Origin of the sequence: Sediminibacter sp. Hel_I_10 (assembly GCF_000688335.1) — a bacterium.
Lineage (GTDB): Bacteria > Bacteroidota > Bacteroidia > Flavobacteriales > Flavobacteriaceae > Psychroserpens.
This window is the reverse complement of record NZ_JHZX01000001.1, coordinates 1,960,831-2,018,501: the sequence shown is the minus strand read 5'-3', so window position 1 is coordinate 2,018,501 and position 57,671 is coordinate 1,960,831. Positions and strand designations below refer to the sequence as shown.

The window sequence follows — 57,671 nt, the reverse complement described above, 5'->3', positions numbered from 1 at the left end:
GACGGTTAAGTATTGTATCGCCATCTGGAGAGGACGCTGTTCAAATCATGACCATTCACAAATCTAAAGGGTTAGAGTTTCCTGTAGTTATTTTTCCTTATGCCAATCAAGATATCTATTTTGATATGCGACCGAAAACCTGGTATCCTGTAGAAAAAACAGAATTTTGTGATTTCTCTTATTTACTTCTAAATCTTAATAAAGATCTAGAAGACTTAAGTCCTTTAGGAGCTCAAGTATATCAAGATTACCGATCTAATTTAGAACTGGACAGCCTCAACTTACTCTATGTCGTATTGACAAGAGCCGTAGAACAGTTGTATGTGATTTCAGAATTAGACCTAGACAAAGGTCAAAACGAAAAGCCAAATCTATACTCCGGCCTTTTAATCAACTATTTAAAAACAATAAAACTTTGGGATCCTAGCCAATTGACATACACATTTGGTGCACCTGGCAAGACTTCCGAAGTTAAAGATCAAAGTGATGTCAATGAGAAATCACAACTTTTTATCTCTACCAAAAAGGAAGATCATCATCTCAGTATCTTATCTAACTCTGGACTCCTTTGGGATACAGATCAGGCAGAAGCCATAGAACGCGGTAATTTGGTGCATGATATCATGGCGCTCATTAATACCTCGGCAGATGCTAAAACTGCCTTTGAGTTTTATATGAATGCTGGTAGGTTAAATCCCTTACAAGCGGAACAACTCCATTTAGATATTGATGGTATTTTAAATCATGAGCTATTAAAAACCTATTATGAAACCGGTGCTGAAGTTTATAACGAGCGAGATATCATTACAAGATCCGGAAAGATCTTAAGACCAGACCGATTAGTGATCAATTCTAAGAAAGAAGTTGTTATAATTGACTATAAAACGGGTCTTCCTAGTCCAAAGCATAAAGAACAGCTATATGATTACCAATCTGTTTTAGAAGATATGGGCTATACGGTCGTCAAAAAAATTCTCATCTTCATCAATCATGGGATTTCAGTAAAAGAACTTTAAATTTGTAGAAAACAAAATAGAACATGTACGGATCAATTCAACAACACTTACAAAACGAAATAGAGTCTATAAAAAATGACGGTCTTTTTAAAGAGGAACGTATTATAACCTCTCCTCAAGGCGCAGAAATCACTTTAAATACAGGAGAAAAAGTATTGAACTTTTGTGCGAATAATTATTTAGGACTTTCATCACATCCAGAAGTAGTGCAAGCAGCAAAGGACACTTTAGACTCCCATGGTTTTGGGATGTCTTCCGTACGTTTTATTTGTGGCACACAAGACATTCATAAAACTTTAGAGAAAAAGATTGCTGAATTCTATGGCACAGAAGACACCATATTATATGCCGCTGCTTTTGATGCTAACGGCGGTATTTTTGAGCCTTTGTTAGGAAAAGAAGATGCCATCATTTCAGATTCGCTTAATCATGCTTCTATTATTGATGGGGTAAGGTTATGTAAGGCTGCTCGTTACCGTTATAAAAATAATGACATGGCCGATTTGGAAACTCAGTTAAAGTCGGCTAATGAAAGTGGCGCCAGACACAAGATTATTGTTACTGATGGTGTGTTTTCAATGGATGGTCTTTTAGCGCCTTTAGATATGATTTGTGATCTTGCCGATAAGTATGATGCTATGGTCATGATAGATGAATGTCACGCTACAGGCTTTATTGGAGAAACCGGAATAGGTACTCTAGAAGAAAAAGGAGTCTTGGGAAGAATTGATATCATCACAGGCACCTTAGGTAAGGCTATGGGTGGTGCTATGGGTGGCTATACCACAGCAAAAAAAGAAATTATTGAGATTTTGAGACAGCGTTCTAGACCTTATTTATTCTCAAATTCTTTGGCACCAGCCATTGTTGGAGCCTCTATTAAAGTTTTTGACATGCTCATGCATGATACAAGTTTAAGAGACACCCTCCAAGAAAATACACTTTATTTCAAAAAGGGCATGAAAGACGCTGGCTTTGACATCATTGATGGTGATTCAGCAATAGTCCCTGTAATGCTCTATGATGCCAAGCTCTCTCAATCTATGGCCAAAATGTTGTTGGAAGAAGGAATTTATGTAATTGGTTTCTTTTTTCCTGTAGTTCCAAAAGAGAAAGCTAGAATACGCGTACAACTATCTGCAGCCCATACAAAGGAACATTTAGATAAAGCCATTCAAGCCTTTATCAAAGTAGGTGAAAAATTGGAGGTTATTTAAAATGACTTCAAAAAGCGGATTTTTATCCGATAGAGACAATATTTTTATATATTTGTCTTTGTTAATATTTTTTAACAACTTACTTTTGCTTTAATTAACACTTATAACACTTAAAATTAAACTATTTAGAATATGAAAAATCTTAGCAGATTATGTTTGGCGATGTTGCTCTTATTGTGCTTCAATGTCAATGCACAAGATGAAAACAATCCATGGAAAATCACAATTGGTGCTAACGCAGTGGATTTATACCCAGTTGGAGAAGATGCTCCTCTAGGTGATTACTTCGATGAATATTTCAATGCAACTGATCACTATAACATTTTACCGTCTTTATCTACGGTATCTGTATCGAAGTATTTAAGTAGCGGTTTCTCTTTAACTGCACAAGGATCTATCAACGAAATTGATAAAGTTGGAGATTCTTCTGCTGATGATTTATCATACTACGCTGTTGATGGAACGATCTCTTACAGTTTTAGAGATCTAGTTAATGGTCCTGGTGGATGGTTTGATCCTTACTTAGGAGTAGGTGGTGGTTACACTTGGGTTGACGAGATTGGTGCTGGTACCCTTAATGGTACTGTTGGTATCAACTTCTGGTTATCTGATAACATTGGTATCACTGCACAATCTTCTTACAAACATGCTTTTGAAGATTACTTACCTAAACATTTCCAACATTCTGTAGGACTTTCTATCGCTTTCGGTGGAACTGATACAGATGGTGACGGTGTATATGACAAAGATGATGCTTGTCCAGATGTTCCTGGTTTAGAAGCATTCAACGGATGTCCAGATTCTGATAACGATGGTATCGAAGATTCTAAAGATGATTGTCCTAATGAAGCTGGTTTAGCTGAATTTAACGGTTGTCCAGATTCTGATAACGATGGTGTTCCAGATAATAAAGATGAGTGCCCAACAGAAGCTGGTCTTAAAAACTTAAACGGTTGTCCAGATGCTGACGGAGATGGTGTTGCTGATAAAGATGACAAATGTCCTAACGAAAAAGGTCCTGCTGCTAACGAAGGTTGCCCATGGCCAGATACTGACGGTGACGGCATCTTAGATAAAGATGATAAATGTCCTAACGAAGCTGGTACTGTTGCAAACAATGGTTGCCCAGAAGTTAAGCCAACAGCTGAAGTAATGAAGCAGTTGAATGAGTATGCTAGAACCATCTTGTTCGAAACTGGTAAAGCGTCTTTCCAAAAAGAAACTGACGGTGTATTGCAAGCAATGGTTGCTATCTTGAAAGAATATCCTCAAGCTAGCTTCGCTATCGAAGGTCATACTGACAGTGTTGGTTCAGAAAAAACTAACGAATTGTTATCTGACAGAAGAGCAAACGCTGTTATGGATTACTTAGTTGCTAAAGGTATCGATCAAGATAGATTGACTGCTAAAGGTTACGGAGAATCTAATCCAATTGCATCTAACAAGACTGCTGCTGGTAGAAAAAACAACAGACGTGTTGAAGTGAAATTGAAATAAGTTTCCTTACAACATATAAATAAATAGCGAAAGCGCCCCGAAGTTCGGGGCGTTTTCTATTTTTATACTATGACAAGTTTTATTCATGATATTATAGTATTCCTAAGAGAGAAAAATGTTGATATCTCAACAGTTACGTTTATTCTTCCTAGTAAACGGGCAGGTCTTTTTTTAAAAGAGACCATTTCTAATCTTACAGAGACCTCAATTTTTGCTCCGTCTATAGTATCTATAGAAGAATTTGTAGAAGACGTTTCCGGTTTTACAACGGTATCAAACTCAGAGCTACTGTTTGAGTTTTATGATAGCTACTTAAAACATACACCTAAAGCCAATGTCGAATCTTTCGATAAATTTTCAAAATGGGCACAAATCCTTATTCAGGATTTTAATGAGATTGATCGGTATTTAATAGAGCCGTCTCGTGTTTTTGAGTATCTGTCTGCCATTAAAGATATCGAGAACCAGCATTGGTCATTAGATGAAGCTCCAACAGCATACGTAAAAAACTACCTCCTCTTTTGGAAACGGTTAAAATTCTATTATCAGGACCTTAAAAATTCGCTTCAAGAGAAAAAAAGAGGCTATCAAGGTATGGTTTATAAAGAGGCCGTAGCTCAACTGCATTTATATATTAAGCAAAACCCATCTACTAAACATATTTTTGTGGGGTTTAATGCACTAAATGCCTGTGAGGAAACTATTATTCAAAACCTATTAAATCGTGAATTAGCTGAAATATACTGGGATATTGATGAGCAATTTATAAAAAATCCTATCCATGAGGCCGGACTATTTATAAGAGCACATCAAAAAAAATGGCGCTATTTTGAGAACAATCCGTTACAATGGATCACGACACATTATACTGAAGAGAAACATATCGAAATCATTGGTGCTCCAAAAAATGTGGGGCAAATTAAACACGTCGGTGAGCTATTATCAAAATTGCAAGATCAAAATATTGACTTAAAAAAGACAGCTCTAGTACTAGGTGATGAAACGTTACTATTACCCTTGTTAAACTCTTTACCCTCATCAATAGAGCATGTGAATATAACCATGGGATTGCCCATACAATTTACCCCTTTAGCATCACTGTTTGAGACGCTTTTTAGAGCTCATCAATTAAAATCTGATAGATGGTATTACAAAGACATTATTGGCCTGCTTTCCCATCATTACGTAAAACCCTTATTTGAAACCACATCCACTAACGGCGCAGATGCTTTAGTCAACTATATTCAAGATCATAATATCACCTATGCCACAGCAGACCAACTCAAATTATGGACCACCTCTAATGACTCTGATATTGATCTTTTATTTGGATCTTGGGAGGATACCCCAAAACGAGCCATAGCCAAGTGCTTAGAACTCATTTATAAATTAAAGCATTACTTCGATAATGATCAGACCAAGTATCAGTTACCATTAGAATATCTCTATAAATTTTATACCATATTCAATGAGTTAGATCGGCTTAACGGTGAATTTGAGCATCTCAATAGCATTCAAGTATTATACGGCTTGTATAAGGAACTCATGAAAAATGAAACCCTAGATTTTAGGGGTGAACCATTACAAGGATTGCAAATTATGGGGATGTTAGAAACCCGGGTTTTGGATTTTGAAACGGTAATACTTACCTCTGTAAACGAAGGCATCTTACCAGCAGGCAAAAGCAATAATTCGTTTATTCCATTTGATGTTAAATTAGAAAACAAACTCCCCACCTATAAAGAAAAGGATGCTGTATATGGTTATCACTTTTACAGACTATTACAACGTGCCAAAAACATCTATATTCTATATAATACGGAGCCTGACGTTCTCAAAGGTGGAGAAAAGAGCAGATTTATAACTCAGTTAATGATAGAGAACATTCATAACATCAAACATTATGTTGTGTCCCCAAAAGTTCCCGTTATTGCAACCCAACTAGAACACATCAAAAAAACTCCAGAAGTTTTAAAAGGTATCCAGCGTTTAGCAGAAAAAGGATTCTCTCCATCTTCCTTGACAAACTATATTAGAAACCCCATGGATTTCTATCTTGATAAGATTTTGGGCATTTCAAAATTTGAGGATGTTGAAGAGAATGTCGCGCTAAATACACTAGGCACAGTCATCCACAACACTCTAGAGGATTTCTATGCACCATTTGTTGGTCGTTTTATCACGATTAAAGACGTTCAGCAGATGAAACAACAAATCCATGATACGGTTAACCTTCATTTTAAAAAAGAGTACAAATCTGGTGACATTACAAAAGGTAAAAATTTAATCATTTATGAAATTGCCAAACGTTATGTTACCAATTTTCTAAATCTAGAAATAACCGATTTAAAACAAGGCAACGCTATTAAAATTATAGCCATCGAAGCTGATAATAAGGTTCCGCTCTATGTAGAATCTATAGATAAAACAGTTATCCTGAGGGGTAAAGTAGATCGCGTAGATGAGTACAATGGTACCACACGCATTATCGATTATAAAACAGGCCGCGTAGAGCCAGGTAAGGTTGAAATTGTAGAATGGGATGATATCCTAACAGATTACGATAAGTATAGCAAAAGCTTTCAAGTGCTCACCTATGCCTATATGATGTTTAAAAGCAGTCAAATTCAACTTCCGGTAGAAGCGGGAATCATTTCGTTTAAGAGCTTAAGCAGCGGTTTTATGAAGTTTGCTACTAAGCCAAGTACTTATAGTAGAAAAAAAGATCAACTCATTTCAGAAGAGACCTTAGATGCTTTTGAAATTCAGTTAAAATTATTAATTTCTGAAATCTTTAATCCTGAAATTGATTTTATCGAAAAACCTTTGGAATGATTCTTAAAAACCAAGTATTAGATCGCAGTTCTAAAAAGCCCATCCTTTGGGATGCCTTTTTTAAACCAAACGACTTAAAAAAACCTTTAGTCATTTTTTGCCATGGCTATAAAGGCTTTAAAGATTGGGGTGCATGGCATTTGGTGGCAGATGCTTTTAAGGAAGCCAATTGCTTCTTTGTGAAATTCAATTTCTCCCATAATGGCGGCACCATGGATCATCCTATAGATTTTCCAGACCTAGAAGCTTTCGCAGAAAACAATTACACCAAAGAATTAGACGATCTAGAATCAATTTTGGACCATTTATTATCGAAGTCCTTAGATTTTAAAAATGAAATTGACCGCGATGATGTTACCGTTATAGGTCACTCTAGGGGAGGAGGTATTTCAATACTCAAAGCTTCCGAAGATTCTAGAATAACCAAACTCATTACTTGGGCAAGCGTTTCAGATTTTGGAAGTAGATCTTCCACCTCAGGAGATTTGGATCAATGGCGAAAAGAGGGTGTGAAATATGTGCTCAACGGAAGGACAAAACAGGAAATGCCGCATAACTTTCAGTTTTATGAAGATTTCAAAGCCAATGAAGATCGCTTATTTATAGAAGTCGCAGAAAAACGTTTGGCGATACCTCATCTTATCATTCATGGGGAAGAGGATGATTCGGTTCCATTTTCCGAAGCTCAACAGTTGCATCAATGGAATAGCTCAAGTCACTTATTGCCAATTGAAAACGCTAACCATGTCTTTAACAGTAAGCATCCTTGGGAGCTACATACACTTCCTCCTGCTTTAGATATGGTCGTTGAAAAAACGATTCTATTTATTAAAGATTAGGCAATTTTAAGCGTTATGGGAGATTGACAAGACTCCATTTTTTGTAGCAATAGTTCTTTATTTACCGGTTTGGTCAAATAGTCATTCATGCCTAATTCTAAGACCCGTTTTCTGGTCTCTTGCATGGCATCTGCCGTGACTGCTATAATTGGGATGTTTCCAATAGTATCTCCTAGTTGACCACTTCTAATAATTTTGGTGGCTTCATAGCCATCCATGATGGGCATCTGTAAATCCATCAACACAAGATCATAAACATCTTTCTGAAGTGCCTCAAGGGCTTCTTTGCCATTATTTACAACTGCAAAACTGATATGATCTGCGCTTTTAAGCAGCTGTCTCATCACCATTTGATTGAGTTTATTATCCTCCACAATCAACACATGCTGTTCGGTTTTATCGGTTTGGTTTGCAGGGATGATGTTGCTTTTAGGAATATATTTAAGACTGATGTCTATAAAAACTGTGGTTCCTTCATTTTTTGTGCTCTCTATTCTAAGCGTACCTTCAAAAAGCTTTACGAGGTGTTTTGTTATGGTTAAGCCCAGACCAACACCGCCAAATTTTCTTTTATGATCTAAACGCATTTGGTTAAAGCTGTCAAAAACATCCTTCTGTTTGTCCATATCGATACCAATCCCAGTATCTGATACTTGTATAGAAAACCTACAAGTACTATCTGGTTGGTTTAAACATTTTAGCTTGAACCGAACTTGCCCCTTATCTGTAAACTTCACCGCGTTTCCCAATACATTATTAATAATTTGAACAAATCTCTCTGAGTCGCCAACGGCTGTTGTGGGGATGTCATGATCCATTTCAAACTTATAATCCAATCCTTTAAGGCGGGCTTCAGACTTCCAATTATCGCTTATTTGGTTCAACACAATGGAAGGATTGAAACTCTCTGTTTTAAGAATTAATTCACTTTTTTCGATTTTCTCAAAGTCCAAAATATCGTTAACGTTACTAAGCAGACTTAAGGACGCGTTTTTGATCAATTGGTATTTTTTTCTGTCTTCCTTAGAATTATCTAGGTCGCTCAACTCTAGCTCTGCAATACCCATAATGGCATTTATTGGAGTTCTTAACTCATGACTAATATTTGACATAAAATAGGATTTCAGTCCGCTGATTTCCTCAGACTTTCGTAGAGCAAGTGCTTGTGCCTTTTCATTATCCTGCCGTAATTTTCTTATCAAATTTGTCATTGATAAGGATAGAAAAACAATCTCCAATCCAGAGCCAAACTTCGCGCTATTTAGCGTGTAAAAATTGTTTGGTAAGAGACTAAGGTTGTTCATTACAAAGCCGAAGAGACCTACCACGAGAAAGAAAATACCAAGCAAAAAAAAGTTATCAATTGGCAGTCGTTTTTTACGCAGTGCAAAAATGGTTGTTAATATGAGTACTAAACTCACTAACCCATTGAGGTTACTTAAAGGATATGTTAACTCCAAGGTCTTAGGGCTTATAAAGACCATGGCAAACAACAGTCCCGATGATATATAGATACCATTATAAACATTTCTAAAACCACGAAGTTGAGTGGAGACCTTTAAGAAATGCTCACAATACTTTAATAAAAAAAAAGTAGATAGTAAAGCCGTAATCATAACTGCCCGACTATTAATAAATCCACCGCTCGGCAATACATATTGAAAAATAAGACCATCAATCGATGCTTGCATAAACCCAATGGAGAACACATAAAGCCCGTAGTACAAAAACGTCTTTTCTGATAAGCTGTGATAAAAGAACAGATAAATAATACCTGCTATAAATAACAAACCATAGAACAATCCTAAAAATAACTGCTGCTTATAATTGACCATCCAAAAAGAGGCTTGGTCATAAAGATCTAAAGGCATATTTATAGTTTCCCCATCACTTTGAAGATTTAAATAGAATTCTTGAACCGACTGTTGTGGCACTTCCAATTTAAAAATGGTAAGTCTATGCTTAACCTGTCTTTCACTAAAAGCAATTTGGTCGCCACTTTTAAAAGTTTGAATAGTAGACTCCGATACTTGGTATAAATCAGCTTTATCGGTTATAGGTCTGGCGGTCTCGAGATAATAAGTCTTATTCTGGTTTGAACTGTTTTCGATTTTAAAATGTACCCAAAAAAGATCTGATGTAAATCCTACACTGTGGTTCTCAGAATTAAGGTTTTGGTACTCATAATCAGTACTCTCCATAAATTCTTCTACGGAAAGTTGAGCATCACCAACATTTGCAAAACTGGCATATTCGTAAAGTTGACCTTTGCTCACTTCTGGATCAAAAGGCGCATCTTGAGCATAAATACCAAGGCTCATCAATAATAAAACAAGGCAATGTAGTTTCATTTAGGAGGTTCTTTACCGTACGAACCTAAACAACTTTAGGGAAAAACCCACAAAAAGACATATAAATTCGACAAACGAAAATAAAGCGAAAGTATTTTATTACAAATTTAAGATCTTAGAGGTTCTTATCTTGAACTAATGATCACAAGTCACCTTATCATTTAAAAGAGAAGCATGGTTCTTAAACAAAAAAAGACCCACGTTTTCACGTAGGTTTTTTTTCGTTGAGATGTGGAGCATATCGGAGTAGCTCTATTGGAATTCTTTAAAACATAATCTTCTTTAATGAAAAGCAAGATTCTTTAATTCAGTAACTAATGTGAAATAAAATCTATATTTTGTTTCCAAGCCGTTTCAAATAATTTCAAATTCGTGTGCATTTCGTGTGCAATTAATTATCTTTGAATAGATATAACTTACATTGGCAACACTTACATACTCCTATCGGTCAAAAAAACCCGTAGCGCGTCTTGAAATTAGACTTTCATTTCGTATTCCTGGTCAAAATCTGCATCCTAAAAGCGGTTTGGAAATGCCGTATTCTTTTTATGATAGATCTAGAATAGAGGTTTATAAGGAATTTTGGCTCGATTATAAAAAAGGCACGAAGTTCAAAGACGCATCTAAATTGTCTATAAAGCATAAGATCGACTCAGAGCTTCACCAAGCCACTCAATATGTTCTAGCCGAATTGGCAGACACATCTTTAACGATCGTTGATAAGAAGTGGCTCAAATCGACAATGAATCGATTTTACAGCTCCAAAAAAGAAAATGGAACTGATTCTATCCCTAAAGGTATCGTTGATTATTTTGATTATTATCTGAAGTCTCGAGAACATGATAGCGAGTCCCTGAAGAAAAAGTACAATACGATTAAGCGAAAGCTCATTAAATTCAACCCGGATCTTCAGATAAAAGATGTCGGAGAAAACTTCAAAAATGATTTCATTAGCTGGTCAAAAGCTGAACAATATTCTAAAAACACGACACAGAGAGATATTCGGTTTATCAAAACCGTAATAAAAAATGCTAGGATTAAAGGACTTGAAGTCAATAATGAATTTGAACTTTTACGATACGATCAGGAAAAGACGGCTAAAATATATCTAAATGTTGATGAACTCGAGAATATAAAAAAAGTTACTGATCTACCTGAATATCTTAAAAATGCTAGAGATTGGCTTTTGATTAGCTGCTTTACTGGCCAGAGGATTTCTGATTTCATGAGATTTGATAAAGGCATGTTACGTTCTGAGAACGGAATACGGCTTTTAGAGTTTACACAAAAAAAGACGCAAACTAATGTCTCTATTCCAGTTCTGAAACAAGTTGATGAGATATTGGAGGAAAGAGCAGGAAATTTTCCTAGAAAAATTAGTGATCAGCGCTATAATGAATATATCAAAAAAGTTTGCAAGAAAGCAGGAATTATAGAAAAGACCAAAGGCAAGTTGTCTAAAAACTTATCAGAAAATAAAGACACTACCAAAATGAGATCTATATCAGGATATTACTCAAAATGGAAACTTATCACGAGCCATATTGGGCGCCGCAGCTTTGCCACTAATTACTACGGAAAGATACCAACATCATTTCTAATTAACATTACTGGCCATAGCACCGAAAAACAATTCCTCGAGTACATTTCTAAAGGTCAAAAGGATCTAGCTTTGGATTCTTACAAATATTTTCAAGACCTGAATTAAACAACTTCCGCTATGATTGAATCATTAATTGATACTATAAGATCTGCTGAGAGAAATGCTCTGACTATCGCCTCAGAGGAGATTTCAATAGGTTTAGCATTGGATAATAGAGATTGTCTTAAAGAAGTAATAAATCAGAACGAAAAATGCACTAACATGTATAAGTCTCTCTGTTTTGAATTTGCAAAAAGTCTAAACCAGCCAGGATCACTCTATGTGGAATCAGATCGTATTCCGTTTATTGCAAAAGAAATATTCAAAGCGGTGAAATGGAATGTAGAAATGGCAATCGATGATAACGTGGCCATGGAAGAAGCCTTAAAGCTATTAAATTTGGAGCAGATTGTATACGAAAGTAAAAAATTGGAAATCAAAGCCAATAAATTTAAAACTTACCTCAGCAGATTAGATTCATTTAGAAAATCAGAAACAAGTAAAAAATCATCAATAAAAAATAGGTTAAAAATCCCGCAAATCGCTCTACTGAATTATTACTCTGGAATTCATATCAGCATGGATAACGCCAAACAAATCGCTGCAGATGCCGGATATAATTCTGAATTTTCTGGAAAAGGACTTTATCAAGATTACTTAGAATACGTGGAACCTTCTAAACGCAGAGGAGATCCTGGAAGCGAAAGAAAGCTTAAAAATAAAATCAAATTATTCAAAAGTTTAAGAGAATTGGTGTCTGAAAAATATATGGGTAATTTAGAAGCTGACATTTGCCATCTAGAGAAACTAAAAGAAACCCATTACTAAAATAGTAACCAGTTATAACCGGTTACGTAAAATCTCCCTGTTCATATTTGCATTGATAATTTAAATCTTGCACTATGAATAATCCATTTGAAGCTTTAGAGAAAAGGCTATCTAGTATCGAAACACTACTAATTGATATTAAGCAAAAGCCATTACAAAAAGAGAATACAGATCCATTACTCGACTTTCTTGAAAAGGAGAAAGCAATGGAAGTTTTAGGAGTTTCTCACACTACTCTTTGGCGTTGGGAAAAAGCAGGTAAACTTGTAAGTCGCGGAATCGGATCCAAACGATACTATAGCCGCTCCGAAATTATGAGCGTTCTCGAACCAAATAAATGAGCCATGGAAATCAATAAAGACAACCACGGCTCAAAATCTTTTGGAGAAGATAATAAGCTGCAAGTTACTGAAAACCATCCACACAAGACACAGGAAAAAATCATATTTAGCTACTTACTTGATAAGACAGCTACCAATTCCATGATATCTGTATCAACTGGTATAGCTCGAGCATCTATTTGTAAATCAAAAAGAAAACTTGAGGACCAGTGGAAACTCTTCGAGGTAAAAAAGGATGTATGCAAAGTAAGTGGGCATAAAGCTTCATTTCTAACAACTAATCCAAAGTTTATAGGAAATCAAATCTCATTACAAAATGGGTAAGCGTCCATCTAAAAATAAAATTAAGTATTTGAATTTTCCGATACAGATGCTTTCAGGCTTTCTAATCGATCATACATCTGTACTTAGCAACATAGCCCTATACGCAATTTATCAACATTCTTTAACTCTTAAACATGGCGAATACGACGATAAATTTCTGGCCTCGGCAAATTATTTTGGTTTAATGTATACTAATCGATGGAAAGCAGGAAATGAAGCTGTCAAATTCTTTGAAGATTTTACTGAAAAATATGGAACTAAAAATCCTATGGTTGGTATTAATCTTCAAATTTTCAACCAATATCTTAACGATGAAGAACCCTCAGAGTTCTCAAAAGCATGTCTTCTTGGATTCTTAGCATTGAAAAGCGTACTACAAAACAAATCATACTGCAAAATGACGAATTTATTTTGGTTGTCGAGGATGGATGGACGCGCAAAGAGCGTGACAAATCAATCAGAATTATCTCCTTTAATCAGAAAGTATCATAATGAATATCAAACAAAAAAAATTAAGAATGAGCTGCAGGATAACTGGAATTTAGTCCACTATGCAAGATACACCAGAGGGTTTTATGTGAGTTTCAAATTGAATAAAGAGGAATTGATATATCAAGCAGAACTAAGAAGGAAATCGACAAAGGAAAAGCAGAGAAGATTTGAAGAGAAAGTAATACTGGATAGAGTTATGGACCGAATAAATAATCCTGATTTGTGAATTCAAATATCACGACCATCAGACGGTCATAACACGACCTATAATAAGAGAGTTTTGAGACATATTTTTTTGATGTTGGAATAAAGTTGATTTAAATTTTTTTTACCACACGACCTATAAAAAGGTATTTCAATAAGATTCTCTAGTAATATTTTAAATAAAATTATAAAAGAAGATAGCGTAACATGCATCGCTCGCAAAATTTTAAAATCTATGAAAAGTCAAATAGTACAATATTTCGAGAGCCAAAAGGAAATCGAAATATCTCATTTAAACCAATCCAATTCTTTGCAAGTTGCTGGTGTTCCAGAAATAGAACTTGAAAGAGAAATAAGCAAAACCCGAACTAGAGACCGCATTCTGCAACTAGATCGACATATCAACGCAATTAACTTAATATCATAAACCACAATGAAAACTGAAGAAATCATTTACACAGAAACAATAGCTCTCAATAAGGCCAAAAGGCAGTTACCTTTAGCAGTGGCAGAGGCAAATAGAATGCTCCAAACCGTAACCGGAATAATTGGAGAATTAGATAAGGAGGAGAAGATCAAACTACTAAAAAAGGGAAGATCTCTAGTTATGGAAAAATTAAAAGACAAGTTTCTTTTTCCTAATGCCACTGAACAGTTCAATCTACAAAGTCTTGGAGTTGATCTTTCCGGGCTCAATAGAATTGAATACAGAAAATGGTCTGATTTTGATTTAGAGGTTGATGAAAATGGCAAATATATAGCTTCAGAGCGCCAGCCTTATTTTGAAACATTCATTCACCGAGTTAGAACTGAAAATCAAAAGAAAGCTGTAGATATTGCACAAAGAATGATCGAATTGGTTTCAGAACTTCAAAATAGTGGTTTAGGTGGCAATTTTAGTCTTGAGAAATCAGCACAAATAATGCCCCGGCTTTTAAGATATAACTATGATTCTAAAGGACAACTCGAACTGAACATTCAGGAGATCTGCATGTACATCAAATAATTATTACCATGGCAGAAAAAATAAAATTATTCGAAGCAGATATCGACACGGACGGTATAGTCAGAAAGTCGGTTGAGCTGAAGGAGGAAATTACGAAGCTTAAACTGGAACAACAAAAGCTAAAAGCTACAACCGGAGAAGCGAGCACAGAATTTATAAAATCAGAAGCTCAGCTTAAGAAGGTAAGCAAAGAGTATCGTCTTAATCAGAAGTTGGTTGAAAACCTCAGCGAATCCAATGGAAACCTCTTAAGTGTTGAGCAAAGACTGACCGCGGCATTAGGAAAAGAGGTTATATCAATCAACCAGGCAAACAAGAGTAACCGTGAACTAAAGGCAATTAGAAATGAGGTGAACGCTGAAACGGCTGAGGGCCAAAAAGCAATAAACCTGATCAACGAAAAGCTAAATGAAAACACGGAATTTGTAAGAAAGAATGTCTCTGCGCTAGAAGATCAGAAGATTAATATCGGTAATTACAAGCAGTCCGTAAAAGAAGCGATTGAGGAAAGTTCTTTGTTTCCTAGTGTACTCACCAATATAGGACAGGGTTTTGTCTCTGCAGCGAAATCAGCAGCTGCCTTCTTATTGACCCCAATAGGTGCAGTACTTGGTTTAATAGCCGGAGCATTTCTTTTAGTGCAGACCGCAATGGCAAAGAGCGAAGAAAAGACCAACTCGATTAAACGGGCCTTTTCCGCATTTACAGGAATTGCAAGTAAACTTTTTGGTGTCCTGGAACCCTTAGCCGATTTTCTTCTTGATGGAATAGTAAAAGGCCTGGAACTTGCTGAGGTTGCAATTTATAAAACTATCGATACAATCTCATCTGGTCTTGAACTACTTGGATTTGACGAACAGGCCGAACAGCTCCGAGCATTTAACAGTGAGGTCCAGCAAGGTGCCAAGGATGCAAAGGCACTTGCAGATGCTGAGGCTCAATTGGTCAAGGAACAGAGGAACAGTAGAAAGCTGCAAGCAGATTTTGAACGTGATGCTGAGAAGCTTAGGCAGATCCGTGACAATGAGAACCTATCAATCAAAGAGCGTAAAGAAGCTAATGAAGAACTAGGCCGTGTACTTCAAAAACAACAAGAGGAGGAACTGAGAATTGCAAAGCTCTCACTTCAGACAATATCGGCCAGAATCATTCTTGAGGGCGAATCAAATGCATTACTGGATCAGCGCGCTGAAAGTTTGGGTAACATAGCAGATATCGAAAACAGAATAACTGGCCAGCTTTCTGAACAGCTTACTGAACGCGTTGCCCTAGAACGAGAAGCAGCTGATCAAGCTCGAGAGGCATCTGAAAAACGCATCGAGAAAGCCGAGCAGGAACTGGAACTTTTAAGGGAACAAAGGAGATTTAACGCAGAGTCACTTGAGGAACTTAAATTTTTTGCTAATGAAGAAACTAAAATACTTCAGCAAAAGCTTGAGACAAATATTATCACACAAACCGAGTACAATACAGAAATTTTGAAGCTCGACAATGATCTTATAGAAGCGAAGAAAATTGCAAACGAAAAGGAGTTTGAAAGAATTTTGGCTTTTGAGGAACAAAAGAAGGTCCTGCAGGAGGAGATTGATCTTAGGAATATTGAAGATGCCAACGAAAAGGCTATTGCCAAAGCTGAACTAGATTTCGAAAAACAAGTACTCGAGCTTGAGAACTTACAGCTCAACGAAGAACAGAAAACGGAGCTTTTGGCCCTGATGGAAACCAATAGAAACGGTATTATCAACGATATAAAGCAAAAGGCTTTAGATCAACAGCTAGAAGCCTACAAAGCATTTTCTCAAGCTGAAATAGATGCCAGAAGGGCAAATGCTGAGGAATCAGCTGCAATCGCATCTCAGTTGACATCTATACTAACAGGTCTGCTGGGCGATAGCTTAGGGGCTAAATTGGCAGCTTTGGCCATTGATGCAGCAATACAGGTCGGTTTAGTTTCGAGCACGTCAGCTGCTTCTCAGGCTACAAATTTGGCTCAGGCTGCTGCAGCTTTACCACCCCCATTTAATTCTGCACTTATAGGTATTGCAGTTGGACAGAATACAGCAATTCAAGCTAGTAGTTCAAAGGCAATATCGAAAATTTTAACAAGCAGCGCCTTGAAAGGTCTAACTGCAGTAGCAGGAAAAGTCAAGTTTCAAGACGGCGGTGCTATGGATATCGGTGGAAACCGTCACAGTTCTGGAGGCACTAAATTTTATGGTGAAGACGGTACCGCTTTTGAAGCTGAGAAAGGCGAAAAGATGTTTATCTTAAATCGCCAGGCAAGTGCAGCACTTGGTCCAACATTATCTCATATAAATCAAGCTTATGGAGGAGTTGCTCTATCAAGGCCAGCATCATATCTGGCAGCCGGAGGCCAAGTCCTAAGATCGAACAAATCAGGAACATCAAATATTGATATATCTAAGCTTAGTGAAGCAATGACAAATGCAGTAGAAGCTGGAGCCGAAAGAGGATCTCGAAGCGGATCTAGGAGCGGTTCTGCTTCAGGTACCTATTCTGGGATAGTTGATCGTCAAGATAACGAAGCTATAGCAGCTGGAGCAAATTTTTAATTTAACTAAACCCAATAATATTATGAAAACCTCAATTAAAACTGCACAGAATGGTGCAAATGAATTATTAAAAGTGCTAAATCGTGTCCAAATGAACTACCGAGAGGCAGGTATTTTGCAAGAAAACACACATTTCGGCACTAAAAAGACCAAATCAGGCACTAAAACGACACAAAAAAATCAAGTTGTTAAAACAAAAAAATCAGATAGGTACGATCCGGTTAAAGCCAAAAGACTACGTGCTTCGAAAAAGATCGTTAAGACCAGTAAACGATCTAGAACTTACGGTACCATGATGGACGGAGCTGGCAAATCGACTATAATTAAAAAGGAAAGCATGTCTCCTTACAACCCAGCTTTACTAAGAAAATATAGAGAAGATCGAAATGATAGTTTATGAGTTTGTAGAGTTTGTGGATAGTGAATTCAAGACCATTAAAAGGTTTTTTGATGTTTCAGAGGACTCATTTAGCCACTACGGAAAATCGCATTTTATTGTGGTTTCAAAAGAGTGGCGTTTAAAGAAGATTATAGAGGATTTCACCATAGCTAAAGGTGCATTGGATTTCAAAATAACCAAAAGTCCGACTTTCAATTATACTAAAGTCGTGGATATTCTCTATAATCCCAAAGTTAAAAACATCCCTGGTCAAATCAACCTATTGAATTTTGATGTGCCTATTGAGCTCGCTGCCTACTATAGATTCTACTGTACATATTATTTGGGCAAAAAGGAGTTTAGGGATAAGTCTTGGAAAATGAATGATTATGATGAGTTCATCAATACAGCAGAATCAAAACCATGTCTAAATTGATAAAGGATTTAGGATAAAAAAATGTCCAGTAATCAAATGTATTACTGGACATTGCATTTTAGTGCCTATAAGAGAAAATGTCTCAAAACGTCACGGTTGAAAACTATATTTCTCATGGCTGACTTATCAATGGATAGGTGTCTAATTTATATTTATCTAACAGTAAGTTATCAGTTCGCAAAATGATCTTGCTTAAAAAGGTATTTATGCCAAAAAGCTTCTGGTAAGAAAAAGTTATCATTCCCTCTTGATCTTTGAATTCTGAATACAAATTCTGAAATTCTTTATTTATATAACCTCTATTGTGCACAATCAGGTTTCTCTGTTTTATGAGCATTTCTATTTCTTTGGATTCTGTTTCTTCATAAAGCTCTACTCCTAATCGATCATAGAAGTATTTTCTAATACTGGTGACATTTCCATAAAAAAGTTTTTCTATTTTCTTTTCTGTGAAATCTGAAAGAAAGTCATCTAGTGTGCTATGTTTTAACACGTTTTCAATTGATACAGTTTCCTTGGAAGATAAAATTTTAGGTTGCTTTACGATAATCTCGGCCAAAATAGACTTAAGATAATTAAGAAAGTTATCACTCAATCTGGAGTATACCATCTGATTTAAGATAATTTTATAAGTATCGCTCTTGAACAATTCCTCACTATCGCTCTCATCCAGAAATCTATATATGAAATGGTCCTTCCATTCGGTAGCACTTCCTTGCGTTAACATGCTTTGTTTTAAAGATTCTGTGTGAGGAGGAGATGCCATTTCGAAATAGATCAACAAGAAATGTAACATTGCTGATTCATTTGCAAATTCATTATATGAAGCCGTATGTTGCATGGTATTTTATTTTAACATGTTCTTTTTTCTTTTGGCCAGAATGGCTTGACGATGTTCCGGTGACAGGGCATTTTTAGAATAAGAGCTGTCCGAACCACCAGACAGCTCTTCCCTTAGTGCAGCAGCATCTTCAAAAAGACGTTGTGCATTAATCTCAATTTCTTGGAGCCTTTTGAGAATGTCCTCTTTCTTCATTAATGATCATTTTCCTTGACTGTAATCCAATACTGGATATCTTTGATTTCAACATTCAAGTAATCACAAAGTGATTTAAGTCTCGAGTTTGATAGCCTAGATACATCCTGCCTACCCTCAGCTACTTTTTGCATGTTATAGTATTGGGTCCTACTGATTATATAATTGACGTCATCTCTTAGTAGAGATCCTGGCTTCAGTTTCTTACTTTTTAAGTCCTTATCTATAAGTCTTAAAAGCTCAGCATAAAACGCTGCTTCTTTCAATAATTCTGATTTCATAAGACAAATGTAAACAAAAAGTATCAAATATAATGTACATAAAGTTTGGCAGTTAAATATTGTACATTATATTTGTACAATATTAATTTAATCCGATCCCTTATGATTTACAATCTATTACCTAATCAAAATGAGTTGCACGTATTACCGGTATACTCAAAATTATCAACAGAACAAAAACTGAGCATCGCGTTAAGTTATGGTTTAGTAGATTACTCTTTGAAAGAACATAAGCATTTCGACATGGCCAGCCGTGCACCAAAATTTGAGCATTACTGCTATGTATTTAAATACAAATCTATAATTCTGAAGAAAAAATGAAAACACTGCACGTCATCAAAGCAAATGAGATCCATATCTCACCAGTCCATGAAAAACTATCAGAGTCGGAACTGGACATTATCGCGCTAGAAAATGGTCTCGAGAAATATCATGTACAAAAGAAGAAATTCCATGAAAAAGTAAATGGAAAAATGGAATTTCGATATTACACTTACATTTTTATATCAAAGGATTGATTATATTTGAATGTCCATGGTATCCAAATGGAGCCACCGTAAGTGGTTATATCAAAAAAAGAGAGCTGTCTAAAGGCTCTCTTTTTATTTACGTGTGAAATTAGTGTGCAAAAATCACTAACTTAAAAATCTAATACTCTTATTTACAGAACAGTACTAACTCAACTCTGTGGAGCATATCGGATTCGAACCGATGACCTCTACGCTGCCAGCGTAGCGCTCTAGCCAACTGAGCTAATGCCCCAGATTAAGAATGTCAAATATAGGTTTTTATTTCAATCCGCTCAACACCAAAACAGGTAAAGTGGCACTATGAAAATCTTTTTTCAAAATGGTGTTGCTTTCCCAAAGCTTGGTAAAAAAACCACGCTTTCGTCTTACCACACATAGTAAATCAGGTTTGTTTTCTTTGTAATGTTCCAAAACACCTTGAAATGTGGTAGCATTTTCACTTTTAAGTGTTTTTGCAGTCAACGCTTTTAATTGGTCACTAACGTCAAAATCACCGTCATTATGAAATGGTGTCTTTACCAACAATAACGTTATTTGAGAGTGAAATTGATCCTTAATACTCCGTAAAGGTAGCAAAGAGTCTTCGCGTTTTAGAATGGCCGATTTTAAGGCGAATAGTATATTTTCAATCGGTCTAAATTGATATCCTTCTGGTACAATCAATGCTGGTATATCTGTTTGCTTCACAATTTTTCCTGAAGTTTTACCCAAATACACCTCATCTTTTATAGAGTTTGTTCTTGGCTCTAACAATATCAAATCGATATCTAGTGCATTACAGGCAAGCTCGAGGGTATCCACAAGTTTTCCCTTAAATGTTTTGACAATGACCTCTACCCCATTGGTATCAATTTTGGAAACATGCTGCTTTAAGAAAGCGGCACTCTCACGCTCTAAAATGTGATCTATTTTTACTAAAGTTCCAGCTTTTGTGTATACATTATAAATTTGCACCACAAATAATTTTGCGCCAAATGCTCTAGCAAAATCAACCGCATATTGTAAATGACTTTCTGCATTTTTAGATGAACCTACAGGAACAAGAATCGACTTCATAATCAAATATTTAAAAGGTAACTTTGCTTAAAATAGTTCGCAAAGATAATTAAAATTTTATCGACAATACCGCTACTCATACTTTGTAATTTTATGATTCGTAAAGCCCATACTTATGACGTTGACACTCTAATGTCTATCACATCTGCCTGTGCCAAACACTTAATCTCTAAGGGCGTTTTTCAATGGAATGAGCACTACCCCAATAGCGCTGCATTTTATAAGGACATCAAACGCGATGAGCTTTATGTTTACGATGTCAATGGTACCATAATGGGTTGTGTGACCATTTCTAAAGTTATGGATGATGACTATATTGAGGTAGATTGGTTAACCCCTAATCAAGACAATCTCTACATTCATAGATTGGCCGTTCACCCAAAGCATCAAGGCAAAGGATTGGCTCAAGAACTTATGGATTTTGCAGAAGATCTTGCCATAAAAACAGAAGCGCCTTCCGTGAGATTAGATACTTTTTCTAAAAACCAGCGGAACCAAAAATTTTACGAACTTCGTGGCTATCAAAAATTGGGAGTCATCTATTTTCCGAAGCAAAGCGAACACCCATTTTATTGTTACGAACTGATACTTTGAGCGCAGATATTTCTTTTAAAAACATCAATAGACTAGCTATTCCTGCTCTAATTGCAGGAGTGGCAGAACCTGTACTTTCTCTAACGGATACTGCAATTATTGGAAATGTAGATCTTAATGCTACCGAATCTTTGGCAGCCGTTGGCATTGTTGGCACATTTTTATCGATGCTCATCTGGGTGTTTGGACAAACCAGAAGCGCCATTTCATCTCTAGTCTCTCGCTATTTGGGCGCCAATGACTTAGACTCTATAAAATCACTGCCGGCACAGGCCATGTTTATCATGACCGTATTAAGCGCTGTTATTATTGTATTGACATATCCGTTCGCCGAGGGTATTTTTAAACTCTATAATGCAGAAAACCTCATTTTAGACTACAGTGCCACATATTATAGAATTAGGGTATTTGGCTTTCCGTTTACCTTGCTCACCATTGCCGTTTTTGGAACCTTCCGGGGCTTGCAAAATACATTTTATCCAATGATCATAGCGATTGTTGGTGCAGCCTTAAACATCATTTTGGACGTTATCTTGGTTTATGGCATCCAAGGCTATGTGCAACCTATGTACATTGAAGGTGCCGCCTATGCTAGCGTGATCGCTCAGTTCGTCATGGCCGCACTCTCAATAATATACCTTTTGAAAAAAACGGATATTCCTTTGAGATTTACATTTCCGTGGAATAAAGAGATCAAGAATTTTATGTTGATGATTCTTAATCTTTTTGTGCGTACCCTTGCTTTAAATGTCACCTTGTATTTTGCCACTCGCTTTGCAACAGGATACGGTAAATCTTATATAGCGGCCTATACTATTGCTATTAACTTATGGTTTTTAGGCGCTTTTATTATTGATGGTTACGCCAGTGCTGGCAATATTTTATCCGGAAAATTGCTGGGCTCAAAATCTTATGCCGAATTGATAAAACTTAGCAATACATTGATTAAATACGGCATTTTCTGCGGAATGATTCTCGCCGCATTGGGAGCGCTTTTTTATAGGCCCATAGGACGGATTTTTACTCAAGAACCCAATGTACTCGATCAGTTTTATAATGTGTTTTGGATCATTCTCCTCATGCAACCCCTATGTGCGCTCGCCTTCATTTTTGATGGGATGTTTAAAGGTATGGGTAAGATGAAATTTTTAAGAAATCTGCTATTAATGGCCACCGGACTCGTTTTTATACCCATCCTGTTCTTCCTAGACCAGTTTAACTTGAAACTCTATGGTATTTTTATAGCGCTAACGTTTTGGATGATGGCCCGCGGCATCCCTCTTATCTTAAAATTTAGACAACTGTTCTTAGCAAAAGCAGAAAAAGAATAACTTTGAAAACATAAATCTATTTAAACCATCAGCTATGGATATCATGTCTTTTATGAGCGGCAGCGGCCTATTTCTAATTTTAGCAATAGTACTGGTTATCGTTTACTTCTACAATCGAAACAAAAACCGATAGTTAACGGGTCTTGAGCCAGCCCGTAATACTTAAGCGTTGGGTGCTCACAGTCTTAACCTCGTGTTCAATAATTTGACTTTCAAAAATGACCATACGTCCTGGTAGCGGATAGATGATTTTGGGCACCTCTTCTACGTCATTATTAAGATAAAGTACCAATTCCCCACCATTCTCGGGTTGCCAATCCTCATCGTTTAAATAGCAAACTATTGATAATTTTCTACGATCATCGTTTTGAAATGTATCAATATGGCGTTTATAAAAGGTTCCTGTAGGGTAAAGGGCGTAGTGAAATTCTTTTTGAAGAATGCCCATAAAACAGGTTCTATTAAGATAGGCCACCATATCATTAATCTGATCATAAAACAGCCCTTCTGCCCTATTGGCAAGAACTTCTTCGATCCATAAAATATGATCGCCACGAATAGACTTTACAATAGTTTCATTGACCCTGTTTCCAATGGCAGCTTTTTTAAACCGATCTTCCTCAAGTTTTGTGATGAGAGACTGGCGCAGTAATGCAACGGTTTCCGAAGGAAAAAAATCGTCAACTATACAATACTTATGACTGCCTATTTCAGCAATAATCCGTTCGTAAACCTCATTTTCTACAAATGCAATATCTTCAAAAATCGAATTCATGCCTTTAATTAAATAACTATCAAACAAACGGTTAACTACTTAGTGACTTCAGTAAAGCCCGCAAATGTAGTCTAAATTCATATTGCTTTTACAAAATGAATATCTTTGCACCGAAAATCATAAGACAATGAGTAACATTCGTATCACCAAACAATTTTCTTTTGAAACCGGTCATGCCCTTTACGGTTATGATGGCAAGTGTAAAAATGTACACGGGCATAGTTATCGGTTGGATGTGACCGTCATAGGGAAACCCATAAGTGATAAGACCAACGTAAAATTTGGGATGGTGATTGATTTTGGCGATCTGAAAAAAATTGTCAAAGAAGAGATTGTAGACGTGTTTGATCATGCCACAGTCTTCAATAAAAACACACCACATATTGAACTTGCCAAAGAACTATCCGATCGCGATCATAATGTATTGCTGGTAGATTATCAACCTACGAGCGAAATGATGGTAATTGATTTTGCTGAAAAGATAAAAAACCGATTACCAGAAACGATTATGTTACACTCCTTAAAGCTTCAAGAAACGGCAACGTCTTATGCTCAGTGGTTTGCCTCTGATAATTAGAACGATAACTGATTATAAGTTAAGATCAAAATCACTCTAAACCGTTGAAACCAACTATACGCTTAACAACTAATGAAGGTCCCTAAAGGAAAAAAAATATACTTTGCATCAGACAATCATTTGGGCGCGCCCACAACTGAAGCCTCCTTGCCTCGTGAAAAAAAGTTTGTCGCTTGGTTAGATACCATAAAACAAGATGCTGCAGCCATTTTTCTTCTTGGTGATCTTTTTGATTTTTGGTTTGAATATGGTACCGTTGTGCCCAAAGGCTTTGTAAGAACTTTGGGAAAACTGGCTGAAATTAGCGATTCTGGCATTCCGATTTATTTTTTTGTGGGCAATCATGATCTTTGGATGAACGGCTATTTTGAGAAAGAACTAAATATCCCTGTTTATCACAAACCAAAGGAATTTACCTTTAACGATACCTCATTTTACATTGCTCATGGCGATGGATTGGGGCCTTTTGACAAAGGCTATAAATTCATGAAAACAATTTTCACAAATCCAGTGTTTAAGTTTCTTTTTAAGTGGTTACACCCCGACATTGGTATGCGGGTAGCACAGTATCTTTCGGTAAAAAACAAATTGATTTCTGGTGAGCACGATGCTAAGTTTCTAGGAGAGGATAAAGAATGGCTCATACAATACAGCAAATCTAAACTAGAAGAATCCCATTTTGATTATTTCATTTATGGGCATCGGCATCTTCCTATGGAAGTAGAGCTTAATGCTGAAAGTCATTCCAAATATGTGAATTTAGGAGATTGGATAGATTATTTCACCTACGGTGTGTTTGATGGCGACCATTTTGAATTGAAAACGTTTAAAGCTTAAAATCAATCTTCTCTCTCGTGCTCTTCCATATCCTTTCTTAAATCCAGTTTTCTAAAAGATGGAGATAAAAACCCTGTAGCAGTCACCGTTATCAAGGTCATTGTCCCTCCAAAAACCACAGCGGTAACAGCACCCATAAGTTTTGCGGTAACACCACTTTCAAAGGCACCAAGTTCATTAGAAGAGCCTACAAACATAGAGTTTACAGAGGCTACGCGACCTCTCATATGATCAGGTGTTTTGAGCTGTAAGATGGTTTGACGAATCACCATTGAAACTCCATCGGTCACCCCACTGAAAAATAAGGCGACAACCGAAATCCAAAATACCGAGGACAGACCAAATACAATGATACAAACCCCAAAACCAAACACCGCGACAAGCAATTTCATTCCTGCGTTTTTACTTATGGGAATATAAGCGGTGATTAACATGGTTAAAAATGCACCAACTGCAGGTGCAGAGCGCAAGACCCCAAAACCTTCGGGACCCACTTTTAAAATATCTTGTGCAAAAACAGGCAACAGTGCCACTGCCCCACCAAAAAGTACGGCAATCATATCTAAAGTTAGGGCACCCAACACGGCCTTCGTATTAAATACAAATTTGAGTCCTTCTGCTAAACTCTGCATGACAGGCTCTCCAATTTTTGGATTGAGAATAGGTTTCTTCTTAATTCTTAGCAGAATAAAAAAAGATAGTACCACGAGACCAAAAATGATACAAAGTGACCAATGTACACCTATCCAATTTATAGAAAACCCTGCAAAAGCTGGCCCTAAAACCGAGGCCATTTGCCAAGTAGAACTGCTCCAAGTCGCTGCATTTGGGTAGACTTTCTTCGGAACGATAAGCGCAATTAAAGAGAAAATGGTAGGTCCAAAGAACGATCTCACAAAACCACCAAAAAATACCAGCGCATAAACACAGTAAAGAATCGTGTTGGTCTCCCAACCATCTGTAATTTTTGGCCAGGTAAGCAAGAATAATCCCAGGCTTATGAGTGAGAAAAAAGAGATGGTCACCGCTAGCAGATTTCGTTTTTCCCTTTGATCAACAATATGTCCCGCAAAGAGCGCCATGGTTAATGCAGGAATGATTTCCATAAGACCAATAATACCAAGGGATAAAGGATCTTTGGTTAAGGAATACACTTCCCATTCAATCACAATAAACTGCATGGACCACCCAAAGACGAGAAAAAAGCGCACCAATAAAAAGGTGTTGAATTCTTTAAATCTTAAGGAGGCGTATGGATCTTTTTTTGTCAAGTGAGCGTTATTAGTAAACCCATCAGCGTTGTGGTCACGTACCGTCGCAGCTGAAGGCCTTTTTTAGACGTTTAGCAAATGTAAAACAAGGGCTTTAATTATTTAGTCTTTTGTAAAGAAACTAAGCGTGAATTTGAAAATATGAAACGCTCCTCAATAATGCTTAAGATTTAATATCCCTGAGTTTCAACTGCAAGCTCACTTGGCCTTGCCAGTGATTTTCATCAATGGAATACACAGCGCTAAAGGGTTTCTTGTCTTTGATGATATCCTGCTTTTCGCCAAGATTAAAACCTATACAAACGATATTTTCGGCACCGCTTTGGGTGACGGTTGTTCTCAAATGTTTGTCATCTTCACCAACACATTTTCCATATCCAGTATCCCTAAGATTTTGGGTCATAAAAATCGGAGTCATATTGCTAGGTCCAAAAGGCGCAAACTGGCTCAAAATTCGCCATAATTTATCAGTGATTTGAGGTAAATCAATTTGCTGATCTATTCTTATTTCAGGAATTAATAAACTTCTATCGATGGTTTTAGAAACCTCATCTTCAAAAGCCTGTTTAAAAGCTTCGTAATTTTCTTCCTTAAGCGTTAGTCCTGCAGCATATTTATGCCCGCCAAACTGTTCAATATGTTCACTACAGGCCTCTAAAGCATTGTATACGTCAAAACCGGATACGGATCTTGCCGAGGCCGCTAACTTATCACCACTTTTGGTAAATACTAAGGTGGGACGATAATAGGTTTCAATTAATCTAGAGGCTACAATCCCAATCACTCCCTTATGCCAAGACTCGTGATATACCACCGAAGTCAACCGATCTTCTTCCTTGTTTTCTGTAATTTGAATGAGCGCTTCTTCTGTGATGCGTTGGTCTGCTTCCCTCCTATCTAAATTGAACTCATTAATTTCCGAAGCATAGGTTTTTGCTAAATCAGCATCCGTTTCGGTAAGTAATGTGACGGCATAATTACCATGTTTCATTCGGCCAGCCGCATTAATTCTTGGTGCCACAATAAAAACAACGTCAGTGATTGTCAGTTCTTTTTTCTTAACTTGATCAATTATGGCTTTTATACCTGGTCTGGGATTGGTATTAATGACCTGCAGACCAAAATAAGCCAAAACTCTATTTTCTCCCACAATGGGCACAATATCTGCTCCAATAGCTGTAGCAACCAAATCTAAATACTCCCATAGATCGGCTACTGTTTTACCCTCTTTTGAGGCTAAAGCTTGTATCAATTTAAAACCAACACCACAACCACAAAGCTCTTTAAATGGATACTCACAATCATCGCGTTTTGGATCAAGCACTGCAATTGCTTTTGGTAGTACTTTACTTGGTCTATGATGATCACAAATGATAAAGTCGATGCCTTTTTCAAGAGCATACTCTACTTTTTCTATGGCCTTTATACCACAATCTAAAGCAATAATTAAGGAGAACTCATTATCATGCGCAAAATCAATACCCTTATAAGATACGCCGTAGCCCTCATCATAACGATCTGGGATATAGGTGGCAACGCGATGGGACTTTGTTTTTAAATAAGAAGCTAATAAAGCTACCGACGTTGTTCCATCGACATCATAATCGCCAAACACTAAAATATTTTCATGTTGTGCTAGTGCCATTTCAATGCGATCAACTGCTTTGTCCATATCCTTCATCAAAAACGGATCGTGTAAATCGCTAATGCTGGGCCTAAAAAAGGTTTTGGCTTGCTCGTAAGTCTCGATACCACGCTGAACTAATAAGGTGGCGATGGTACTGTCTACTTGAAGTGCTTTTTGTAAAGCTGAGACAGTTTCGGAATTTGGTTTTGGTTTAAGTGTCCAGCGCATAGCAGGATAGTATATTTAAGTATCTAAAGTTAAAAATACCTGAAGACTTAAAGGCTATTGAAAAGAAAAAACTATAAACAGTTTTAATTCTCTGTTTTATTCAAGCGATCTCGCTCATCAATATCTATGGCGCGTTCATTGGTTTCTAACCTGGTATTGCCAAACTTATAGCGGAAACCTAATTTGATGTAACGGTTATCAATATCAGACTGTGCTAAACTAAATTGATTTTGATAACGAACGCTCGATCTGGGATCTTGATAATTAAAAAGATCTCCCACAGATAATGATAATGCCGCTTTTTTCTTGAATAGAGACTTAGATACGACCAATTCTGAAAATAAACGATCCTCAATAATTCTAAAGCCTTGAAGGTTTTTGCCAACCCATGTCAAGCTCAAACTAGCGTTAAGGCTATTGTCTTTCAAGAAGGTAAAATTATTTTGTAATATAGAATAATTGGACCATTGGGATTGATTGACAAAGCCATTTCCAAAATCGGTCTCCTCTTCAATATTATAAAATGACGTTACCGCATATAAAAACCATTTTTCGGTAACATTAAAATAGGTTGAAAAATCAAAACCATATTCAACGGTTTTATCAAAATTGACGTTGATGTATTCTATAATGTTTGTATCGTTGTTCTGTCTGGGGATTTCACTGATAGCACCATCAAAATTTTTATAATAGGCTTCAATGGTAAAAATATTAGATAAGGTTGTGCCTAAAACCACATGATCTGTAAACGTTGGTACCAAAAAAGGATTTCCAGATACCACATAATTTTCATTCAGAAAAAAACGAAAGGGATTTAAGTTGGCGTAACTAGGCCTTGCAATACTGCGCTTATAGTTGGCATAAACATTATAACTGTCTGAAATATTATATTGTGCACTGGCATTTGGAAACCATTCCAAATAATCTTGGGTGGTACTGATCTCGGTCAATGGAGAATTACCTTCTATATTGGTCTGTTCCATTCTTAAACCTGCATTCAAACTCCATTTTTCAGTATGAGATGCGTAGTTTGCGTAAGCAGCATAAATACGCTCGTCGTATTCAAAAGCATCAGAATTTTGATTATCTATCGTACTCGTACCTGTACCTAAATCAACATCAAATTGGGTAACGTTGCTATTGGTTTTAACTTCAGAATACTTTAGCCCAGTCTCAAAAGAAGAATTGTCATTTATGGGCAAACTGTAATCAGCCTTAGATGCAAAAATATTGGTGTCTTGATTGGCGTCTGTGTTAAATGCAGATGCCGTATCAAATTCATTATTTATATCGAAGAAATTACTTAATACCGCTTGGTTCCGCTCATAATTATAAGTGGTGTAATGCGCATTAAAGAGCAAGTTACCCTTGGTGAAATTATGGTCAAAATTCAAATCGAAACCTAAATTGTATTTATTATCATAAGATAAATTATCTGCAGTAAAGCGAGATAAAAAGACATCGTTAGCGTCTGTAATGCTGGTGTTGTTATTGATTTGATATTTAAAATATGGCAAATACAATGCGGTTGATGATAGGCTTATTTTATTATTGTCATTGATCTCATAATCAAAATTGGCGTTAAGATTATGGGTTTCAGACCAAGTATTTCTATTGGTAAACGACCGCCAGCTTTGATCAATCGTACTATTGTTGTTCAAATAATTGACAGTGTCATCACCGTCACGATTCAATTTATCTTTGTTGTAATTATAATTAAGGTTGAAACTCAGTTTATTTTTCTTGAAAAAATGACTCGTTCCTAGATCATATCTAGGAAACACGCCTTGGGTATATCCGCCTAAGACACTCCCACGATAACCGGTAATTAAGTTTTTACTCATCACGATATTGAGCACAACACCGCTTTCGGCATCATATCGTGCAGATGGATTGGTGATGACCTCAACAGATTTTATAGCGTTTGCCGAGGATCCCTCTAATAATTGATTTAAATCTTCTGAAGATAAATATACTTTTCTATCATTAATATAAATCGTAGGATTTGAGTTTTTAACCGTAATCTCATCGCCAAGAACCAAAACTCCAGGTGTACTTTTTAATACTTGTAATATATTACCTTCTACTAAAGCGGTATTTGCTATGTTAAATACCAGGCGATCTGCCTCTCTTACTAAAGTTGGCTTTTTTACGGTAATATTGACCTCTTCTAGATTTTCTGAAGACTCTTTAAGCGTAATGTTTTTGAGGTTTAGATTTTCCGTTACTACAATTTGCTGCTCAAAGGTTTCAAAGCCAATGTAACTTACCTTAAGAAGGTAAGTTGAAGGCGCGAGGTTTTTTAAGGTGAAATAGCCATCAAAACTAGTAGAAACGCCTTTTATAAGATCGCTTTCATCTTCAGAATAAAGGATAGCATTCGCAAACTCAATAGGGACATTATTTGAATCGAGAATACGCCCACTAATCGTGAGATCTTGGGCAAATATGAAAATATTACTTATTAAAAATAAAGCGGAAATAGCTAATGTCTTCAAATGCAATAAATTTGGTCATGCAATATAACATTTGTTTTTAACTTAAAATTACGGTTTATCCGTACTTTTTAGATTAATCTCAATTAATTACTTAATTCAATCCGTAATAATTGGGCTATATTTGCAAATCCCAATGGACATGAATTAAGGGTTTATGAAACACATTAGAAATTTTTGCATTATCGCTCATATTGATCACGGAAAAAGTACCTTGGCCGATCGTCTTTTAGATTTTACAGGTACTGTGACTGCTCGTGAGAAACAAGATCAACTGTTAGACAGTATGGATCTAGAGCGAGAACGAGGCATCACCATAAAGTCTCATGCCATACAAATGGAATACACTTTTGAGGGCGAAACATACACCCTCAACTTAATTGATACCCCGGGACACGTCGATTTTTCATACGAAGTTTCTCGTTCTATTGCTGCTTGTGAAGGTGCGCTCTTAATTGTTGATGCCGCACAGAGTATTCAAGCGCAGACCATTTCGAACTTATATTTAGCTTTGGAAAATGATCTGGAAATCATTCCAGTTCTTAATAAAATCGATTTACCTAGTGCCAATCCAGAAGAAGTTACCGATGATATTGTTGATCTTTTAGGCTGTGATCCTGAAGAAGTGCTTCATGCCAGCGGTAAAACAGGTTTTGGTGTTGATAAAATATTGGAAGCCATTATCAGAAGGATTCCAGCACCAAAAGGTAATGTAGACGAGCCACTTCAAGCATTGATTTTTGACTCCGTTTATAACCCATTTAGAGGTGTAGAAACTTATTTTAGAGTCATTAATGGTTCTATTAAAAAGAATCAGCAAATCAAATTTATAGCTACAGGTAAAACCTATGGCGCAGATGAAGTAGGAACACTCAAGCTGAAACAGTTTCCTAGAGAAGAAATTAAAGCGGGTGATGTTGGTTATGTAATTACAGGTATCAAAGAAGCGAAAGAGGTTAAGGTTGGTGATACCATTACCGATGCTAAAGACCCTACCAAAAACCCAATATCAGGGTTTGAGGATGTAAAACCGATGGTTTTTGCAGGAATTTATCCTGTTGACACCGAAGATTACGAAGAGCTTCGTGCCTCTATGGAAAAACTACAGCTCAACGATGCGTCTTTGGTATTTATGCCAGAAAGCTCTGCTGCTTTAGGCTTTGGATTCCGATGTGGATTCCTAGGAATGCTCCACATGGAAATTATTCAAGAGCGTTTAGAACGCGAATTTGACATGACCGTGATTACTACGGTACCCAACGTGTCTTACCATGCATTCACGAATAAGAATCCGGACGAGATCATGATTGTTAATAATCCAACGGATTTACCAGAACCATCCACTCTCAACCGTGTTGAAGAACCTTATATTAAGGCAACAATCATTACGAAGTCTGATTTTGTAGGTAACGTCATGTCACTTTGTATCGAAAAACGAGGCGTAATTACCAATCAAACCTACCTTACTACAGAGCGTGTAGAATTGAATTTTGATATGCCACTCGCGGAAATCGTCTTCGATTTTTATGACCGTCTAAAAACGGTGAGTAAGGGCTATGCTTCTTTTGACTACTCTCCTATTGGGATGCGTCAATCTAAATTGGTAAGGGTCGATATTTTATTAAACGCACAACAAGTAGATGCGCTTTCTGCACTAATTCATTTTGACAATGCCTATAGTATTGGGAAGAAAATGTGCGAAAAGTTGAAAGAACTGATCCCGAGACAGCAATTTGATATTCCTATACAAGCCGCCATTGGCGCTAAGATCATTTCTAGAGAAACCATTAAAGCGCTTCGTAAAGACGTGACCGCTAAATGTTATGGTGGTGATATTTCTCGTAAACGTAAACTGTTGGAAAAACAGAAAAAAGGTAAAAAACGTATGCGACAAGTGGGTAATGTAGAAATTCCTCAAGAGGCCTTTATGGCAGTACTGAAACTAAATGATTAAGATTTTTTAATCAGAATCTGATAAAATTACCATTGTTGGTGATCTCTAATACACCAACAATGGTTTACAATTAAAACTTTTGATTTAGCGAAATAACAAGATTGAATTAAGAGCGATTAAGATTTCTCTAAATCATCATCTGTTGGTACTTTTTCAACATCAAATGGCTTCCCTAAGTACACCAATTTCCAGTCTGCACCAACATCTTCAAACGTTTTGCTAAAAGATGATATGATATGAAGCTCATTATCACTATCCTTCAAGAACAGTGGTATCATGTCTTTATCTTCTTTAGTGATTTCAATCAAGCTCTCGTAATGCTCCGTATCTCTTACATCAGTTTCTTGAATAGATGGATACTTACGGGTCACCTCAGATAAATTTATATAATCATCGGTATGCGAAAATAAGCCCTCCTTTGGGTTATTATCAGGGTCATTCATTTCGCTTGTAGTCACCAATCTAAAAGATCCATTCTCTCCAAACTGAGCAGAGAACTTATTGATTGCATACTTATTGATTTCAGAATTTCCCGTCATTGCCATCAAATATCCAACATCATTCAGCTCAATATTATCGGCCAAGTTATCTGAATAAATATTAGTGGTAAACGCCTCTAATCCCAATTCTTGAGCTTTGGCAATATTGCTTTGATTGCTATCAATCAACACCACATGCCTTCCATTAGTTTCTAAGTAATGCCCTAACAAACGAGAAACTTTAGACGCCCCAACAATCAAAATACCGTTAGATTTATCTAAAAAGACACCCACCAATTTCGCAAAGAGTCTTGCTGTAGTAGCATTTAATAGTACTGTTCCCAAAACAATTACAAATACCAAAGGGGTGATGTATTGCGAATCAACCACGCCTTGACTAGCCAATTTCAAGCCAAAAAGCGAAGCGATACCTGCCGCAACAATACCACGAGGGCCAACCCAGCTCACAAATAATTTCTCCTTGAATTTCAGCTTAGAACCATGTGTACTTAAAAACACGCCTACAGGACGAATTACAAAAACAATCACCGCAAATAAAATGGCAGTTTTCCAGTTATAAATCAATAGTAATTCATCATAATTGATATTTGCAGCAAGAAGAATAAATAGTATTGAAATAAGAAGAACACTTAAAGACTCCTTGAAGTACAAAATATCCTTTAAATAAGATGCGCCAGAGTTTCCTAAAACCATCCCCATGACCACAACGGCTAACAATCCAGATTCGTGTGCAAAAACATCAGATAATACAAAAACACCTAGCACTGCTGCTAATGAAAACACATTCATCAGGTAATGTGGTACCCATTTTTTATTAAAAATAAAATTAAGTGCGTGGGCAAAAGTAAATCCGAAGGCAGAACCAAAAAGTACAATCTTTCCAAATTCAATTAAGGCCGTTTTTGTAAACTCCCCTCCCGCATTCGCACTAATAAACTCATAAACCAAAACGGCCACCAAAGCGCCAATGGGATCAATAAGAATCCCTTCCCATTTTAAAACTGCGGAAATGTCCTTTTTTAAGGGAATGTTTCTCAAAATTGGGGTAATTACCGTAGGACCTGTAACAATAATAAGAGCCGAAAACAAAAACGAAATTTCCCAAGTAAGATTAAAAATAAAATAAGCAGCTACTGCTCCGCCAAAAAACGTGACGAACGTACCAATAGTGATCAATTTTGAAATCACGGGGCCAACGTTCTTGATTTCACTTAATTTAAGGGTGAGTCCGCCCTCAAATAAGATAATCCCGATGGCTAGGGATACAAAATAAAACAGGCTTTCTCCGGGAAAAAGACCTTCCGTCTCATTCCAAATGGGTTCAATCCACTTGGTGCCATCTTCAGATAAAAACTCTGCAGCTATTGGCCCTACTAATAAACCTATAAGAATTAACGGTAAAATTGCTGGAATCTTAAACTTCCATGCTACCCACTGTGCCAATATCCCTAAGATGATGATTCCTGCTAATTCTAACATGCTCTTTTTTTTTAAAGGCTAAAGATAATTGAAACAATATAACTCTTTTAAAAAATCTGTCAAAACACTCGTAAATGCGCATAATTTCAAGAAGCTTAAAAAAATTGGTAACTTCCACTCTTAATTGAATTTCTAACTATTGACTAAATCTGTTTTTGACACCATTGGCATTGGGATTGCCTTTTCGCCTAATTTAAAGGCGAACATCCATGAAGCTTCAAGGTTGTGTCTCTTTTTTGAGAGTAACCTCGTGTTGATTCACGTGGGTGAAGCTTCCGAAGAGAAAAGACATCAAATTGAAAGTATTTTAGAACCTTTTATTGCCAAAAACCTCAGCTATGAGATGGTGTTTAAAACTGGAGATCCCGTTGATGTTATTTTATCTGCTTCCGAAGAAAAAAAAGTGACCCTCTTGATGTTGGGCGCTCTTCAGAAAGAAAATTTTGTTCAATTCTATCTGGGTTCTATTGCCCGAAAAATTACACGACAGGCCAAGTGTTCCATTCTTCTGCTCGTGAATCCTTCTGTAGACCGAATCGCTTATCAACATATTGTTGTTAACGGTCTTAATGACCCTAAAACCAAACAGGCAATCACCGCATCATTTTATGCGGCTTCCAGATTAAAATCAAAAAAAATTACCGTGGTTGAAGAAATCACAAAAGCCGAAGTAGCCGTAAGTGTTTACGATGATAAAACCCTTCGGAAATCGGCCATAGTGAAAGAACGTCTAAAAATGAGAGAAGAATCTCGTGTAAAAAGCATTATTAGTAACATCCCTTCGGAATATAAATCAAACGTCTTGGTCAAAACCCAATCTATTTTTGGGAAACGCGGTTACAGTATTGGCCATTATGCAGAGTTTGTTCGTGCCGATCTTCTCGTGATGAATGCCCCTGAAAAGACAAGATATCTCGATCGTATTTTCCCTCATGATATTGAATACATTTTATCTGAACTTCCAACCGACGTCCTAATTATAAGATGAACCAAAAAAAAAGTAAAACACTCTTATTTTTTAAACAGCTCCCAAAAAATATCTTTTCGGGGTTTGTGGTTAGCTTAATTGCACTGCCTCTAGGTTTGGGTCTTGCTATGGCCAGTGATGCACCAGCCATTGCAGGGGTTATTACGGCCATAGTTGGCGGCGTTGTAGTCTCTATTTTAGGTGGAAGTCATGTCACTATCACTGGACCAGGAAACGGTCTTGTTGGCGTAACCTTAGTAGCCATTTCTACTTTGGGCCTAGAAACCGCTTATGCCGCCATCATCTGTTCAGGGGTTTTATTGATGATTCTTGGCTTTTTGAAAATGGGAAATCTTGCAGACTTCTTTCCCTCATCGGCCATTCAAGGAATGCTCGCGGCCATTGGTCTTATTATTTTAGGGAAGCAATTTCATATCATGTTTGGTCATAAAATCAATAGAGATACTACCATTGATTACTTGGTTGATATTCCATTCACTATCAATGACGCCTTACATTACGAAAACACTGGGTTAATTTATGCTGCAAGCGCCGGTGTTTTGAGTCTCATGATCATGTTGTTCTATTCAAAAATTAGAAACAAATATTTGCAGCTTATTCCTGCGCCTATGTGGATTGTGATTTTATCCATCTTATTTAGCTATTATTTTGAGTTGGTGCTTCATCAAAATAATCCTATCGCCAAAGATTATATGATCCCAGCAATACCCAGCTTTACCGAAATCACCACGCAATTACCTAAAATATCATTCAGTGGCTTTGGGAGCACAGCATTTTGGGGAAGCGTCATATCTCTAACCTTAATTGCAAGTATAGAATCCCTTTTGAGCATTAAGGCGGTCGATAAATTAGATTCTGAAAAACGACGCTCAAACGTTAACCGAGACCTCAAAGCCTTGGGGCTAAGCACCATTGGTAGTGGTTTTGTGGGTGGGCTCAATGTGGTTACCGTTATTGCGAGAAGTTCTGTAAACGTTAATAACGGAGGCACAAACAGGTCTTCTAACTTTTTTCATGCGTTTTTTCTAATGGTATTTATCGTGCTTTTCAGTACACAACTAACTAGGATTCCCTTACCTGCACTTATGGCCATTTTGGTGTATACGGGTTATAAATTGGCCTCACCAGATTTGATACGAAAGATCTTTTCCGTAGGAAAAGAACAGCTCATTATTTTTTTCGTCACCCTATTGACAACCCTTCAATTCGGACTTATTTTTGGGATTTCGGCCGGCGTGGTCACCACTTTGATGATACATTTTATCATTAGCAGAAAAATCAATCTGTTCTTAAGGCATTGGGTAAAGCCAAATGTCTTGATGTTTCGAGAAGATGATAAAAAATCGAATTACTATGTAAGCGTTAAACACTTTTGCACCTTCGTTAATTTTTACAGATTGAAGGAAAAACTAGATGCCATTTCAGAAGATAACGATGTAATTGTCGATTTTTCAATGTGCGAATTTGTAGATCATACCGTTATGGAAAACCTTCATAACTATCAAAATCTGTTCATTAAAAAAGGGGGGCATTTTGATGTGGTGGGCTTAGACATGCATGAGGCAGATACCAAACATCCTTTTGCCTTAAGGCGTTTGCTAAAAACACCTAGACTTTTTGGTTATAACTTGACCAAACGCCAAGAAAACTTAGAGAGTATTGCTGAAAGTTACGGGCTGCGCTACAGTGCCGACAAAAACAAGGATACTCGTTTTTTAGATGCGTTTCTGTTTTTCTATACCAAGCACATCAGCCATATTTATAATGAGCTTATTGATGACACAGCGCATTACAACCTATTTGATATTGAGTTTTCTGAAGGCGAATTTATTGCAAGGGAGGTGGTAAGAGCATCGATGCTACATTTGCGCTTAGATACTACCATACCATCCTTTACGCTAGATCAAGAAGGCTTGTTACAGCGCGTACATGCGCTCACTGGTTTAAAGGATATTAATATTGAAAAGCACCATGACTTTTCAAAACGTTTTTATTTGCTAGGCGAAAATGAAGAAAATATTAGATCATTTTTTAATGATGATGTGGTCCATTTTTTTGAGAGCAATCCGTATTACCACATAGAATCTAATGGAAAAAATTTGTTGATCTTTAGTAAGGAACGTTTGGCAAGTACCAAGGAAATCAAAGCACTTTTAGCCTTTTCAAAACGCCTAAAAACCGTAATCTCTGAGCAAAGTGCTTTTGAAAAAATGTAATTGTGAATAATTGGTTAGGTTGGTTGGCAACTAAAATAGTAAAGACAAAACCGAATAGAAAATACGTTGGGATTTTCGTAACTAGGCTAGAACTACTAATAAAATATATAAGGTATTAGGTGGAGTAATTTTCTAAAATATTTTTCAATATTTGTTTTTCTTCGATTATCAGTTTATCTAATATTAATGAATTGATTTCAGGTTTTTCTCTTGGTAAACAAATGTGTTCTATTGATTTGATAATTTGTTTTCCTATTTTATGTCCAAAAGTGTCTGTATAAATTTGTAATGATTCTTTATGTGTTAGTTTAAAAAGATCTTTTAATTCTTTATCTCTAGTTGCAAAAAGATAAACATCTTCAGATTTATCTTCGTAGTAATATTGTGTACTCCAAAATGACATATAAGTCAAATCCCACGCTTCATTATTACATATTTTTAGAATATTTTCAAAATTCAATTTTTGCTTTTTAAAAATTTTACTTTTTTCTGCAAAAACCAAAACAGAAAAACATGTAGTGTATTTACAAATCAATATATTATTATAAATCCAGTTATGTAAAATTTTAAATTTACTTACAATTGAAATATGTGTATTAAAATATAATTGTGAAATTTTAAGCATTTCTAAATAATGCATTTTATAATGCTCACTTTCTATGAAAAAATTATGCTCGATTTTCTCTTCAATTTTGGCAGAGATTATATCTTCATTTTCTCCTAAAGCCCAATTTAGCCATTGTTTTGGACTGTATTTTTCAAAAATACTTTGAAATAACTTGTTTTCAATATTTGCATCAAAACTACTTTCTTTCTGATGAGAATATTCAGATAAGGCTATTCCAGCTGTTAGTTTTATCTGATTAAAATCAGACCATAAAATCAATGAACCTATTAGTTTTAGAAGAAATCTATCTTTAAGTTCTCCTGTCTTTAACAATCTTATTATTGGAATAATGATATTTCTATCTAATATCATTATGATTTTTTTGTTTTCATAACTAGCAAAATCAAGATACCCAATTGGTGAAATTATAGGATGAAATATTATTTCATTATCAATTAAAAATAACGTTATCTCTTTTAATTCACTAGCCTTAATTTTAATGGATTTCATTGGCTTTTTATGAGACATAACTATTATTAACAAAAGCATTAATTCTCTTCTTTCTCCTTTTTTTCAGAAATATAATACAAGCGTTTTAGACTTTTTTTAAGTAAGGTAAATCGATACACCCCAATAATAAAAAAAATGGCGCTAAAGCCTAACGCTACAAAGGCAAGGTATTTAAAGTCTGCAAAATCCTTTAACTGAAATAATCCAACACCTCCTAAAAGCAGGTAGAGTGAAGATCTAATATAAGATAATAATGTACGCTCATTGGCAAGTCTGGTGCGTTCAATAGCCAAATAATCTCTTAAGATGACTTCTTCGTCTGGTTTAAAATCACGCCCAAACTTGAGCAATCTCATGTTCTGAATTTTAAGCGGAGCTTTTGTGATACGTTTCATAGGCGACGAATTATATGGGTACTTATAAAAATAACAAATTCTAATAAGTCTTTAAAAATTGTTAAAACTGCGCTAATTTAAGGCAATTGAGCCCAATGTTATCTATTGCTTTTAGTAATTTGCATGACTATCAAAATTATAACTAATATATGCAATTGTATCCTATAAACGCTGGTAACTTCAAACTTGATGGAGGCGCTATGTTTGGAGTGGTACCAAAAACGCTTTGGACGAGAACAAACCCCGCAGACGCTAATAACATGATTGATATTGCGGCCCGCTGTTTACTCATTGAAGATGGCAATAGACTTCTGTTAATTGATACCGGGATGGGCAATAAACAAAGCGATAAGTTTTTTGGCTACTATCACCCTTGGGGAGATGACACTATTGACAGCTCTTTAAAAAAACATGGTTTTCATCGCGATGATATTACAGATGTGTTTATGACGCACCTACATTTTGATCATTGTGGTGGCTGTATTCAATGGAATAAAGATAAAACGCATTACGAGCCTGCTTTTAAAAATGCTAAATATTGGAGCAATGAAGCGCACTGGGAGTGGGCAACACAACCAAACCGTAGAGAAAAAGCATCCTTTTTAGAAGAAAATATTCTTCCCATGAAAGAAAGCGGTCAGTTAATGTTCACGGCATTGCCTAAAGATGACCTTCTTAAAAATTCCGCATTAGATTTTGACATCTTCTTTGCTAACGGACATACCGATAAACAAATGATTCCCATGATCAATTACAAAGATAAAACCCTTTGTTTCATGGCCGATTTATTACCTACAGTTGGGCATTTGCCTTTGCCATTCGTCATGGGTTATGATACACGACCGTTACTGACTTTAGACGAAAAAGAAAAATTTCTAAATCTTGCTGCCGATAACAATTTCTACTTGTTTTTGGAGCATGATGCGCATAACGAAATTATTACCGTAAAGCATACCGACAAAGGTGTGCGATTAAATGAGACTATTACTACAAACGATTTTTTTAATTAGACTTTATATGAAACCTATATTTAAACCTTTATTATTTTCGGTACTATCAGCAACCCTATTATTTAATTGCGGAGGTGGTTCTGGCTTTATTTCTACACCAATTGAGAACATAGACAGTTCCCCAATCAAGGTTACCGATCTTACCGAGACAGAACTCAATAACTGGTCCCATCTTGACTTAGTAAAAGATACCATTCCTGGAATGAGTGTTCAAAAAGCCTATGATGAGCTTATTAAGAACAAAAAAGGAAAAACTGTGATTGTGGCCGTAGTAGATTCTGGTACCGATATTGATCATGAAGATTTAGATGGTGTTATTTGGACCAACAAAGATGAAATCCCAAACAACGGTATCGATGACGATAACAATGGTTATGTTGATGATATCCACGGTTGGAATTTCTTAGGTGATGGCTACGATGAGCAGTTAGAATATGTGCGTCTATTGGTGTCTGGAGATACAAGTAACCCTCGTTATAGTGAGGCTGAAGAGCTTTACAATACCGAGTATCAAAAATGGATGGGTAGAAAAACCCAGTATGATCAAATCTATCAACAAATCATTTTTGCAGATGACGTTTTAACCAAGCATTTTGGTAAATCAGACTATTCAAAAGAAGAGGTGAACACCATCAGTAGTGACGATGAAAGTTTAGGTCAAGCCAAACAAGTCGCACAATTTATCTACAGCAATGATATAGAATCTATGACTGCTGCTAAAAAAGATATTAAAGCTGGTTTAGAGAGCATCAATGAAAGACTCAATGTTAACCTTAACAAAGATCTTAAAGGTCGCACTACGGGAGATGATCCTAACGATTTAAATGACATGGTAGGCTACGGAAACAACAACCCAAGACCTTCTAAAAAAGGCGAAAGCCACGGAACGCACGTTTCAGGTATTATTGCAGCAGAGCGCAATAACGGTATCGGGATGAACGGTGTTGCCAATAATGTAGAAATTATGGCTGTGAGATCTACTCCAAACGGTGATGAGTATGATAAAGATGTTGCATTAGCCATTAGATATGCTGCAGATAATGGTGCAAAAGTAATTAATGCTAGTTTTGGTAAATCATTCTCTCCTCATAGTGATTGGGTAAGAGATGCACTTAAATATGCTGCCGAAAAAGATGTGCTTTTTGTACATGCTGCTGGTAATGACAGCCAAGATATTGATGTTGCACCAAATTTTCCTAATGATGCCATTGGTACTGGAGCAGAAGTCTCAGATAATGTCATTACCGTAGGAGCTTTAGCTCCAAATTATGGTTCTGAAATGGTGTCTAGTTTTTCTAACTTCGGAAAAGTGAACGTTGATGTTTTTGCTCCAGGTACAGATATCTATTCTACATTACCAGAAAACGAATATGACCTTAACAGTGGTACGTCTATGGCTGCACCAAATGTTGCTGGCGTTGCTGCATTAATTCGTTCTCAGTTTCCTAGCTTAACGGCTTCTCAAGTTAAAAAAATACTTATGGAATCTGGTTTACCTATTCAAGCTAAAGTCACTGTAGGTTCAGGAGAGGATAAAATGGTGAAATCACTTTCAGAAATTTCAACATCTGGACGTATTGTTAATGCTTACAACGCATTGATAATGGCCGCCAAAATGGCCCAGTAAATCCAATTTCCGAAGAAAATGCATTTAAAATCAATTGAAATGAAATTAATACAAACTCCCATTTTAAGTCTTTTTGCTTTAATGTTTGCTTCATCTATTGTTGCCCAAGCTCCAAACATGGAATACAAAACAGACCACTATTGGCAGCAGCAAGCAGATTATACCATGGAGATTGACATGGACGTAAAAACGTATCAATACAAGGGCAAACAGACCATAGAGTACACTAATAACTCGCCAGATGTATTGAGTAGAGTTTACTACCACTTGTTTCTTAATGCTTTTCAACCAGGCAGCGAAATGGATGCGAGATTGCAGAGTATTACCGATCCTGATGGCAGAATGACCAATAATCTAGGGACTAAGGAAAATCCCGTTTATGAGAGTCGGATTTCAAAATTAAAGGACGATGAGATTGGATACATCAAGGTCAACTCCTTAGAACAAGATGGCAATGACATTGATTATACCATCGAAGGGACGGTGATGATTGTGGATCTTAAAACGCCTATTCAACCAAATTCTACGGTTGAATTTTCTATGGAATTTGATGCTCAAGTGCCGGTTCAAATCCGTCGTTCTGGACGTAATAATGCAGAAGGTATTGATTTATCCATGAGCCAATGGTACCCAAAATTAGCCGAATATGATGATGAAGGCTGGCATGCAGACCCATACATTGGCAGAGAGTTTTATGGTATTTGGGGAAATTTTGATGTTAAGATTACCATCGATAAAAAATACATGATTGGCGGTACAGGCTACCTGCAAAACGCTGAGGAGATTGGTTATGGCTATACCTCAGATAAGGTAAAACAACCTAAAGGTAAAACCCTTACTTGGCATTTTAAAGCGCCTAACGTACATGATTTTACTTGGGCTGCAGATCCCGATTTTATTCACGATACGGCTCAAGTTCCTAATGGTCCATTATTGCATTTTTTCTACCAAGACAACATGCCTAAAGAAAATTTAGAAAACTGGAAGAGACTACAGCCAAAGACCGTAGCACTTATGGAATACTATAATGAGCATATTGGTACTTATCCTTATGAACAATATTCTGTGATTCAAGGTGGAGATGGTGGTATGGAGTATGCCATGTGTACACTTATTACTGGAGAACGCAGCTATGGCAGTTTGGTAGGTGTTACCGCTCATGAAATGGCGCACACCTGGTTTCAATTTTTGTTGGCCAGCAATGAATCTAAACACGAGTGGATGGATGAAGGCTTTACAAGTTACATTTCAGCTTTGGCCATGAATGAGATTATGGAACAAAAAAGTGATAACCCTTTAAACAGTTCTTACCGTGGTTATGCTTATTTAGCCAATTCTGGTATTGAGCAACCATTGACCACTCATGCAGATCGTTACGATTACAACCAAGGTTATGGCATTTCTGCCTATAGCAAAGGCGCTGTATTTTTAGCACAATTAGGTTATATTATTGGAGACGACAATTTAAAAACCACCATTAAAAAATATTATACCGATTTTGTCTTTAAACACCCTAAACCATTAGATATTGTTAGAACCGCAGAACGTGTCTCTGGCTTAGAACTGGATTGGTACTTAATGGATTTTGCACAAACCACCAATACTATAGATTATGGTATTTCTTCTGTAGAGGGCAACACGATAACCTTAGAGCGGGATGCGACAATGCCAATGCCTATAGATCTTAAAGTCACTTACACAGATGGTTCTTCGGAAAACTTTTACATCCCATTACGAATGATGAGAGGTCAAAAGGAAACCACGGCAACTGTTTTAGAAGATTGGGCTTGGGCTTTTCCTAGCTACAGTTTTGAAACGTCTAAAGCTGTGAAAGCTGTTGAAATTGATCCTAGTGGGATGATGGCAGATGTTAATAAAGACAATAACATCTACCCAAAGCCTGAACAATAAATAGCAGCATATTTTAAACTTTATAAGCCACGTTTTTTAACGTGGCTTTTTTTATATACAGCTCTTGATAACACCCAAGCACCAAAATTTTATCTACTTTTGAGCACGAGAAATAAGTCATGTCCTTTTCCTATACCAAGAAAGATAAGCTGAAAAGCAAAAAAATGATTGAGCGGATATTTTCCGAAGGACAGTCCGTTTCGGCCTACCCCTTAAGAATGGTATATCTAAAGCTTGATCCTCAACTAGAACATCAGCACAAAGCAGGAGTTTCTGTTAGTAAAAGGCATTTTAAAAGAGCGGTTGATAGAAACCAGATCAAACGATTAATGAGAGAAGCTTACCGTTTAAATAAGGCCCCCTTTTTTAACAATACTTCATCTCCTTTTGCGTTTATGATTTTGTACATTGGAAAGGAAATTCCAGACTTTAATTCCGTAGAAATAAAAACAAAACAATTGTTAGATAAATTTTCTAAAAAAGAACTGTCTAACTAAACCGTATAAGCCATGAAAAAACTACTAAAAAAACGTGTGCTAATTCCCGTTTTGGCCATTGTTATTTTTACAAGTACCACCGCTTTTAAAAATGATTTCTTTGAAATTGCAAAACAGATAGAAATTTTTACGACGCTCTTTAAAGAACTCAACATGAACTATGTTGATGAGACCAACCCAGCAGATTTAATGGATACGGCTATAAAAAGCATGCTTAATGATTTAGATCCCTATACCAATTACTACAACGAACAAGATGTAGAATCTGCCAGAATCAACAACGCTGGCGATTATACGGGTATTGGCGCCAATGTGCTTACCTTAAAAGACACTTTGGTTATTGTTGAACCTTATAAAGATTACGCTGCAGACAAGGCAGGACTAAAAGCAGGAGACAAGATCATTATGGTAGATAATGTAGCCGTTGCCGATTTTAAGGATGATGCAGGTAATTTATTGCAAGGCGCAGCAGGAACCATCGTCAATATTACTTTTGTAAGACAAGGAGAAGTCAAAACTGCCCAAATACAGCGAGAAGCAGTAGATATTCATGCCGTTCCACATTATTCTATGGTCAATGAAACCATAGGCTATATTGTGCTTCGTAAATTCAACGAAAAAACCTCAGCGGAGACCATTAGCGCGGTAAGAGCCTTAAAAAATCAGGGCGCTAAAAAATTAATTTTGGACTTACGTGGTAATCCTGGCGGACTTTTAAGCGAAGCGGTTAATGTGACCAATATTTTTGTGCCGAAAAATCAGTTGGTGGTCACCACAAAATCAAAAGTTCAGAAATACAATAAAACGTACTATACTCAAAGAGATGCCATTGATACTGAAATTCCACTGGTTGTTTTAATTGATGGGAGAAGCGCCTCTGCAAGTGAGATTGTTTCTGGAGCTTTACAAGATTTAGACCGTGCCGTCATTGTTGGGGCTAGAAGTTTTGGTAAAGGACTCGTACAACGCCCTAAAAAGCTCATTTATGGCACACAGGTAAAGATTACCATTTCTCGCTATTACACGCCATCAGGACGCTGTATACAAGCTTTGGACTATTGGAACCGAGATGAAAACGGAAAAGCCACTAGAGTGAAGCAAGAAAACTATAACGCGTTTAAAACTAAAAAGGGTAGAACCGTTTATGATGGAGGAGGCGTTCAACCTGATTTAGAACTAGAAGAAAGTAAGTTTAGCCCAATTACTGAAGCCATTTTAGATGACAATCTTATTTTTAAATATGCTACGGAATATTATTATAATCACCCAGAACCAGAGCTTAAAGGTTTTGAATTAAAGGATTCTGATTTTAAAAATTTTAAAGCATTTCTTTCGGCTAAAAACTTCAGCTTTGAGACCCATACAGAAAAGGCTTTTGCAGATGCGTTTTCAATAGCCAAGGAAGAAGAAATTGGTCAGGCCATTGATGCCGATTATTCTGAGTTAATTTCAGCATTAAACGCCTACAAAAACAAAGCCGTTGATGCTAATAAGGATCAGTTACTTTCGCTTCTTTCTGACGAAATTGTTAAACGTTATTTTTATAGAGAAGGGCTATACAGCTATTATGTTGCTAACAATTTTGAAATACAAAAAGGCGTAGAAATATTAAAAAACCCAACCAACTATTTAGACTATCTTAATTAAAAGGGGTATAAAATTTGATGTATTTATCAAAAAAGCTATCTTAGATGGCGTATTTACGATACTATAATGAAATATATTTTCTTTATATCAGTTCTAATTTCAAATTTTATTTTCGCTCAAAAGGCGATGACACACGAAGTCTATTTTGAGACTGATCAGTTTGAAGTACCTCCAACAGAACACAATAGGTTGCTATTATTTCTCTCTGAAATAGAAGGAATGGATGTTTCCAAAGTAGCTATTTATGGCTTTACTGATGATCGTGGTAGTGATGATTACAATCTTAAATTATCCCAAGATCGCGCCAATTCTATTAAAACCATTTTTTCTAATAACGAATTTGATGAGTCTATCATTACCAATGTTGACGGTAAGGGTGAGGTATTACTGAAATTAGTTAAAGAAGATGATATAAGTAAGATTAGAGGCTTAAATAGAAAAGTTGAAATTGTAGTCTCTCCCTTTGATCCACCAAGACCAAAAAAAACTGCCGAAGAATTAGCAGACAAAAAGCAAGAAGTTAGAGAAATTTTAAATGAAGAACTTAAGGCGGGCGATAAGTTTCGACTTGACAATATTTTATTTAAAACAGGCTATAGTAAACTGCTACCAGAGTCTAAAGAAACCCTAGAAGAGTTAGGCGAAGCACTTCTAAATCGTAAAGATATTTACTTTACAATTCAAGGCCATGTCTGCTGTACCCAAAACAGTAGAGATGCTATAGATAGAAAAACAAAAAAACGTAATTTATCGCTTGCGAGAGCTAAGTTTATCTATGATTACTTGGTTAAAAAGGGAGTAGACCCAAGACGAATGAAATACGTGGGCATGCGTCGAAAATTTCCGCTAGGAGGTGATCCTAAACTAGATCGTAGGGTAGAGATATTAGTAACTTACGTTGGAAGTAGTGATAATTAATTGCTTTTGATCATTGCAATGTGAGGGATACTATCTTCTAGATAACCTTCACCAACTTCAAAAAAATCCAGATTATTATAAAACGTTTTTAAATAGGTTTGGGCCGAAATCTTAATCTGTTGCTCCTTAAAATGCATTTCAATGGCGTCAATAGATGCTTTCATAATGGCATATCCATATTGAAATTTGCGTGCTTCCTGCTTTACCACAACGCGACCAATACTTGCATATTCAAAATAATCATTAGGCTTAAAAATGCGCGTATAGGCGACAAGCTTTTGTGCTTTGTAACCCATAACGTGCAATGCTTTTTGATCTTTACCATCAATATCTTGATAAATACAATCTTGCTCAACAACAAAAACCTCACTACGAAGTTGGAGTAAATCGTACAACTCTTGAATGGTTAATTCCTCGAAAGATTTTGTATAGATGTTTAGCATTGTTAGATGTTTACTCAAAAATAACCGTAATTTTTTACAGCAATGGTATTTTTAGTTACTTCAATAATTTATCGTAATCATTCATAATAGTACTGAATAGATCAAAAGACATATTCAGAACAAATAGTGGTGTCTAATCTTGAACGATGATTTCCTTGACATCACATTTTCCAAATTCAGGTTGGATATTAACGTGATTGATTCCGAAGTTATGAAATACCATAGCTTCAATTTTATGGAGCACATTATCAAACTCTGACAGCGTAATATCCTCATTAAAATCGATATGCGCTTCTAAATGAATTTCAGACTCATTAAGTTGCCAAATATGCACATGATGCACGTTTTTAATGGTCTTTATGGTTTGAATGTCCTTAACGATATCTTTAACTTGAATGGTATCTGGCGTAAACAGCATGAGTACTTTAAAAGAGTCCCTTAGTAAATCATAGCCAACAACAATCAAGTACAATGCTATGGCAAGGGTTAAGGCACTATCAATCCAAAACACTTGATAGTATTTCATGATCAATCCACCAATCAATACCGCAACGCTAGCCATCATATCGGTTAAAAGATGTAAATAAGCACTTTTCATGTTCATATTGCTTTTGGCATCTTTTTTTAGCAAGAGTACACTAAAACCATTACCTAAAATAGCAATGATCGACAGCCAAATGACCAACGTAGATTCTATAACTTCTGGATGTTGAAAACGTTTTGCAGCTTCAATAATTAAAAGCACAGCGACCACGATAAGGGTAGCGGCGTTAATAAAAGCGGCTACAATCTCAGCACGTTTATAACCAAAGGTTTTTTTAAGTGACGCTTGTTGCTTAGATAGTAAATTAGCGATATAACTCACAATCAAAGAGATCACATCACTAAAATTATGAAGTGCATCACTCAAAAGTGCCAAACTACCAGATAGAAGTCCTCCCACAACTTGTGCTGCCGTAATTAGGATATTCAAAAAGATAGAAACCAGAAGATTCCGTCCCGTTAAATCTTGATGGGAATGGGAGTGACTATGAGAATGAGAATGGCTCATTAACTAGTGTGCTGCGCGAATTTTATTAATACGGTTTTGATGACGTCCACCCTCAAATTCAGTTTCCAAAAAAGTATCAACCATTTCAACAGCTTGCTGAGATGCGGTAAATCTTGCTGGAATACTTAAAATATTGGCGTCGTTATGTTGACGTGCCAAAGTAACAATTTCTTTCGTCCAGCACAATGCAGAACGTACACCTTGGTGTTTATTTACCGTCATGTTGGCCCCATTACCACTACCACATATAATGATACCAACATCTGCTATCTTAGACTCAATATCTTTAGCAACAGGATGTACAAAGTCTGGATAGTCTACACTATCATTTGAATCTGTACCGTAGTTTTTTATGGTATGTCCTTTTGATTTAAGATGCGCTACTATAATTTTTTTGTAGTCTGTACCGGCGTGATCGTTACCTATAGATATGGTCATGTTGTTGATTTTGAAAATGAATATTAACTAATTAAATAAGGTATTTTTACAGACTTTAAAGTTACGCATTAGCACTAAACAAACTAAAATTTGATTTAGAAGTTATTCAGTTTTCATCCCCAGATGTTCTAAGGTTTTTAGCTGTTATAACCATCACCCACAATTACAGAAATTGACAATCAATATTGTTTTTAGCTAAAGTGCTCATAATTATCTATGTAAATTAATTGTTTCCTCATTGTTAACTAAAGCGCTTAAAGTATGTATAGAATGTTCATATCTCTTGGCAAGTAATTAAAACTTTTATTAGCATTTCTGAAAAAAAATGACCAGCCAAATCTTTATTCGAACCACCAAAAAAGTTAGCCGAAAAATCTCGCTCAGTTGTTAGTGTTAAAAAGGGATCATGCTAACATTAAATTTTGATTTACTTGTTAAATTTAGTTTGTCAACATCGGTTATGAACAGTTGTTAATAGCTTTCAAAATTCCCTTGTTTTAGAAGTATTTATAGGTTAATTTAATGTTAACTGTTTATGAACTTGTTTCTATAAGTCACAATTCAAAGTAAAACCAAATAAAGTTATACGCGCTATTAACACCCTATCATCATCACCATTTATTTTTTAAATTTTAAAAGAAAAAAGATGATATGTATATATATGTTGATAAGTCTAAATTTTGAAGTTTTATTTGAAGTTCCTTTTGTATTTGGTTCTGTGAAACTGAAATCTGTTGTGAGATAAAAGGAGCGCTCATTTGGTCAATAAAGGCATTTGAGAGGATCAATTGTTAATGAGTACTAGTGCGACCCGTTAAAGCAAAGCAGCCAAAATAGATCTAATCAATTAACTTTTAGATGTATAAAAATGATAGTAGAGTAAATTTTACAGTCCTTTTTCATTAATTTAACCCTAAGAAAACACGATTAAATAATTAAACCGTAGCTTTGTATAAATTCAATACCTTCTCTTCGCTTTCTATTGAATTGAAAAAACACAGTTTTACGCTCCGTAAGACATCAACATGATTACATATAATAATGACAAAACGAAAAAAAGGGAAACCTTCAAATAATAAGATTTCCAACCTTACAAATACAATTCTAAGTATTCTAAAAAAAGATAGAAACCAAACCTTCAACTACAAACAAATTGCTGCTAAACTTGGTGTTAATGATGCCAGTAGTAGAAATCAAATCATCAAAAAACTTCAACAGCTTAAGGCTAAAGAAGAAATCGAGGAAGTTGAACGTGGTAAATTCAAAATTGTTAATAACAACGAATACCATACAGGTATTGTAGACATGGCCTCTAGAGGAAATGGGTACATTGTTACTGATGATTTTGATGAGGACATCTACATCGCCTCAAATAATATGAACAAAGCGCTTCATGGTGATGAGGTAGAATTTTACGCTTACAAACGTAAAAATCGTGGTAAGATAGAAGGTGAAGTTACAAACATCATCAAACGCGCTAAGAGTGAATATGTAGGTGTGATACAGTTACATAAAAATTACGCTTTTGTAGTTGTAGATAGTAACAAGATGTATACAGACATCTTTGTACCCATAAATAAAACAAATAAAGCCGAAGATGGCGATAAAGTCTTAGTAAGTTTAGAAGAATGGCCAGAAAAGGCTGATTCTCCAAACGGAAAGGTCATAGAAGTTTTAGGTAAACCTGGAGAACACAATACTGAGATTCATGCTATTTTAGCCGAATATGGCTTACCAATGGAATTTCCGAAGGAAGTAGAAGATTTTGCCAACACAATAGATACCTCTATTACTGAAACCGAAATTTCTAAAAGACGGGATATGCGTAAAGATTTAACGTTTACCATTGACCCCAAGGATGCAAAGGATTTTGATGATGCCCTATCTTTTAAAGTTCTCGAAAATGGTTTATTTGAAATTGGTATTCACATTGCCGATGTATCGCATTACTTAGAACCAGATACGGTTTTAGATGATGAAGCTTATGAACGGGCTACCTCAGTTTATTTAGTAGATAGAGTAGTGCCAATGCTTCCCGAAGTATTATCAAATGGTGCTTGCTCCTTAAGGCCAAATGAAGAAAAATATACGTTTTCTGCCGTTTTTAAAATCAATGATAAAGCCGAAATTAAAGACCAATGGTTTGGGAGAACCGTCACGTATTCTGATGCCCGATTTGCTTATGAAGAAGCGCAGGCCATTATAGATAATAATTTGGGCAAAAAATGGTCAGATGGTGATATTGATATCAATATTCCAGCTGAAGTGGCTATTTCAGGAAAGGCTTATAAAACGTCTAAAGATATTGCTCAGGCCACTCTAAAGTTAGATGAGCTGGCAAAAATAATGCGTCGTAAACGTATGAGTTCTGGTGCCATTTCTTTTGATAAAGTTGAAGTTAAATTTGATTTGGATGAGGAATCTAACCCAGTAGGTGTATTCTTTAAATCTAGTAAAGATGCCAATAAATTGATTGAAGAGTTCATGCTCTTGGCCAATAAAAAGGTAGCAGAATTTGTTGGAAAACAATCTAAAAAGAAAACATTTATCTACAGGGTACATGATGAGCCAGACGAATCTAAATTGGCAGCCTTACAAAACGTTGTGGGTAGATTTGGTTATAAATTAAATTTTAAGGATCGCAAGAGTGTCTCTAATTCATTAAATAATCTTTTAAAGGATGTTAATGGAAAGAAAGAGCAAAACCTTGTAGATACCTTGACCATTCGTACCATGAGTAAGGCAGAGTATACTACGCATAATATTGGTCATTACGGTTTAGCTTTTGACTATTACACGCATTTTACATCGCCAATTCGTCGTTACCCAGATGTAATGGTACATCGCTTATTGCAACAGTATTTAGATGGCGGTGCTTCTGCCAATGAAGATGTGTACGAAGACAGATGTAATCACTCCAGTAATATGGAAAACTTAGCTGTTAGAGCAGAGCGTGATAGTATCAAATACATGCAAATCAGATTTATGGAAGACCACAAAAATGAGAATTTTGTTGGGGTCATTTCTGGTGTTACAGATTGGGGAATCTACATAGAGATCATTGCCAATAAGTGTGAGGGTATGGTAAGTGTGAGAGATATGAAAGATGATCATTATCAATTTGATGCAGATCATTATGCGTTGATTGGTAAAAAGAATAACATCATGTACCAGCTTGGAGATGAAGTTGTTGTTAAGGTTAAAAATACAGATTTAGTTAAAAAGCACTTAGATTTCACCTTAATAGGAAAACATGAAGATTAATTTTATCAAAAACTGAGATCAAGATACCTACGGAAATTTTATAATTTGGTACCGCATTAACCAACTTAAATGATGTCAAATGATATTAACTACTACCAATTCCATAGAAGGTTTTAAAATTAAAGAATATAAAGGCATTGTTACAGGTGTGGCAATGACAGAAAAGACACCTTCAATAGGCTTTAGCATGACTAAATATTATAAGGCCATTAAAGAAAGTATTGATCTTGTTAAGGAGAATGCCTTTCAAAATCTTCAAGAGAACGCCAAAAAGCTAAATGCTAATGCTGTTGTCGGTATCAAGCTTGATATTGAAATGACGAGCGCTAACTATGCCATGGTATCGGTTACAGGAACTGCAGTTTTTGTAGCCGAATAGTCTGTATGATGTTAGTAGCAAAACCAAGCTAAGATTTATAAAAATCTAGGTTTCTTTCTATAAAACTGTAACAATTGGTCTGTCTTGTCATCTTTACCACGGAAAACATCCGTATAAACTATAAACATATTTAAGATGAAAAGATTTGCAAGTCTAGCCTTTCTATTATTAAGCTTCACTATTGGTGCTCAGAATCCAGTGTTAAAGGATATTGGTAATTTTAATGAAGTCAAAGTATTTGATCTTATTGAAGTCAATCTCATCAAGGCCGAAACCAATAGTGTCTCCATAACAGGAGATGATATTGATGATGTAGAAGTGATCAATAATGGCGGTAAGTTAAAAATCCGTATGAAGCTTGATAAAATATTTAATGGCGAGCAAACATTCGTTGCAGTATACTACACGTCCTTAGACATCATAGATGGTAACGAAGGTGCTTTTATTACTTCAAATGAATTAATTGAACAAGATCATATTGAGTTAAGAGCTCAAGAAGGTGCTCAACTTAAAATAGGATTAGATGTTAATAAAGTTGATATAAAAGCCGTTTCTGGTGGAATAATAGAAACTAGAGGTAAGGCGGTATCACAAGATATTACTATTAATACCGGTGGTATTTACGAAGGACAGGACTTTGAAACTAAAAATACTACGGTAAGTATTAAGGCAGCTGGAGAGGCTGACGTTTATGCATCCGATGATGTTGATGCTAAAGTCTTGGCAGGAGGTAATGTTTACATCTACGGAAATCCGTTGCATATTAAAGAAAAAACCACTTTTGGTGGTAAAATCAAACGGGTTAAGTAAAGCAGAAATCCTAATTACTTTTGCGATTGTTTTTTCTTAGCTTTGTAAGAAAGCAATTTGCTATATGTTAGATGATATATTAACTGCCATCCCGTTTGGTATTATTCTAGCCTTTACTATTGGACCTGTTTTTTTCGTACTGTTAGAAACTGGTGCTACTAGAGGGTTTAGAAGTGCAGTGATATTTGATTTAGGCGTTATTCTAGCAGATGTTATTTTTATTCTTGTTGCCTTTTACAGTACTAATAAACTGGTAGATAAAATAAAGGACGATCCCAATTTTATTATTTTTGGTGGAGTGCTCCTGGTGGCTTACGGCCTCATTTCCTTTTTAAAAACAGCAAAATCATTTCGGTCTATTGTACGAGAATACCATCGTATTGACGTGAAGAAAAACGATTTGGGAAAACTCTTTGTCAAGGGTTTTTTACTCAACTTTATTAACATAGGCGTACTTATGGGTTGGTTGGGTTTTATTGTTATAGGCAGTTCTATCACACAAGGCGAGAATGGCGTTACAGTCTTTATAATTACCATGATTAGTACTTATTTTATTGTCGATTTGTTTAAAATAGCTGCTGCCAAGCGTTTAAAAAGCAGATTGACTCCTAGATTGATCTACAAAACAAAAAAAATAGTGGCGCTTGTAATTTTAGGTTTTGGTGTTTTACTCTTGGTTCAGGGATTTTTTCCTAAAGGAAAAGAACGGTTACAAGAAACTATAGAACATCGATTTTAAGCTATGGCCAAAGTACAATATCGCATCTACGTGATAGAGCTCAGAAAAAAAGTATTTACAGAAAACACAAAATTTAGGGTCGCAAATCCCCAATTTAATGGTGTTTTAGAATGTTTGTATGTAGGCATGACGAGCAAGACACCCAAAGAACGATTTCTACAGCACAAAGAGGGTTATAGAAATAAAAAGGGTTATAAGTTATCTTCAAATATTGTAGAAAAGTATGGCTCGTATTTAAGGCCTAGCCTTTACAACCATATTCCTCCCATAGATTCTAGAGCAGAAGCTTTAAAAATGGAAGCACAATTAGCTATGGAATTAAGACGCCAGCGTTATGCAGTCTGGTTTAATTAGAGATAACACTTTAGACGGTTGCATGCTGTTGTATTACGAAAAACGCAGATTTATTACGTGCAAGTTTACTGTTTTCAATCAAAATTATCCACAAAAAAACCTCCAAGAAAGTTCTTGAAGGTTTAGAGGCATCAAGCGGATTCGAACCGCTGTAGAAGGTTTTGCAGACCTCTGCCTAGCCACTCGGCCATGATGCCATTACCTTTTTTAAGGGTATCCCATAAAAAATACGGGTCTGCAAAGGTATAAAAATTTAAGATTTTAAGCTATTTACTCGTCCTTTTTTCGAACTTGAGTCATTTTTATCATCACGCTTTCAACATCACCACCAATAGGAGGGTTCAATTTGCTTACAGAAACCGTGGCTTTATGAACCATTTGATCGTCTATAAAAATTCGGTTTAAAATGCGTTTGGCAACCGTTTCTAATAGGTAAGACGGTTGTTGCATTTCTTCTTTAACAATCCTATTTAAAAGCACATAATCTACGGTATCACTCAATTGATCGCTTTGCGCTGAGGTTTGTAAATTTGCTTTTACTTTGAGATCTACGCGATAGTCACTTCCTATTTTGGTTTCTTCCTTTAAACAGCCGTGGTGCGCAAATACGCGAATATTTTCAACTTTAATTGTGCCCATTAGTTTGTAAAAAAGTCAAAAACGTTACTTAATCCGCTCGTTTTGGTTTTAAAAAACTCAGTATAGGTGCATCTTTGGCAAGTTACAGAAGTAAATTTCTGACTCTGTACATCAAATATTTTAGATAATGTTCCGCCAGTGGCACGCATCTGTCCAGTTTTATAAGTGGTATGATCACACTTAGGACATTTATAGTTTGTTGCTTTCATTGGTTTAAAATTTCTATAAAATTACGTAATCTAGGCTAGAAACTTAATTCATAACGCGGATAAATGGTTAATTTTGTGTTCTAATTTTATCACATGTCAGAAGCATCTAAATCGCTCAATTTCATAGAGCACATCATTGAGGAAGACTTAGAAAACGGATTATCACAAGACAAATTAAGATTTCGTTTTCCGCCAGAACCCAATGGATATTTACATATTGGTCATACAAAGGCCATTGGTATTAGCTTTGGTCTTGGCCAAAAGTATAATGCACCAGTCAACCTTCGTTTTGATGACACCAACCCGGCAAAGGAAGAGCAAGAGTATGTAGATGCTATTAAGAAAGATATTTCGTGGTTAGGTTATCAATGGGCAAATGAGCTCTATTCTTCAGACTATTTTCAAAAGCTATACGATTGGGCCGTAAAACTCATTTCTGACGGAAAGGCTTATGTAGATTCTCAATCAAGTGTTGCCATGGCAGAACAGAAAGGAACACCTACCCAACCTGGTGTTGATGGGCCTTACCGTAACCGCAGCATTCAAGAAAATTTAGAGCTTTTTCAAGGAATGAAGGATGGAAAATATGATGAAGGTGCTCATGTGCTAAGAGCAAAAATCGACATGCAGCATCCCAATATGCTAATGAGAGATCCTTTGATGTACCGTGTTTTGAAAAAGGCGCATCATAGAACTGGAGACACATGGTGCATCTACCCAATGTATGATTGGACTCATGGAGAAAGTGATTATATCGAGCAAATTTCCCATAGTTTATGCTCATTAGAATTTAAGCCTCACAGAGAGCTTTATGATTGGTTTAAGGAGCATGTGTACGACTTTGCAAAAGAAGAGCTCCCAATGCTTCCTAAACAACGTGAATTTGCAAGATTGAACTTGAGTTATACCATCATGAGCAAACGTAAATTGCTGCAATTGGTGCAACAAAATGTGGTTTCGGGCTGGGATGATCCCCGAATGCCTACCATATCTGGCTTAAGACGTCGCGGCTATACACCAGATGCCATTAAAATGTTTATTGATAAAGTAGGTGTTGCTAAACGCGATAATGTGATTGATGTTTCTTTATTAGAATTTTGTATTCGAGAAGATCTCAATAAGAACGCACCAAGAGTAATGGCCGTTTTAGACCCTGTAAAATTAGTGATTACCAATTATCCAGAGGATAAAGAAGAGTGGTTAGAAGCCGAAAATAATCAGGAAGATGAAAGTGCAGGTTTTCGCAAAGTGCCATTTTCCAATGAACTTTATATTGAAAAAGCAGATTTTAAGGAACAAGCAAGTAGCAAGTTTTTTAGACTAAAACTAGGTGGTGAAGTACGTTTAAAGAATGCCTATATCATCAAGGCCGAAAATGTAATTAAAGATGCTAACGGCAACGTTACAGAAATACACTGTACTTACACTACAGATACCGATAGAAAAGTTAAAGGCACCTTGCATTGGGTATCTATAAAACATGCCATTAAGGCCGAAGTAAGAGAATATGATCGTTTATTTATGGATGAAGCTCCAGACAGTCATGAAGACAAAGATTTTATGGAGTTTTTAAATCCAAAATCTTTAGAAATTATCGAAGCTTACGTAGAACCAAGTCTTTTGGAAGCCGAAGTAGGGGAGCGTTTTCAATTTCAAAGACTGGGTTATTTTAACGTTGATAAAGACAGCACATCAGAGCATTTGGTTTTTAATAAAACCGTAGGACTCCGAGATTCTTGGGCAAAATCGAAACCAAGTGCGGCCAAAACTAAGCCACAACAAAACGCCAATGCGCAACAAAAACGTCCCGCAATTGAAGTGATTAAGCAGCTAGGAAAAAAGTACACCAATCTGCCAGAAGACAAACGAGAAAAGTCTAAAGCTGAAATTTTAAAACTTGCCGAAAATGTGAGTTATGATGACGTACAGCCCTTATTTAATACGGCAGTAAAAAAGGCAGGAACACGTATTGCAACAATGCTAGCACTAAGTGTATTGCTTAAAAACGGACAAGCCTCTAATGCCGATATTGAAGATTTTATAGAAAAGGCCAAAGCCGATAAAAATGAGTTGCTGGTCTTTGAGGCCAATGCCATCTCTTAAAATCCTCTGGGTCAATATCCATCAGGTTGAATGTCATTAAAAACAATAGATTTTAAAGTATATTTAGTTTCTAATCAAATCAATCTTAAGTATGGACTTCAATATTTTAGCAATTGTAGTGGCAGCTGTGGTGCCTCTCATCGTAGGTTTTATTTGGTACAATCCTAAAACTTTAGGAATTGTCTGGATGCGAGAATCTGGGATGACCGAAGAGAAATTTAAAAACAGTAACATATTGGTGATTTTTAGCATCACTTTAGTGCTCTCTGTTCTGTTGTCCTTTTCAACACAAATGCTCACCATTCACCAAATGGGCGCCTATAGTCTCATGGGAGGCAATCCTGCGGAAGCACTGCCGTCTTACC

The 57,671-nt window shown here is 36.2% G+C and carries 52 protein-coding genes and 2 tRNA genes (2 of these 54 only partly in view); 35 read left to right on the top strand and 19 right to left on the bottom strand.

Annotated features, from left to right (window positions below):
* The 5 genes from P176_RS0109030 to P176_RS0109010 form a co-directional block, all read left to right on the top strand.
* Window positions 1–1,016, top strand: the 3' portion of a protein-coding gene (locus P176_RS0109030) for an exodeoxyribonuclease V subunit beta (protein WP_026754405.1). Its footprint begins 2,140 nt before the window's first position; the window shows 1,016 of its 3,156 coding nt (coding positions 2,141–3,156); its start codon lies off the left edge, out of view; it ends in the stop codon at window positions 1,014–1,016.
* Between the two features lie 23 nt (window positions 1,017–1,039).
* Complete coding sequence (gene kbl, locus P176_RS0109025; RefSeq protein WP_026754404.1) at window positions 1,040–2,233, top strand: glycine C-acetyltransferase; 1,194 nt, start codon at window positions 1,040–1,042, stop codon at window positions 2,231–2,233.
* 132 nt (window positions 2,234–2,365) lie between these two features.
* Window positions 2,366–3,730, top strand: coding sequence for an OmpA family protein (locus P176_RS0109020; RefSeq protein ID WP_026754403.1), 1,365 nt, complete (start codon window positions 2,366–2,368; stop codon window positions 3,728–3,730).
* A 69-nt stretch (window positions 3,731–3,799) separates the two neighbouring features.
* Window positions 3,800–6,565 (top strand): PD-(D/E)XK nuclease family protein, encoded by a 2,766-nt coding sequence (locus tag P176_RS0109015; RefSeq protein WP_026754402.1) that lies wholly within the window; start codon window positions 3,800–3,802, stop codon window positions 6,563–6,565.
* On the top strand, window positions 6,562–7,404 hold the full coding sequence (locus tag P176_RS0109010) for a S9 family peptidase (RefSeq protein WP_026754401.1): 843 nt from the start codon (window positions 6,562–6,564) through the stop codon (window positions 7,402–7,404). Before P176_RS0109015 ends, P176_RS0109010 begins: the two co-directional genes overlap by 4 nt.
* On the opposite strand, the gene P176_RS19190 is transcribed toward P176_RS0109010, so the two are convergent.
* Window positions 7,401–9,755 (bottom strand): hybrid sensor histidine kinase/response regulator, encoded by a 2,355-nt coding sequence (locus tag P176_RS19190; RefSeq protein WP_081820696.1) that lies wholly within the window; start codon window positions 9,753–9,755, stop codon window positions 7,401–7,403. The genes P176_RS0109010 and P176_RS19190 overlap by 4 nt on opposite strands.
* A gap of 421 nt (window positions 9,756–10,176) precedes the next feature.
* Here P176_RS19190 and P176_RS19185 point away from each other — a divergent pair, with 421 nt between their 5' ends.
* The 9 genes from P176_RS19185 (at window position 10,177) to P176_RS0108955 (ending at window position 17,980) form a co-directional block, all read left to right on the top strand.
* Window positions 10,177–11,463: a phage integrase SAM-like domain-containing protein gene (locus P176_RS19185; protein ID WP_051605440.1), complete on the top strand. Its 1,287-nt coding sequence runs from the start codon at window positions 10,177–10,179 to the stop codon at window positions 11,461–11,463.
* A 12-nt stretch (window positions 11,464–11,475) separates the two neighbouring features.
* Window positions 11,476–12,225, top strand: coding sequence for a hypothetical protein (locus P176_RS0108995; RefSeq protein ID WP_026754400.1), 750 nt, complete (start codon window positions 11,476–11,478; stop codon window positions 12,223–12,225).
* Window positions 12,226–12,299: 74 nt separating this feature from the next.
* On the top strand, window positions 12,300–12,566 hold the full coding sequence (locus tag P176_RS19180) for a helix-turn-helix domain-containing protein (protein WP_051605439.1): 267 nt from the start codon (window positions 12,300–12,302) through the stop codon (window positions 12,564–12,566).
* Between the two features lie 3 nt (window positions 12,567–12,569).
* Entirely contained in the window at window positions 12,570–12,890 is a 321-nt protein-coding gene (locus tag P176_RS0108985; RefSeq protein ID WP_051605438.1) for a hypothetical protein, read from the top strand.
* On the top strand, window positions 12,883–13,608 hold the full coding sequence (locus tag P176_RS0108980) for a hypothetical protein (RefSeq protein WP_026754398.1): 726 nt from the start codon (window positions 12,883–12,885) through the stop codon (window positions 13,606–13,608). The genes P176_RS0108985 and P176_RS0108980 overlap by 8 nt, the downstream gene beginning before the upstream one ends.
* A gap of 411 nt (window positions 13,609–14,019) precedes the next feature.
* Complete coding sequence (locus tag P176_RS0108970; protein WP_026754396.1) at window positions 14,020–14,592, top strand: hypothetical protein; 573 nt, start codon at window positions 14,020–14,022, stop codon at window positions 14,590–14,592.
* 8 nt (window positions 14,593–14,600) lie between these two features.
* Window positions 14,601–17,165, top strand: coding sequence for a hypothetical protein (locus P176_RS0108965; protein ID WP_026754395.1), 2,565 nt, complete (start codon window positions 14,601–14,603; stop codon window positions 17,163–17,165).
* Between the two features lie 22 nt (window positions 17,166–17,187).
* Entirely contained in the window at window positions 17,188–17,565 is a 378-nt protein-coding gene (locus P176_RS0108960) for a hypothetical protein (protein WP_026754394.1), read from the top strand.
* Window positions 17,552–17,980, top strand: a complete 429-nt coding sequence (locus P176_RS0108955) for a hypothetical protein (protein ID WP_026754393.1) — start codon at window positions 17,552–17,554, stop codon at window positions 17,978–17,980. The genes P176_RS0108960 and P176_RS0108955 overlap by 14 nt, the downstream gene beginning before the upstream one ends.
* 112 nt (window positions 17,981–18,092) lie before the next feature.
* Here P176_RS0108955 and P176_RS0108950 read toward each other — a convergent pair whose 3' ends face one another.
* From P176_RS0108950 to P176_RS0108940, 3 genes are read right to left on the bottom strand one after another with little or no spacing between them, the layout of a single operon-like run.
* Window positions 18,093–18,821 carry a hypothetical protein gene (locus P176_RS0108950; RefSeq protein WP_026754392.1) on the bottom strand — a complete coding sequence of 243 codons (729 nt, stop codon included), beginning with the start codon at window positions 18,819–18,821 and terminating at the stop codon, window positions 18,093–18,095.
* A 6-nt stretch (window positions 18,822–18,827) separates the two neighbouring features.
* Window positions 18,828–19,016 carry a hypothetical protein gene (locus P176_RS0108945; RefSeq protein WP_026754391.1) on the bottom strand — a complete coding sequence of 63 codons (189 nt, stop codon included), beginning with the start codon at window positions 19,014–19,016 and terminating at the stop codon, window positions 18,828–18,830.
* Window positions 19,016–19,297 (bottom strand): hypothetical protein, encoded by a 282-nt coding sequence (locus P176_RS0108940; protein WP_026754390.1) that lies wholly within the window; start codon window positions 19,295–19,297, stop codon window positions 19,016–19,018. The genes P176_RS0108945 and P176_RS0108940 overlap by 1 nt, the downstream gene beginning before the upstream one ends.
* A gap of 317 nt (window positions 19,298–19,614) precedes the next feature.
* On the opposite strand from P176_RS0108940, the gene P176_RS0108930 reads away from it, so the two are divergent.
* A complete protein-coding gene (locus P176_RS0108930) occupies window positions 19,615–19,815 on the top strand; it encodes a hypothetical protein (RefSeq protein ID WP_026754388.1) in 201 nt (66 codons plus the stop codon).
* 170 nt (window positions 19,816–19,985) lie between these two features.
* On the opposite strand, the gene P176_RS0108925 is transcribed toward P176_RS0108930, so the two are convergent.
* Together P176_RS0108925 and P176_RS0108920 are read right to left on the bottom strand one after the other, a co-directional pair.
* A tRNA-Ala gene (locus P176_RS0108925) sits at window positions 19,986–20,059 on the bottom strand.
* Window positions 20,060–20,085: 26 nt separating this feature from the next.
* Complete coding sequence (locus P176_RS0108920) at window positions 20,086–20,883, bottom strand: universal stress protein (protein WP_026754387.1); 798 nt, start codon at window positions 20,881–20,883, stop codon at window positions 20,086–20,088.
* Window positions 20,884–20,976: 93 nt separating this feature from the next.
* On the opposite strand from P176_RS0108920, the gene P176_RS0108915 reads away from it, so the two are divergent.
* Window positions 20,977–21,477 (top strand): GNAT family N-acetyltransferase, encoded by a 501-nt coding sequence (locus P176_RS0108915; protein ID WP_026754386.1) that lies wholly within the window; start codon window positions 20,977–20,979, stop codon window positions 21,475–21,477.
* Window positions 21,474–22,808, top strand: coding sequence for an MATE family efflux transporter (locus tag P176_RS0108910; protein ID WP_026754385.1), 1,335 nt, complete (start codon window positions 21,474–21,476; stop codon window positions 22,806–22,808). The genes P176_RS0108915 and P176_RS0108910 overlap by 4 nt, the downstream gene beginning before the upstream one ends.
* A gap of 133 nt (window positions 22,809–22,941) precedes the next feature.
* Here the strand turns inward: P176_RS0108910 and P176_RS0108905 are convergent, their stop codons facing one another.
* Window positions 22,942–23,583: a 2OG-Fe(II) oxygenase gene (locus P176_RS0108905; protein ID WP_026754384.1), complete on the bottom strand. Its 642-nt coding sequence runs from the start codon at window positions 23,581–23,583 to the stop codon at window positions 22,942–22,944.
* 127 nt (window positions 23,584–23,710) lie between these two features.
* Between P176_RS0108905 and P176_RS0108900 the strand changes: the two genes are divergently transcribed.
* Both P176_RS0108900 and P176_RS0108895 read left to right on the top strand, forming a co-directional pair.
* Window positions 23,711–24,160, top strand: coding sequence for a 6-carboxytetrahydropterin synthase (locus P176_RS0108900; protein ID WP_026754383.1), 450 nt, complete (start codon window positions 23,711–23,713; stop codon window positions 24,158–24,160).
* 72 nt (window positions 24,161–24,232) lie between these two features.
* A complete protein-coding gene (locus P176_RS0108895) occupies window positions 24,233–24,997 on the top strand; it encodes a UDP-2,3-diacylglucosamine diphosphatase (RefSeq protein ID WP_026754382.1) in 765 nt (254 codons plus the stop codon).
* A 2-nt stretch (window positions 24,998–24,999) separates the two neighbouring features.
* Here the strand turns inward: P176_RS0108895 and P176_RS0108890 are convergent, their stop codons facing one another.
* The 3 genes from P176_RS0108890 to P176_RS0108880 all read right to left on the bottom strand — a co-directional run bounded on the left by P176_RS0108890 (window position 25,000) and on the right by P176_RS0108880 (window position 30,621).
* Window positions 25,000–26,268: an MFS transporter gene (locus tag P176_RS0108890; protein ID WP_026754381.1), complete on the bottom strand. Its 1,269-nt coding sequence runs from the start codon at window positions 26,266–26,268 to the stop codon at window positions 25,000–25,002.
* Window positions 26,269–26,431: 163 nt separating this feature from the next.
* Window positions 26,432–28,123, bottom strand: coding sequence for a single-stranded-DNA-specific exonuclease RecJ (gene recJ, locus P176_RS0108885; RefSeq protein ID WP_026754380.1), 1,692 nt, complete (start codon window positions 28,121–28,123; stop codon window positions 26,432–26,434).
* Between the two features lie 83 nt (window positions 28,124–28,206).
* A complete protein-coding gene (locus P176_RS0108880; protein ID WP_231481227.1) occupies window positions 28,207–30,621 on the bottom strand; it encodes a TonB-dependent receptor domain-containing protein in 2,415 nt (804 codons plus the stop codon).
* 154 nt (window positions 30,622–30,775) lie between these two features.
* Here P176_RS0108880 and lepA point away from each other — a divergent pair, with 154 nt between their 5' ends.
* The gene (gene lepA / locus P176_RS0108875; protein ID WP_026754378.1) at window positions 30,776–32,572 is read left to right on the top strand and encodes a translation elongation factor 4; all 1,797 of its coding nucleotides are present in this window, start codon (window positions 30,776–30,778) and stop codon (window positions 32,570–32,572) included.
* A gap of 116 nt (window positions 32,573–32,688) precedes the next feature.
* Here lepA and P176_RS0108870 read toward each other — a convergent pair whose 3' ends face one another.
* A complete protein-coding gene (locus P176_RS0108870) occupies window positions 32,689–34,551 on the bottom strand; it encodes a sodium:proton antiporter (protein ID WP_026754377.1) in 1,863 nt (620 codons plus the stop codon).
* A gap of 139 nt (window positions 34,552–34,690) precedes the next feature.
* Between P176_RS0108870 and P176_RS0108865 the strand changes: the two genes are divergently transcribed.
* Together P176_RS0108865 and P176_RS0108860 are read left to right on the top strand one after the other, a co-directional pair.
* The gene (locus P176_RS0108865) at window positions 34,691–35,539 is read left to right on the top strand and encodes a universal stress protein (protein ID WP_026754376.1); all 849 of its coding nucleotides are present in this window, start codon (window positions 34,691–34,693) and stop codon (window positions 35,537–35,539) included.
* Window positions 35,536–37,755, top strand: coding sequence for a SulP family inorganic anion transporter (locus P176_RS0108860; RefSeq protein WP_026754375.1), 2,220 nt, complete (start codon window positions 35,536–35,538; stop codon window positions 37,753–37,755). Before P176_RS0108865 ends, P176_RS0108860 begins: the two co-directional genes overlap by 4 nt.
* 115 nt (window positions 37,756–37,870) lie before the next feature.
* On the opposite strand, the gene P176_RS0108855 is transcribed toward P176_RS0108860, so the two are convergent.
* Both P176_RS0108855 and P176_RS19175 read right to left on the bottom strand, forming a co-directional pair.
* Window positions 37,871–38,872 (bottom strand): hypothetical protein, encoded by a 1,002-nt coding sequence (locus tag P176_RS0108855; RefSeq protein WP_156033004.1) that lies wholly within the window; start codon window positions 38,870–38,872, stop codon window positions 37,871–37,873.
* Between the two features lie 38 nt (window positions 38,873–38,910).
* Window positions 38,911–39,267, bottom strand: a complete 357-nt coding sequence (locus P176_RS19175) for a DUF202 domain-containing protein (protein WP_231481225.1) — start codon at window positions 39,265–39,267, stop codon at window positions 38,911–38,913.
* 149 nt (window positions 39,268–39,416) lie between these two features.
* On the opposite strand from P176_RS19175, the gene P176_RS0108845 reads away from it, so the two are divergent.
* From P176_RS0108845 to P176_RS0108820, 6 genes are all read left to right on the top strand, one after another.
* The gene (locus P176_RS0108845; protein ID WP_026754373.1) at window positions 39,417–40,277 is read left to right on the top strand and encodes an MBL fold metallo-hydrolase; all 861 of its coding nucleotides are present in this window, start codon (window positions 39,417–39,419) and stop codon (window positions 40,275–40,277) included.
* 7 nt (window positions 40,278–40,284) lie between these two features.
* Window positions 40,285–41,904, top strand: coding sequence for a S8 family peptidase (locus tag P176_RS0108840; protein ID WP_026754372.1), 1,620 nt, complete (start codon window positions 40,285–40,287; stop codon window positions 41,902–41,904).
* Window positions 41,905–41,943: 39 nt separating this feature from the next.
* Complete coding sequence (locus tag P176_RS0108835) at window positions 41,944–43,815, top strand: M1 family metallopeptidase (RefSeq protein WP_026754371.1); 1,872 nt, start codon at window positions 41,944–41,946, stop codon at window positions 43,813–43,815.
* A gap of 119 nt (window positions 43,816–43,934) precedes the next feature.
* Window positions 43,935–44,312, top strand: coding sequence for a ribonuclease P protein component (rnpA, locus tag P176_RS0108830; RefSeq protein WP_026754370.1), 378 nt, complete (start codon window positions 43,935–43,937; stop codon window positions 44,310–44,312).
* Window positions 44,313–44,324: 12 nt separating this feature from the next.
* Window positions 44,325–45,959: a S41 family peptidase gene (locus tag P176_RS0108825; RefSeq protein WP_026754369.1), complete on the top strand. Its 1,635-nt coding sequence runs from the start codon at window positions 44,325–44,327 to the stop codon at window positions 45,957–45,959.
* Between the two features lie 126 nt (window positions 45,960–46,085).
* Entirely contained in the window at window positions 46,086–46,877 is a 792-nt protein-coding gene (locus tag P176_RS0108820) for an OmpA family protein (RefSeq protein ID WP_231481223.1), read from the top strand.
* Here the strand turns inward: P176_RS0108820 and P176_RS0108815 are convergent.
* The 3 genes from P176_RS0108815 to rpiB all read right to left on the bottom strand — a co-directional run bounded on the left by P176_RS0108815 (window position 46,874) and on the right by rpiB (window position 48,809).
* Window positions 46,874–47,320 (bottom strand): GNAT family N-acetyltransferase, encoded by a 447-nt coding sequence (locus tag P176_RS0108815; protein ID WP_026754367.1) that lies wholly within the window; start codon window positions 47,318–47,320, stop codon window positions 46,874–46,876. The genes P176_RS0108820 and P176_RS0108815 overlap by 4 nt on opposite strands.
* A gap of 133 nt (window positions 47,321–47,453) precedes the next feature.
* Window positions 47,454–48,371: a cation diffusion facilitator family transporter gene (locus P176_RS0108810; RefSeq protein ID WP_026754366.1), complete on the bottom strand. Its 918-nt coding sequence runs from the start codon at window positions 48,369–48,371 to the stop codon at window positions 47,454–47,456.
* A 3-nt stretch (window positions 48,372–48,374) separates the two neighbouring features.
* Window positions 48,375–48,809, bottom strand: a complete 435-nt coding sequence (rpiB, locus tag P176_RS0108805) for a ribose 5-phosphate isomerase B (protein WP_026754365.1) — start codon at window positions 48,807–48,809, stop codon at window positions 48,375–48,377.
* Between the two features lie 1,041 nt (window positions 48,810–49,850).
* Between rpiB and rnr the strand changes: the two genes are divergently transcribed.
* From rnr to P176_RS0108780, 5 genes are all read left to right on the top strand, one after another.
* Entirely contained in the window at window positions 49,851–52,073 is a 2,223-nt protein-coding gene (gene rnr / locus P176_RS0108800; RefSeq protein WP_026754364.1) for a ribonuclease R, read from the top strand.
* A 79-nt stretch (window positions 52,074–52,152) separates the two neighbouring features.
* Window positions 52,153–52,452, top strand: a complete 300-nt coding sequence (locus P176_RS0108795) for a heavy metal-binding domain-containing protein (protein ID WP_026754363.1) — start codon at window positions 52,153–52,155, stop codon at window positions 52,450–52,452.
* A 135-nt stretch (window positions 52,453–52,587) separates the two neighbouring features.
* Window positions 52,588–53,262 (top strand): head GIN domain-containing protein, encoded by a 675-nt coding sequence (locus P176_RS0108790; RefSeq protein WP_026754362.1) that lies wholly within the window; start codon window positions 52,588–52,590, stop codon window positions 53,260–53,262.
* 64 nt (window positions 53,263–53,326) lie between these two features.
* Window positions 53,327–54,001, top strand: coding sequence for a LysE family translocator (locus P176_RS0108785; RefSeq protein WP_026754361.1), 675 nt, complete (start codon window positions 53,327–53,329; stop codon window positions 53,999–54,001).
* A 3-nt stretch (window positions 54,002–54,004) separates the two neighbouring features.
* Window positions 54,005–54,355: a hypothetical protein gene (locus P176_RS0108780; protein ID WP_026754360.1), complete on the top strand. Its 351-nt coding sequence runs from the start codon at window positions 54,005–54,007 to the stop codon at window positions 54,353–54,355.
* 126 nt (window positions 54,356–54,481) lie between these two features.
* Here P176_RS0108780 and P176_RS0108775 read toward each other — a convergent pair.
* The 3 genes from P176_RS0108775 to P176_RS0108765 all read right to left on the bottom strand — a co-directional run bounded on the left by P176_RS0108775 (window position 54,482) and on the right by P176_RS0108765 (window position 55,203).
* Window positions 54,482–54,552: transfer RNA gene (locus P176_RS0108775), tRNA-Cys, on the bottom strand.
* Window positions 54,553–54,625: 73 nt separating this feature from the next.
* Complete coding sequence (gene folB, locus P176_RS0108770) at window positions 54,626–54,994, bottom strand: dihydroneopterin aldolase (protein ID WP_026754359.1); 369 nt, start codon at window positions 54,992–54,994, stop codon at window positions 54,626–54,628.
* Complete coding sequence (locus tag P176_RS0108765; protein ID WP_026754358.1) at window positions 54,994–55,203, bottom strand: zinc ribbon domain-containing protein; 210 nt, start codon at window positions 55,201–55,203, stop codon at window positions 54,994–54,996. Before P176_RS0108765 ends, folB begins: the two co-directional genes overlap by 1 nt.
* Before the next feature lie 93 nt (window positions 55,204–55,296).
* Here P176_RS0108765 and P176_RS0108760 point away from each other — a divergent pair, with 93 nt between their 5' ends.
* Together P176_RS0108760 and P176_RS0108755 are read left to right on the top strand one after the other, a co-directional pair.
* A complete protein-coding gene (locus tag P176_RS0108760) occupies window positions 55,297–57,306 on the top strand; it encodes a glutamine--tRNA ligase/YqeY domain fusion protein (RefSeq protein ID WP_026754357.1) in 2,010 nt (669 codons plus the stop codon).
* Between the two features lie 91 nt (window positions 57,307–57,397).
* A protein-coding gene (locus P176_RS0108755; RefSeq protein ID WP_026754356.1) for a DUF1761 domain-containing protein crosses the window boundary here: on the top strand, window positions 57,398–57,671 show its 5' portion. The gene runs 209 nt beyond the window's last position; only the first 274 of its 483 coding nucleotides appear in the window; it begins with the start codon at window positions 57,398–57,400; its stop codon lies off the right edge, out of view.

Bases quoted from the DNA above. Each gene is read 5' to 3' on its own strand.
- P176_RS0108845 (WP_026754373.1), top strand. From the start codon at position 39,417: ATGCAATTGTATCCTATAAACGCTGGTAACTTCAAACTTGATGGAGGC.
- P176_RS0108920 (WP_026754387.1), bottom strand. From the start codon at position 20,883: ATGAAGTCGATTCTTGTTCCTGTAGGTTCATCTAAAAATGCAGAAAGT.
- P176_RS0108895 (WP_026754382.1), top strand. From the start codon at position 24,233: ATGAAGGTCCCTAAAGGAAAAAAAATATACTTTGCATCAGACAATCAT.
- rnpA (WP_026754370.1), top strand. From the start codon at position 43,935: ATGTCCTTTTCCTATACCAAGAAAGATAAGCTGAAAAGCAAAAAAATG.
- P176_RS0108835 (WP_026754371.1), top strand. From the start codon at position 41,944: ATGAAATTAATACAAACTCCCATTTTAAGTCTTTTTGCTTTAATGTTT.
- P176_RS0108945 (WP_026754391.1), bottom strand. From the start codon at position 19,016: ATGAAGAAAGAGGACATTCTCAAAAGGCTCCAAGAAATTGAGATTAAT.
- recJ (WP_026754380.1), bottom strand. From the start codon at position 28,123: ATGCGCTGGACACTTAAACCAAAACCAAATTCCGAAACTGTCTCAGCT.
- P176_RS0109020 (WP_026754403.1), top strand. From the start codon at position 2,366: ATGAAAAATCTTAGCAGATTATGTTTGGCGATGTTGCTCTTATTGTGC.
- P176_RS19175 (WP_231481225.1), bottom strand. From the start codon at position 39,267: ATGAAACGTATCACAAAAGCTCCGCTTAAAATTCAGAACATGAGATTG.
- P176_RS0108795 (WP_026754363.1), top strand. From the start codon at position 52,153: ATGATATTAACTACTACCAATTCCATAGAAGGTTTTAAAATTAAAGAA.
- P176_RS0108900 (WP_026754383.1), top strand. From the start codon at position 23,711: ATGAGTAACATTCGTATCACCAAACAATTTTCTTTTGAAACCGGTCAT.
- P176_RS0108780 (WP_026754360.1), top strand. From the start codon at position 54,005: ATGGCCAAAGTACAATATCGCATCTACGTGATAGAGCTCAGAAAAAAA.
- P176_RS0108980 (WP_026754398.1), top strand. From the start codon at position 12,883: ATGGGTAAGCGTCCATCTAAAAATAAAATTAAGTATTTGAATTTTCCG.
- rpiB (WP_026754365.1), bottom strand. From the start codon at position 48,809: ATGACCATATCTATAGGTAACGATCACGCCGGTACAGACTACAAAAAA.
- P176_RS0109015 (WP_026754402.1), top strand. From the start codon at position 3,800: ATGACAAGTTTTATTCATGATATTATAGTATTCCTAAGAGAGAAAAAT.
- P176_RS0108950 (WP_026754392.1), bottom strand. From the start codon at position 18,821: ATGCAACATACGGCTTCATATAATGAATTTGCAAATGAATCAGCAATG.
- P176_RS0108760 (WP_026754357.1), top strand. From the start codon at position 55,297: ATGTCAGAAGCATCTAAATCGCTCAATTTCATAGAGCACATCATTGAG.
- folB (WP_026754359.1), bottom strand. From the start codon at position 54,994: ATGGGCACAATTAAAGTTGAAAATATTCGCGTATTTGCGCACCACGGC.
- P176_RS0108960 (WP_026754394.1), top strand. From the start codon at position 17,188: ATGAAAACCTCAATTAAAACTGCACAGAATGGTGCAAATGAATTATTA.
- P176_RS0108905 (WP_026754384.1), bottom strand. From the start codon at position 23,583: ATGAATTCGATTTTTGAAGATATTGCATTTGTAGAAAATGAGGTTTAC.
- P176_RS0108860 (WP_026754375.1), top strand. From the start codon at position 35,536: ATGAACCAAAAAAAAAGTAAAACACTCTTATTTTTTAAACAGCTCCCA.
- P176_RS0108815 (WP_026754367.1), bottom strand. From the start codon at position 47,320: ATGCTAAACATCTATACAAAATCTTTCGAGGAATTAACCATTCAAGAG.
- P176_RS0108840 (WP_026754372.1), top strand. From the start codon at position 40,285: ATGAAACCTATATTTAAACCTTTATTATTTTCGGTACTATCAGCAACC.
- P176_RS19180 (WP_051605439.1), top strand. From the start codon at position 12,300: ATGAATAATCCATTTGAAGCTTTAGAGAAAAGGCTATCTAGTATCGAA.
- P176_RS0108855 (WP_156033004.1), bottom strand. From the start codon at position 38,872: ATGAAATCCATTAAAATTAAGGCTAGTGAATTAAAAGAGATAACGTTA.
- P176_RS0108955 (WP_026754393.1), top strand. From the start codon at position 17,552: ATGATAGTTTATGAGTTTGTAGAGTTTGTGGATAGTGAATTCAAGACC.
- P176_RS0108970 (WP_026754396.1), top strand. From the start codon at position 14,020: ATGAAAACTGAAGAAATCATTTACACAGAAACAATAGCTCTCAATAAG.
- P176_RS0108965 (WP_026754395.1), top strand. From the start codon at position 14,601: ATGGCAGAAAAAATAAAATTATTCGAAGCAGATATCGACACGGACGGT.
- P176_RS0108785 (WP_026754361.1), top strand. From the start codon at position 53,327: ATGTTAGATGATATATTAACTGCCATCCCGTTTGGTATTATTCTAGCC.
- P176_RS0108985 (WP_051605438.1), top strand. From the start codon at position 12,570: ATGGAAATCAATAAAGACAACCACGGCTCAAAATCTTTTGGAGAAGAT.
- P176_RS0108995 (WP_026754400.1), top strand. From the start codon at position 11,476: ATGATTGAATCATTAATTGATACTATAAGATCTGCTGAGAGAAATGCT.
- P176_RS0108870 (WP_026754377.1), bottom strand. From the start codon at position 34,551: ATGTTAGAATTAGCAGGAATCATCATCTTAGGGATATTGGCACAGTGG.
- P176_RS0109010 (WP_026754401.1), top strand. From the start codon at position 6,562: ATGATTCTTAAAAACCAAGTATTAGATCGCAGTTCTAAAAAGCCCATC.
- P176_RS0108825 (WP_026754369.1), top strand. From the start codon at position 44,325: ATGAAAAAACTACTAAAAAAACGTGTGCTAATTCCCGTTTTGGCCATT.
- P176_RS19190 (WP_081820696.1), bottom strand. From the start codon at position 9,755: ATGAAACTACATTGCCTTGTTTTATTATTGATGAGCCTTGGTATTTAT.
- P176_RS0108790 (WP_026754362.1), top strand. From the start codon at position 52,588: ATGAAAAGATTTGCAAGTCTAGCCTTTCTATTATTAAGCTTCACTATT.
- P176_RS0108940 (WP_026754390.1), bottom strand. From the start codon at position 19,297: ATGAAATCAGAATTATTGAAAGAAGCAGCGTTTTATGCTGAGCTTTTA.
- P176_RS0108765 (WP_026754358.1), bottom strand. From the start codon at position 55,203: ATGAAAGCAACAAACTATAAATGTCCTAAGTGTGATCATACCACTTAT.
- P176_RS0108810 (WP_026754366.1), bottom strand. From the start codon at position 48,371: ATGAGCCATTCTCATTCTCATAGTCACTCCCATTCCCATCAAGATTTA.
- lepA (WP_026754378.1), top strand. From the start codon at position 30,776: ATGAAACACATTAGAAATTTTTGCATTATCGCTCATATTGATCACGGA.
- kbl (WP_026754404.1), top strand. From the start codon at position 1,040: ATGTACGGATCAATTCAACAACACTTACAAAACGAAATAGAGTCTATA.
- rnr (WP_026754364.1), top strand. From the start codon at position 49,851: ATGACAAAACGAAAAAAAGGGAAACCTTCAAATAATAAGATTTCCAAC.
- P176_RS0108820 (WP_231481223.1), top strand. From the start codon at position 46,086: ATGACACACGAAGTCTATTTTGAGACTGATCAGTTTGAAGTACCTCCA.
- P176_RS0108915 (WP_026754386.1), top strand. From the start codon at position 20,977: ATGATTCGTAAAGCCCATACTTATGACGTTGACACTCTAATGTCTATC.
- P176_RS0108930 (WP_026754388.1), top strand. From the start codon at position 19,615: ATGAAAACACTGCACGTCATCAAAGCAAATGAGATCCATATCTCACCA.